Annotated in this window: 63 protein-coding genes and 1 pseudogene; 24 read left to right on the forward strand and 40 right to left on the reverse strand. The window is 61.8% G+C overall.

What is annotated here, in order from left to right; genetic code table 11:
• The coding region (locus ACSQ3Q_RS25870; RefSeq protein WP_436137342.1) for a hypothetical protein at positions 1-276 on the reverse strand (276 nt) is incomplete at its 3' end.
• A 398-nt stretch (positions 277-674) separates the two neighbouring features.
• Between ACSQ3Q_RS25870 and ACSQ3Q_RS25875 the strand changes: the two genes are divergently transcribed.
• Positions 675-2,060: a hypothetical protein gene (locus ACSQ3Q_RS25875; protein ID WP_436137343.1), complete on the forward strand. Its 1,386-nt coding sequence runs from the start codon at positions 675-677 to the stop codon at positions 2,058-2,060.
• A gap of 105 nt (positions 2,061-2,165) precedes the next feature.
• On the opposite strand, the gene ACSQ3Q_RS25880 is transcribed toward ACSQ3Q_RS25875, so the two are convergent.
• The 6 genes from ACSQ3Q_RS25880 to ACSQ3Q_RS25905 form a co-directional block, all read right to left on the reverse strand.
• Positions 2,166-2,459, reverse strand: a complete 294-nt coding sequence (locus tag ACSQ3Q_RS25880) for a hypothetical protein (protein ID WP_147433236.1) — start codon at positions 2,457-2,459, stop codon at positions 2,166-2,168.
• A gap of 78 nt (positions 2,460-2,537) precedes the next feature.
• Complete coding sequence (locus tag ACSQ3Q_RS25885) at positions 2,538-2,876, reverse strand: copper-binding protein (RefSeq protein ID WP_008904052.1); 339 nt, start codon at positions 2,874-2,876, stop codon at positions 2,538-2,540.
• A 41-nt stretch (positions 2,877-2,917) separates the two neighbouring features.
• Positions 2,918-3,403: a cupredoxin domain-containing protein gene (locus ACSQ3Q_RS25890; RefSeq protein WP_436137344.1), complete on the reverse strand. Its 486-nt coding sequence runs from the start codon at positions 3,401-3,403 to the stop codon at positions 2,918-2,920.
• A 38-nt stretch (positions 3,404-3,441) separates the two neighbouring features.
• A complete protein-coding gene (locus tag ACSQ3Q_RS25895; protein ID WP_436137345.1) occupies positions 3,442-4,854 on the reverse strand; it encodes a multicopper oxidase family protein in 1,413 nt (470 codons plus the stop codon).
• Positions 4,855-4,873: 19 nt separating this feature from the next.
• Positions 4,874-6,307 carry a TolC family protein gene (locus tag ACSQ3Q_RS25900; protein ID WP_436137346.1) on the reverse strand — a complete coding sequence of 478 codons (1,434 nt, stop codon included), beginning with the start codon at positions 6,305-6,307 and terminating at the stop codon, positions 4,874-4,876.
• Entirely contained in the window at positions 6,304-6,621 is a 318-nt protein-coding gene (locus ACSQ3Q_RS25905) for a hypothetical protein (RefSeq protein WP_436137347.1), read from the reverse strand. Before ACSQ3Q_RS25905 ends, ACSQ3Q_RS25900 begins: the two co-directional genes overlap by 4 nt.
• A 146-nt stretch (positions 6,622-6,767) precedes the next feature.
• On the opposite strand from ACSQ3Q_RS25905, the gene ACSQ3Q_RS25910 reads away from it, so the two are divergent.
• Positions 6,768-7,454, forward strand: a complete 687-nt coding sequence (locus tag ACSQ3Q_RS25910) for a heavy metal response regulator transcription factor (protein WP_436137348.1) — start codon at positions 6,768-6,770, stop codon at positions 7,452-7,454.
• Complete coding sequence (locus ACSQ3Q_RS25915) at positions 7,451-8,857, forward strand: heavy metal sensor histidine kinase (protein WP_436137349.1); 1,407 nt, start codon at positions 7,451-7,453, stop codon at positions 8,855-8,857. Before ACSQ3Q_RS25910 ends, ACSQ3Q_RS25915 begins: the two co-directional genes overlap by 4 nt.
• Positions 8,858-8,897: 40 nt before the next feature.
• Here the strand turns inward: ACSQ3Q_RS25915 and ACSQ3Q_RS25920 are convergent, their stop codons facing one another.
• Together ACSQ3Q_RS25920 and ACSQ3Q_RS25925 are read right to left on the reverse strand one after the other, a co-directional pair.
• On the reverse strand, positions 8,898-9,422 hold the full coding sequence (locus ACSQ3Q_RS25920; protein ID WP_436137350.1) for a DUF4148 domain-containing protein: 525 nt from the start codon (positions 9,420-9,422) through the stop codon (positions 8,898-8,900).
• Positions 9,423-9,515: 93 nt separating this feature from the next.
• Positions 9,516-9,887, reverse strand: coding sequence for a hypothetical protein (locus ACSQ3Q_RS25925; RefSeq protein WP_436137351.1), 372 nt, complete (start codon positions 9,885-9,887; stop codon positions 9,516-9,518).
• A 416-nt stretch (positions 9,888-10,303) separates the two neighbouring features.
• On the opposite strand from ACSQ3Q_RS25925, the gene ACSQ3Q_RS25930 reads away from it, so the two are divergent.
• The 8 genes from ACSQ3Q_RS25930 (at position 10,304) to ACSQ3Q_RS25965 (ending at position 20,526) form a co-directional block, all read left to right on the forward strand.
• On the forward strand, positions 10,304-10,645 hold the full coding sequence (locus ACSQ3Q_RS25930) for a four-helix bundle copper-binding protein (protein ID WP_436137352.1): 342 nt from the start codon (positions 10,304-10,306) through the stop codon (positions 10,643-10,645).
• Positions 10,646-10,673: 28 nt separating this feature from the next.
• Positions 10,674-11,087: a DUF305 domain-containing protein gene (locus tag ACSQ3Q_RS25935; protein ID WP_436137353.1), complete on the forward strand. Its 414-nt coding sequence runs from the start codon at positions 10,674-10,676 to the stop codon at positions 11,085-11,087.
• A gap of 198 nt (positions 11,088-11,285) precedes the next feature.
• Positions 11,286-11,525 carry a DUF2933 domain-containing protein gene (locus ACSQ3Q_RS25940; RefSeq protein ID WP_082486164.1) on the forward strand — a complete coding sequence of 80 codons (240 nt, stop codon included), beginning with the start codon at positions 11,286-11,288 and terminating at the stop codon, positions 11,523-11,525.
• 41 nt (positions 11,526-11,566) lie between these two features.
• The gene (locus ACSQ3Q_RS25945; protein ID WP_436137354.1) at positions 11,567-13,930 is read left to right on the forward strand and encodes a heavy metal translocating P-type ATPase; all 2,364 of its coding nucleotides are present in this window, start codon (positions 11,567-11,569) and stop codon (positions 13,928-13,930) included.
• Positions 13,931-13,999: 69 nt separating this feature from the next.
• On the forward strand, positions 14,000-14,455 hold the full coding sequence (locus tag ACSQ3Q_RS25950; RefSeq protein ID WP_436137355.1) for a hypothetical protein: 456 nt from the start codon (positions 14,000-14,002) through the stop codon (positions 14,453-14,455).
• 75 nt (positions 14,456-14,530) lie between these two features.
• Positions 14,531-15,856, forward strand: a complete 1,326-nt coding sequence (locus ACSQ3Q_RS25955) for a TolC family protein (protein ID WP_436137356.1) — start codon at positions 14,531-14,533, stop codon at positions 15,854-15,856.
• Positions 15,857-15,868: 12 nt separating this feature from the next.
• The gene (locus tag ACSQ3Q_RS25960; protein WP_436137357.1) at positions 15,869-17,386 is read left to right on the forward strand and encodes an efflux RND transporter periplasmic adaptor subunit; all 1,518 of its coding nucleotides are present in this window, start codon (positions 15,869-15,871) and stop codon (positions 17,384-17,386) included.
• Positions 17,383-20,526 carry an efflux RND transporter permease subunit gene (locus ACSQ3Q_RS25965; RefSeq protein WP_436137358.1) on the forward strand — a complete coding sequence of 1,048 codons (3,144 nt, stop codon included), beginning with the start codon at positions 17,383-17,385 and terminating at the stop codon, positions 20,524-20,526. Before ACSQ3Q_RS25960 ends, ACSQ3Q_RS25965 begins: the two co-directional genes overlap by 4 nt.
• 241 nt (positions 20,527-20,767) lie before the next feature.
• On the opposite strand, the gene ACSQ3Q_RS25970 is transcribed toward ACSQ3Q_RS25965, so the two are convergent.
• Entirely contained in the window at positions 20,768-21,949 is a 1,182-nt protein-coding gene (locus ACSQ3Q_RS25970; protein ID WP_436137383.1) for an MFS transporter, read from the reverse strand.
• 41 nt (positions 21,950-21,990) lie between these two features.
• Complete coding sequence (locus ACSQ3Q_RS25975) at positions 21,991-22,587, reverse strand: hypothetical protein (RefSeq protein ID WP_436137359.1); 597 nt, start codon at positions 22,585-22,587, stop codon at positions 21,991-21,993.
• 3 nt (positions 22,588-22,590) lie between these two features.
• Between ACSQ3Q_RS25975 and ACSQ3Q_RS25980 the strand changes: the two genes are divergently transcribed.
• Entirely contained in the window at positions 22,591-22,860 is a 270-nt protein-coding gene (locus ACSQ3Q_RS25980) for a hypothetical protein (protein ID WP_436137360.1), read from the forward strand.
• 254 nt (positions 22,861-23,114) lie between these two features.
• On the opposite strand, the gene merR is transcribed toward ACSQ3Q_RS25980, so the two are convergent.
• Entirely contained in the window at positions 23,115-23,549 is a 435-nt protein-coding gene (merR, locus tag ACSQ3Q_RS25985; RefSeq protein ID WP_005303925.1) for an Hg(II)-responsive transcriptional regulator, read from the reverse strand.
• Positions 23,550-23,620: 71 nt separating this feature from the next.
• On the opposite strand from merR, the gene ACSQ3Q_RS25990 reads away from it, so the two are divergent.
• The 8 genes from ACSQ3Q_RS25990 to ACSQ3Q_RS26025 all read left to right on the forward strand — a co-directional run bounded on the left by ACSQ3Q_RS25990 (position 23,621) and on the right by ACSQ3Q_RS26025 (position 28,746).
• Entirely contained in the window at positions 23,621-23,971 is a 351-nt protein-coding gene (locus ACSQ3Q_RS25990) for a mercuric transport protein MerT (RefSeq protein WP_001294663.1), read from the forward strand.
• 13 nt (positions 23,972-23,984) lie between these two features.
• Positions 23,985-24,260: a mercury resistance system periplasmic binding protein MerP gene (merP, locus tag ACSQ3Q_RS25995; RefSeq protein ID WP_000732292.1), complete on the forward strand. Its 276-nt coding sequence runs from the start codon at positions 23,985-23,987 to the stop codon at positions 24,258-24,260.
• Entirely contained in the window at positions 24,257-24,718 is a 462-nt protein-coding gene (gene merC / locus ACSQ3Q_RS26000; RefSeq protein ID WP_000082530.1) for an organomercurial transporter MerC, read from the forward strand. Before merP ends, merC begins: the two co-directional genes overlap by 4 nt.
• Positions 24,719-24,769: 51 nt before the next feature.
• The gene (gene merA, locus ACSQ3Q_RS26005) at positions 24,770-26,464 is read left to right on the forward strand and encodes a mercury(II) reductase (RefSeq protein ID WP_000105636.1); all 1,695 of its coding nucleotides are present in this window, start codon (positions 24,770-24,772) and stop codon (positions 26,462-26,464) included.
• Between the two features lie 17 nt (positions 26,465-26,481).
• Positions 26,482-26,844 carry a mercury resistance co-regulator MerD gene (gene merD / locus ACSQ3Q_RS26010; protein ID WP_001277456.1) on the forward strand — a complete coding sequence of 121 codons (363 nt, stop codon included), beginning with the start codon at positions 26,482-26,484 and terminating at the stop codon, positions 26,842-26,844.
• Complete coding sequence (merE, locus tag ACSQ3Q_RS26015) at positions 26,841-27,077, forward strand: broad-spectrum mercury transporter MerE (RefSeq protein ID WP_000993386.1); 237 nt, start codon at positions 26,841-26,843, stop codon at positions 27,075-27,077. Before merD ends, merE begins: the two co-directional genes overlap by 4 nt.
• Positions 27,074-28,060, forward strand: coding sequence for a DUF3330 domain-containing protein (locus ACSQ3Q_RS26020; protein ID WP_016240397.1), 987 nt, complete (start codon positions 27,074-27,076; stop codon positions 28,058-28,060). Before merE ends, ACSQ3Q_RS26020 begins: the two co-directional genes overlap by 4 nt.
• 125 nt (positions 28,061-28,185) lie before the next feature.
• Complete coding sequence (locus ACSQ3Q_RS26025) at positions 28,186-28,746, forward strand: recombinase family protein (protein WP_000147567.1); 561 nt, start codon at positions 28,186-28,188, stop codon at positions 28,744-28,746.
• Between the two features lie 82 nt (positions 28,747-28,828).
• Here ACSQ3Q_RS26025 and ACSQ3Q_RS26030 read toward each other — a convergent pair.
• From ACSQ3Q_RS26030 to ACSQ3Q_RS26130, 21 genes and pseudogenes are all read right to left on the reverse strand, one after another.
• Positions 28,829-28,957: pseudogene (locus ACSQ3Q_RS26030) on the reverse strand (NAD(P)-binding protein); the annotation flags it as partial.
• A 62-nt stretch (positions 28,958-29,019) separates the two neighbouring features.
• Positions 29,020-29,337 carry an ArsR/SmtB family transcription factor gene (locus tag ACSQ3Q_RS26035; protein ID WP_436137361.1) on the reverse strand — a complete coding sequence of 106 codons (318 nt, stop codon included), beginning with the start codon at positions 29,335-29,337 and terminating at the stop codon, positions 29,020-29,022.
• 89 nt (positions 29,338-29,426) lie between these two features.
• Entirely contained in the window at positions 29,427-30,308 is an 882-nt protein-coding gene (locus tag ACSQ3Q_RS26040) for a sterol desaturase family protein (protein WP_436137362.1), read from the reverse strand.
• Positions 30,309-30,324: 16 nt separating this feature from the next.
• Positions 30,325-30,885: an arsinothricin resistance N-acetyltransferase ArsN1 family B gene (locus ACSQ3Q_RS26045; protein ID WP_436137363.1), complete on the reverse strand. Its 561-nt coding sequence runs from the start codon at positions 30,883-30,885 to the stop codon at positions 30,325-30,327.
• Between the two features lie 43 nt (positions 30,886-30,928).
• Positions 30,929-31,381 carry a MarR family winged helix-turn-helix transcriptional regulator gene (locus ACSQ3Q_RS26050; protein WP_436137364.1) on the reverse strand — a complete coding sequence of 151 codons (453 nt, stop codon included), beginning with the start codon at positions 31,379-31,381 and terminating at the stop codon, positions 30,929-30,931.
• A gap of 111 nt (positions 31,382-31,492) precedes the next feature.
• A complete protein-coding gene (gene arsH / locus ACSQ3Q_RS26055; RefSeq protein WP_436137365.1) occupies positions 31,493-32,212 on the reverse strand; it encodes an arsenical resistance protein ArsH in 720 nt (239 codons plus the stop codon).
• The gene (gene arsC / locus ACSQ3Q_RS26060; RefSeq protein ID WP_436137366.1) at positions 32,196-32,627 is read right to left on the reverse strand and encodes an arsenate reductase (glutaredoxin); all 432 of its coding nucleotides are present in this window, start codon (positions 32,625-32,627) and stop codon (positions 32,196-32,198) included. Before arsC ends, arsH begins: the two co-directional genes overlap by 17 nt.
• Positions 32,628-32,652: 25 nt before the next feature.
• Positions 32,653-33,942, reverse strand: a complete 1,290-nt coding sequence (locus tag ACSQ3Q_RS26065; protein WP_436137367.1) for an arsenic transporter — start codon at positions 33,940-33,942, stop codon at positions 32,653-32,655.
• 55 nt (positions 33,943-33,997) lie between these two features.
• The gene (locus ACSQ3Q_RS26070) at positions 33,998-34,504 is read right to left on the reverse strand and encodes an arsenate reductase ArsC (RefSeq protein ID WP_436137368.1); all 507 of its coding nucleotides are present in this window, start codon (positions 34,502-34,504) and stop codon (positions 33,998-34,000) included.
• Positions 34,505-34,595: 91 nt separating this feature from the next.
• Positions 34,596-34,919, reverse strand: coding sequence for an ArsR/SmtB family transcription factor (locus ACSQ3Q_RS26075; RefSeq protein ID WP_436137369.1), 324 nt, complete (start codon positions 34,917-34,919; stop codon positions 34,596-34,598).
• A gap of 666 nt (positions 34,920-35,585) precedes the next feature.
• Complete coding sequence (locus ACSQ3Q_RS26080) at positions 35,586-35,933, reverse strand: c-type cytochrome (RefSeq protein WP_008904214.1); 348 nt, start codon at positions 35,931-35,933, stop codon at positions 35,586-35,588.
• Positions 35,930-37,162 carry a sulfite oxidase gene (locus ACSQ3Q_RS26085; protein WP_041484972.1) on the reverse strand — a complete coding sequence of 411 codons (1,233 nt, stop codon included), beginning with the start codon at positions 37,160-37,162 and terminating at the stop codon, positions 35,930-35,932. Before ACSQ3Q_RS26085 ends, ACSQ3Q_RS26080 begins: the two co-directional genes overlap by 4 nt.
• 85 nt (positions 37,163-37,247) lie before the next feature.
• Entirely contained in the window at positions 37,248-37,850 is a 603-nt protein-coding gene (locus ACSQ3Q_RS26090; protein WP_066787015.1) for a hypothetical protein, read from the reverse strand.
• Positions 37,847-38,380 carry an RNA polymerase sigma factor gene (locus ACSQ3Q_RS26095; protein WP_050813810.1) on the reverse strand — a complete coding sequence of 178 codons (534 nt, stop codon included), beginning with the start codon at positions 38,378-38,380 and terminating at the stop codon, positions 37,847-37,849. The genes ACSQ3Q_RS26090 and ACSQ3Q_RS26095 overlap by 4 nt, the downstream gene beginning before the upstream one ends.
• 70 nt (positions 38,381-38,450) lie before the next feature.
• A complete protein-coding gene (locus ACSQ3Q_RS26100) occupies positions 38,451-38,810 on the reverse strand; it encodes a DUF305 domain-containing protein (protein WP_008904210.1) in 360 nt (119 codons plus the stop codon).
• Positions 38,807-40,201 (reverse strand): beta-propeller fold lactonase family protein, encoded by a 1,395-nt coding sequence (locus ACSQ3Q_RS26105; RefSeq protein WP_436137370.1) that lies wholly within the window; start codon positions 40,199-40,201, stop codon positions 38,807-38,809. The genes ACSQ3Q_RS26100 and ACSQ3Q_RS26105 overlap by 4 nt, the downstream gene beginning before the upstream one ends.
• A gap of 161 nt (positions 40,202-40,362) precedes the next feature.
• Positions 40,363-41,262: an anti-sigma factor family protein gene (locus tag ACSQ3Q_RS26110; protein WP_108322911.1), complete on the reverse strand. Its 900-nt coding sequence runs from the start codon at positions 41,260-41,262 to the stop codon at positions 40,363-40,365.
• Between the two features lie 19 nt (positions 41,263-41,281).
• On the reverse strand, positions 41,282-41,785 hold the full coding sequence (locus tag ACSQ3Q_RS26115) for an RNA polymerase sigma factor (protein ID WP_436137371.1): 504 nt from the start codon (positions 41,783-41,785) through the stop codon (positions 41,282-41,284).
• Between the two features lie 46 nt (positions 41,786-41,831).
• Positions 41,832-42,149 (reverse strand): COG4315 family predicted lipoprotein, encoded by a 318-nt coding sequence (locus tag ACSQ3Q_RS26120; RefSeq protein ID WP_231624607.1) that lies wholly within the window; start codon positions 42,147-42,149, stop codon positions 41,832-41,834.
• Positions 42,150-42,269: 120 nt separating this feature from the next.
• A complete protein-coding gene (locus ACSQ3Q_RS26125) occupies positions 42,270-42,701 on the reverse strand; it encodes a nuclear transport factor 2 family protein (protein ID WP_008904227.1) in 432 nt (143 codons plus the stop codon).
• A 161-nt stretch (positions 42,702-42,862) separates the two neighbouring features.
• Positions 42,863-43,969, reverse strand: a complete 1,107-nt coding sequence (locus ACSQ3Q_RS26130) for a YeiH family protein (RefSeq protein ID WP_436137372.1) — start codon at positions 43,967-43,969, stop codon at positions 42,863-42,865.
• Positions 43,970-44,086: 117 nt separating this feature from the next.
• Here ACSQ3Q_RS26130 and ACSQ3Q_RS26135 point away from each other — a divergent pair, with 117 nt between their 5' ends.
• Positions 44,087-45,016, forward strand: coding sequence for a LysR family transcriptional regulator (locus ACSQ3Q_RS26135; protein ID WP_100174423.1), 930 nt, complete (start codon positions 44,087-44,089; stop codon positions 45,014-45,016).
• 745 nt (positions 45,017-45,761) lie between these two features.
• Here ACSQ3Q_RS26135 and ACSQ3Q_RS26140 read toward each other — a convergent pair.
• From ACSQ3Q_RS26140 to ACSQ3Q_RS26155, 4 genes are all read right to left on the reverse strand, one after another.
• Positions 45,762-46,106, reverse strand: a complete 345-nt coding sequence (locus ACSQ3Q_RS26140) for an H-NS histone family protein (RefSeq protein ID WP_436137373.1) — start codon at positions 46,104-46,106, stop codon at positions 45,762-45,764.
• 278 nt (positions 46,107-46,384) lie between these two features.
• Complete coding sequence (locus ACSQ3Q_RS26145; RefSeq protein WP_436137374.1) at positions 46,385-47,356, reverse strand: hypothetical protein; 972 nt, start codon at positions 47,354-47,356, stop codon at positions 46,385-46,387.
• Complete coding sequence (locus tag ACSQ3Q_RS26150; protein ID WP_436137375.1) at positions 47,357-47,785, reverse strand: hypothetical protein; 429 nt, start codon at positions 47,783-47,785, stop codon at positions 47,357-47,359. It lies immediately after the preceding gene.
• A 344-nt stretch (positions 47,786-48,129) separates the two neighbouring features.
• The gene (locus tag ACSQ3Q_RS26155) at positions 48,130-48,360 is read right to left on the reverse strand and encodes a hypothetical protein (protein WP_436137376.1); all 231 of its coding nucleotides are present in this window, start codon (positions 48,358-48,360) and stop codon (positions 48,130-48,132) included.
• Between the two features lie 69 nt (positions 48,361-48,429).
• Here ACSQ3Q_RS26155 and ACSQ3Q_RS26160 point away from each other — a divergent pair, with 69 nt between their 5' ends.
• The 3 genes from ACSQ3Q_RS26160 (at position 48,430) to ACSQ3Q_RS26170 (ending at position 50,293) form a co-directional block, all read left to right on the forward strand.
• Positions 48,430-48,684, forward strand: coding sequence for an AbrB/MazE/SpoVT family DNA-binding domain-containing protein (locus tag ACSQ3Q_RS26160; protein WP_436137377.1), 255 nt, complete (start codon positions 48,430-48,432; stop codon positions 48,682-48,684).
• Positions 48,681-49,010 carry a type II toxin-antitoxin system PemK/MazF family toxin gene (locus tag ACSQ3Q_RS26165; RefSeq protein ID WP_436137378.1) on the forward strand — a complete coding sequence of 110 codons (330 nt, stop codon included), beginning with the start codon at positions 48,681-48,683 and terminating at the stop codon, positions 49,008-49,010. Before ACSQ3Q_RS26160 ends, ACSQ3Q_RS26165 begins: the two co-directional genes overlap by 4 nt.
• A gap of 806 nt (positions 49,011-49,816) precedes the next feature.
• The gene (locus ACSQ3Q_RS26170; RefSeq protein WP_436137379.1) at positions 49,817-50,293 is read left to right on the forward strand and encodes a hypothetical protein; all 477 of its coding nucleotides are present in this window, start codon (positions 49,817-49,819) and stop codon (positions 50,291-50,293) included.
• Between the two features lie 76 nt (positions 50,294-50,369).
• Here ACSQ3Q_RS26170 and ACSQ3Q_RS26175 read toward each other — a convergent pair whose 3' ends face one another.
• The 3 genes from ACSQ3Q_RS26175 to ACSQ3Q_RS26185 all read right to left on the reverse strand — a co-directional run bounded on the left by ACSQ3Q_RS26175 (position 50,370) and on the right by ACSQ3Q_RS26185 (position 52,372).
• A complete protein-coding gene (locus tag ACSQ3Q_RS26175) occupies positions 50,370-50,813 on the reverse strand; it encodes a hypothetical protein (protein ID WP_436137380.1) in 444 nt (147 codons plus the stop codon).
• Positions 50,788-51,477 carry an AAA family ATPase gene (locus tag ACSQ3Q_RS26180; protein WP_436137381.1) on the reverse strand — a complete coding sequence of 230 codons (690 nt, stop codon included), beginning with the start codon at positions 51,475-51,477 and terminating at the stop codon, positions 50,788-50,790. The genes ACSQ3Q_RS26175 and ACSQ3Q_RS26180 overlap by 26 nt, the downstream gene beginning before the upstream one ends.
• 319 nt (positions 51,478-51,796) lie before the next feature.
• On the reverse strand, positions 51,797-52,372 hold the full coding sequence (locus tag ACSQ3Q_RS26185) for a tyrosine-type recombinase/integrase (protein WP_436137382.1): 576 nt from the start codon (positions 52,370-52,372) through the stop codon (positions 51,797-51,799).
• Positions 52,373-52,637 lie beyond the last annotated feature (265 nt).

A 52,637-nucleotide genomic window follows, 5' to 3' on the forward strand; every position in this document is an offset into this window, starting at 1 on the left:
GTCAAGCGCCGATGCGAGTTGACCTATGTCGAAGCGACCTCTATGCAGTAAACCAGAGTGCTCCCGAGTCGGTGGGGTGGTCGGTGCGTTGGCGAACATAGCGGCGTAAGGCAATGCGCCGAGTTCAGAAGCAATGCAGTTCTTCAGCTGAGCAGCAGCGCGACGGGCGTACCATGCCGCAATGCCCCAATTCCTTTCCTCTCGTTTAGCCAGAAGTCGATCCTCATGATCACGGCAGCACCATTTACGTCCGTGGAGCATGTTGTCAGCGCGCAAGAGTCCCTCAACAACGGATGCTTCTGCCTCACTTTGGACAAGGACGCGTTGGCGCGAGCATTGGACTTTGAGCTCGCGTGAGTGCAGCTTTCCGAGCTCGTGCGGGAGAGCTGTCCTTATGTGTTCGCAGCGAGGCCAGTGTTTGTTGAAGCCGCCCAGGCCCGTCGCATTGCGGAGGTGATCCGCGCGGTCGAGTCGGTTGTGACCCTGCCGGCGTATCGTGATGCGTGGAGGGTGGCATCGATTTGGAATGCTGTCGGTGCTTTAGGGAACATAGCGGCGCAAGTCACAACGCCGCGATCAGGGGGAGGGTCAACAGTTTGAGTTGGGCAGTCCGGCGCCGTACCATGCGCTATGCCTCATTCCCACTGTTTTAGCTTCCTCGGTGTTTGCTGCTCATGACCACGACTGCACCATTGACTTCGACGACGCCCGATGTACGCGCACATGAGTCCCTCAATAACGGATGCTTTTGCCTCACCCTGGACAAAGACGCGTTAGAGCGGGCATTGGGCTTCGAATTCGCAGGGTTGCAGCTCGCCGAGCTTGTTCGCGAGCGCTGTCCATTTGTGTTCTCAGCGAGGCCGGTGTTTGTTGAAACCTCCCAAGCCCGGCTAATGGCCGAGGTGATTGACGCGGTCGAATCGGTTGTGGCCCTGCCGGCGTACCGTGAACAGGTGCTCGGAGCGGCCCCGTCCATCGCCCGACTGGGCGCAGCAGGGCCGAGAGGGGTTTTCTTTGGTTACGACTTTCACATCGGCAAAGATCGGCTGGGACTTATCGAAATCAATACCAATGCAGGGGGAGCAATGCTCAACGCCGTACTTGCGCGCGCGCAACGTGCCTGCTGCTCGGTGATGGATGCGATGGCGCCGACGTTGTCAGATGTGGACTTTTTCGAAGAGCGAATCGCGTCGATGTTTTTTCAAGAGTGGGACCTCGCCGGGCGCGAAAGACCGCTTAGGAGCGTCGCTATCGTCGACCAGGTGCCTGAGCAACAGTATCTCTACCCCGAGTTCCTTCTATTTCAGCGGCTGTTTGAGGAGCATGGCCTGCGGACCGTCATCGTCAGCCCGACTGACTTGACTTGGCGCGGCGGTGTGCTTTGGGCAGGGGACCTTGCGATTGACCTCGTGTACAACCGGTTGACGGACTTCTACCTTGAGGAGCCCGGCAGCGAGGCCTTGCGTGAGGCACACATCCAGGACGGAGTGGTTTTGACACCGAACCCTCACGCTCACGCGCTGTACGCGGACAAGCGCAACCTTGCGCTGTTCAGCGATGCATTGCGTATGAGCGCGCTGGGTGTACCAGACGCGACGCAGAAAATCCTGCTGGAACATGTGCCCCACACTGAAGTTGTCATGCCTGAAGACGCACAACGCCTCTGGGAGGGGCGACGGAGTTTATTCTTCAAGCCAGTCGCTGGGTTTGGCAGCCGCGCTGCCTATCGTGGTGACAAACTTACCAAGCGCGTCTGGGGGGAGATCTTGGCCGGGGAGTATGTTGCGCAGGCGTTGGTGACACCAGGTGAGCGCAGGGTCAACGCGGATGGTGCCGGACAGACTATGAAGTTTGATATGCGGGCGTACACATATGAGGGATCTGTCATGTGGTTGGCCGCTCGCTTGTATCAAGGACAGACCACCAACTTCCGTACAGTGGACGGGGGCTTTGCACCCGTGTACAGCGGGCCAATGGTGAGTGCCTTCAGCGCATCATTGCCTTCAGGCGTCAGCAGCGATGATTCGGGTCAAATAGGGAACCCGATTTGCGGGTGCTGATGCTCGACCGAAAAACAAATGAGGTATCAATAACTCCGGAGTTTTCACTCACCGAAACACTCAGCAGGCCTACTACGGAGTGGCCTGCTGAGCGAATCGCTGCCGTTACTTGGGAGTGGTCCCTTGGCTTGTTTCCTTGTGAGGCTTGGCTTCACGCTCGTTAGCCTTGTCTTGCCCGCGTGCTTCGGACTTGCTCGTCGTGGCCATTCCAGAGCCTTCGCCCCGGGCGGTACTGCCGTCATTGGCGCGCTTGACGGGGGTCACGGGGCGGGCTTTCTTGTGTTCCTCTCCATGCGCTTGCGCCTTGGAGTTGGTATTAGGCGTTGCTTCCTGGGTATCACCGGCTGCAAAGGCAGAGGATGCGGCTGTCAGTGCGAGCGCGATGAGAAGAGTTTTCATGATTTGTCTTTCGCGGCATTGCCGTAGAGTTGGGGAAATTCCCTCTGGATTGAGGGCGCTGTCTAGGAGTTGCTGGGATTACTTGGCTGGCTCGATGGCCGTCACGACCATCTTTCCGCCCTCGCTGACCACCATAAAACTGACCTTGTCGCCGACCTGTACCTTGTCGAGCAGGGACTTGTCTTTGGCGTTGAACACCATGGTCATGCCCGGCATCTCCAAATGCTTGATCTCCCCGTGCTTGATGGTGATCTTGCTGCTGTCCTTGTCGATCTTGCGAACCTCGCCATCAGTCATGGAGGCTGCGGCGGGGGACGACTTGGCGGCATCACCTGCAGCCTGCGCCATGGTCGAGACCGGCAGCAGCGTGGCCAGCGACAGCAGTACGGCGGAGATGGCGGTATTGGTTTTCTTCATAAATGTTCCTTGTTCAATGGGTTGGCACAGCAACCCGGGATTTACTTCTTGGAGACCTTGACCTGGCCCTTCATGCCAGCGTCGTAGTGGCCTGGGTACAGGCACGCAAAATTCACATCACCGGCTTTGGTGAATTGCCAGATGATTTCGCCCTGTTTGCCTGGTGCGAGGGAGATCTTGCTGGGTTCGTCATGCTCCATCTCGGGAAACTTCTTCATGGTCTCGTAGTGCTCCTTGAGCTCGGCCTCGGTACCCAGGCTGAACTCGTGCTTGACCTGGCCACTGTTCTTGATCACGAACTTGATGGTTTCGCCCTGCTTGACGGAGATTGCTGCCGGCGTGAAGCGCATGGTGTCAGCCATGTCCACGTTGATCGTGCGGGTCACCTTGGCAGCCTTGCCGGGTTGACCGATGGCTGACTCCTCGCTTGCGTGGCCGTGACCACCGCTGTGAGTGCCACCTGCAAAGCCGTTAAAGGACAGAGCCACCAGGGCGGAGGCTGCGATCAGGGAAAGAGTGCGTTTCATAGTTGCCTTGGGTTGTTGAAGTGATGTGGAACGAGCGATCAGTGGCCGCTGTGCGAAGACGGCTTTTTGACCTTGACGACAGTGTCTGAGCTGGACTTCTCTTTGCGAGGCATGGACTGCCCACCCTCGGCCTTGAAGCGGGCCGGTTCAGCCATCGGACCGGTGTACTCGTAGGCCACCGTGCCCTCCGGGTTCTTGTACCAACCCGGGTTCTTGTAGTCGCCCGGCTTCTGGTCGCGGCGTACTTTGAGGACGCTGAACATCCCGCCCATTTCGACCGAGCCGAACGGGCCTTCTCCAGTCATCATGGGAATGGTGTTGTCCGGGATGGGCATCTCCATCTCGGTCATGTCCGCCATGCCCCGTTCGCCCATGACCATGTAGTCGGGTATCAGGTTGTTGATCTTCTTGGCAACGCCCCGGTGGTCCACGCCAATCATGGTGGGAATGTCGTGCCCCATTGCATTCATGGTGTGGTGGCTCTTGTGGCAGTGGAACGCCCAGTCGCCTTCTTCGTCCGCAAGGAACTCGATCTGGCGCATCTGGCCCACCGCCACGTCGGTGGTCACTTCATAAAGACGGGTGCTCTTGGGCGTGGGTCCGCCATCCGTGCCCGTGACCAAAAACTCGTGACCGTGCAAATGCATCGGGTGGTTAGTCATGGTGAGGTTGCCGATGCGAATGCGCACCTTGTCGTTGAGCCGCACGTTCAAGGAATCGATGCCAGGAAAGATGCGGCTGTTCCAAGTCCACAGATTGAAGTTCAGCATTTCCGCGACCTTGGGCGTAGCGGCTCCGGGCTCAATGTCGTAGGCACTGAGCAGGAAGCAGAAATCGCGATGCACTTCATCAATCAGCGGATGCTTGGTCTTTGGATGCGTGATCCAGAAGCCCATCATGCCCATGGCCATCTGGGTCATCTCATCGGCGTGCGGGTGGTACATGAAGGTACCTGGACGGCGCGCCACGAATTCGTAGACAAACGTCTTCCCCGACTGGATAGCGGGCTGGTTCAGCCCTGCCACACCGTCCATGCCGTTTGGCAAACGCTGTCCGTGCCAGTGGATGCTGGTGTGCTCGGGTAGCTTGTTGGTCACAAAAATACGAACGCGGTCGCCTTCCACCACTTCGATGGTGGGGCCCGGACTTTGGCCGTTGTACCCCCAAAGGTGCGCCTTGAAGCCAGGGGCCATTTCGCGCACCACCGGTTCTGCCACCAGGTGAAACTCCTTGACCCCCTGATTCATGCGCCAGGGCAGCGTCCAGCCGTTCAGCGTGACCACCGGGTTGTAGGGGTGCCCGGAGTTGGGTACGAGCGGCGCCATGGTGTCTGGACTTGTCTGGTACACGGGTTCCGGCAGTGCTGCCATCGCCACCCGGCTCACACTCGCTGCGGCCACGGCCCCTCCGGCGATGCCCGCAAATCGGAAAAAATCTCTTCTCGAATTCATGTTGGTTTCCTTGAGGGGATCAGTGGCCTGCACCAGCTTCGGCAGCGGCTGCGCCACCGCCCGAGACGCCAGCACTGGTGGGCTTGCCGATGAGAGAAGCCTGAAGGGCGGCGTCCGCCTGCCAGAACTGCTGTTCGGCGTTCAGGGCCGCCATCACCGAGTTCACCTGGTCGCGGGAGTCAGCGAGCAACTCGAAAACGCTGATCAGCATCCCGTTGTAGCGAAGCTGGTTTTCTTCTGAAATGGTTTTTCTCAGGGGGATTACTTCATCGCGATGGTGACGCGCGATGTCGTAGGCCGTGCGGTACGCGGAGTAGCTTTCCCGAAGGTTGGAGCCCGCCGCGCGGGCAGTCGCCTCAAGGCGATTGGCTGCAGCCAGGGTCTGCGCGTTCATAGCGCCGCGCCGCATGCCACCCCAATCGAAGATCGGCAACTGCAGGCTGATCTCGAAGCCGCGCCGTGTGGAGTGGGTTTTTTCGGCGGCATCAAAGACCGAATCGCGCCTAACTCCCAGCTCGATGTCCGTGAAAGTGGTGAGCGTGTTCCAGCCTTGCGACCGAGCCGCTGCGTCGTAGTCGGCCTTCGCAAGCTGCAGATCCAGGCGCCCCTTTGATGCCTGGCGCGCAGCATCGGAAGGGGACAACGGCTCCTTGGGCAGTGTGGGCAGGCGCTCGGGCAACTTGAGCTGTTGGGCTTGGCTGTCGTCCAGGCCCAGCAGCCGCACCAGCTCCTCGCGGGCTGCCGTGACCTGGTGCTGGGCAGTGGCCAGTTGGGTCGCTGTGTCGGCATAGAAAGCTTGCTGGCGTGCCCGGTCAAGCTTGTTGAAATTGCCCACCGACTGCATGCGCTTGGCAAGTTCGGCGCTGGCCTGAGCACTGGCGAACACTTGCTGTGTGTAGGTGAAAGTCTGCTGTGCGGCCACGGCGCGTACCCAAGCCTGGCGCACCTGCGTCACTTGGTCCACTACGTCGCTGCTCAGGCGCAACTGGGTCTGCTTGATGCGTCGCTCGGCAATGCCCTTGCGCGTTGGCAAGGTCAGCAGGTCCAGCAGGCCGAAGGACAGGAGGCGTCCGATTTCCGTCTCATCTCCCAAGCGCACGCGCTCCAGGCTCAGGATGGGGTTCGCGATGCGGCCGGACTGAGCTGCCGTTGACGCGTCCGCCCAGTTTTGGGCCACGAGGGCCTGCATGGATGGGCTATTGACCAATGCAAGTTGCACGGCATCCTTTTGGCTCAGCGGTTTGGCCAGCAGATCCGAAGCGCGCTGTCGCAACGCATCTCGCTCGCTCTGGTCCCGGGCCAAGGTGAGCTGGCCGTCCGTGAAGCTGCTTGCCGCCGCGTTGGCGCTGGAGAGGTTTTGCTCCAGATTCACGCTGGCGCAGCCAGACAACACCGCAACTGCGGCCACGGCGATCACGAGTTTGGCGCGGGGCATGCGCAAGGGGCGGTTCATTGTTTGCCCCCGTGGTGTGCATCATGGCCCTGCGCGGGTTGTTCCTGGCCGGTTGCCGGTGATGTTTGGCGCATTTCTTTGGCATAGGCACGCCACCCGCCGATCTCGCCCACCTTGTCGTTAGCCGCCTTCCAGGGCTGGACGGATTGCTCTTTGTAGGCTTCATAGCCTGAGAGGGCTGAACGGTACGAAAGCTGGTAGTCCACCTTCGCGGGTTCGCCATCGGGCATCTGCGCCAGGGCCAGGGACGGCGCTAATAGCGCTGCGGCCAGCCAGGGGGTTGAGGTAGGTCGCGAAAGCCAGGAAATTTTCATAGGTTCACCATGCGTTCTTGATGCAACGCATTGTGTGAGCCAATGGCTTCCGACGACATAACGGCTTCATTACATCTTTGTCATGTTCAAGAAAGCCAGCGATCCACGGGCACACTTGCGGCCACACGCAGTGCCAGGGAGAGCGCATGAAGATATTGGTCGTCGAGGATGAAGTCAAAACTGGCGAATACCTGCGCCAAGGGTTGCGCGAGGCAGGGTTCAACGCCGACCTTGTCCACAACGGAATCGATGGCCTGCATCTGGCCCAGGAAGGTGACTACGACCTGGTGATCCTCGACGTGATGCTTCCTGGAATGGACGGATGGCAGGTGCTCAGCAATCTGCGCCGCCACGGCGAGGAGATGCCCGTCCTGTTTCTCACGGCAAAGGACCAGGTGCAAGACCGTGTGAAGGGCCTGGAGTTGGGTGCTGACGACTACCTAGTCAAACCGTTCTCCTTTGCCGAGCTGCTGGCGCGGGTGCGCACTATCCTGCGACGCGGTCGCAATGGCACGGAGGTGACGGTACTGCAGGTGTCCGACCTTGAGCTGGACCTTCTGCGCCGGCGCGTCAGCCGCTCAGGCAAGCGCATCGACCTCACGGCCAAGGAGTTCGGCTTGCTGGAGCTATTGATGCGCCGCCAAGGGGAAGTCCTGCCGCGTTCCCTGATCGCCTCCCAGGTGTGGGACATGAATTTCGATAGCGATTCCAACGTGATCGAGGTGGCGATGCGCAGGCTGCGGGCCAAGATCGATGACGCCTACGACACCAAGCTGATCCAGACGGTGCGGGGAATGGGGTATGTGCTTGAGGCACCGCAGGAGAGTGTGTGAAAGCCCGGTACTCGCTCACGACGCGGCTGACGGTCTTTTTTACGCTGGCCTCCGGTCTTGTCCTCGTTGGCTTGGGGACACTTGTCGCCATTTCCATTGACCGGCATTTTGTGGAATTGGACCGGGATGCGCTGCGTGACAAGATTCATCTGACACGGGAAGTCATCGGAAAATCCAAATCCCAGCAGGATCTCCAAACTCGGCTGGATGATGTGCTTCATAGTCATGAAGGCCTCTTTGTCAGCGTGCTTCGGGGCGGAAAACCGCTCTACGCGACCACCGATTTCCAGTTTCCAGATGACTTGGTCGCCCTAACCCAAAAGGCCCGCCTGGGGGTTGCATCCTGGCAAACCAAGGACCGCGAGTACCGCGGTATGTCCGAATCCGTGTCGTTGCCGGGCTCCTCGGAAGCATCGATCCAGATCTGGGTCGCGTTGGACATTGCACACCACAAGCATTTCATGCAGGGCCTCACTCGGGTGCTCGTGGGTTACGTCGCATTGGCAACGCTGGTGGCCGGGGTTCTGGGCTGGTGGGCCGCAAAGAATGGCTTGGCCCCCCTTCGGGCCATGCGGTCCCGCGCGATGGCCATCACGGCACAGCGACTGGACGAGCGGATGCCGACCCAGGAGTTTCCGGTGGAGATGGCAGACCTTGCTACCACTCTGAACGAAATGCTCCGGCGCCTAAAGGAAGAATTCGACCGCCTCTCAGAGTTTTCTTCGGATCTCGCACACGAGCTGCGTACGCCCATCAACAACTTGATGACGCAAACGCAGGTCACGCTCAGCCAGACACGTTCTTCAGACGAGTACCGGGACATTCTTGCCTCCAACGCCGAGGAGTACCAACGTTTGGCCCGCATGGTCGCCGACATGCTGTTCCTTGCAAAGGCCGATCACGGACTCATCCTTCCCAGTACCGAGAAAATCGCCGTTCACGATGAAACTCGGGCACTGTATGACTTCTATGAAGCGCTTGCCGAAGAAAAGCAGGTGCGGCTGGAGCTCCTTGGGCAGGCAGAGGTTTGGGGTGATCGATTGATGCTCCGTCGAGCCCTGAGCAATCTTTTGTCCAATGCGATTCGCTACACACCCGCTGGTGAGCGAGTGGTCATCGACGTCATGGGCAACGCCAATGGAACAACGGTCAATGTCTTGAACGCAGGCCCTCCCATCGACGAGCAAATGATCCCCCGCCTGTTCGATCGGTTCTTCCGGGCCGACAAATCGCGAAAGCAATTGGACTCAGATGGAGCGGGCCTTGGCCTGTCCATCACCCAGGCCATCGTTCACGCGCACGGCGGCAGCATGTCAGTGAGTTCGGTCGATGGCATGACCTGCTTTTCGATGCATTTTCCGAGCACGCGCAGTGCTGGCAAACACCTCACCACCGAGGCATGACTCTCTGCATATCCTCATAGACTGCTTCAGGCGGAACCCACTAGAACCGGGGCGCCTTAATGGAATCATCTGAACTTGCGGCCACGGTTGAATGGTGCGCTGCATGGTAGCGGTCAGGATAGATCTCGTTGAGCTTGCGGCCGTCTTCGCCCACAGCGACAAGTTCGCCTTCGCGGATGGCGCGGGCCAGCTCACTCTTGACCTCGTCCCGGGACTTGTAGGATTTGGCGGCAATGGCTGGGTAGCGGCGCGACATGAGTTCATTGAGCTTGACGCCTGATTCTCCTGCCGCAAGCATCTCGCCCGTCTGGATTGCCCGATCCAGTTCCGCGCGCACTTGCTCGCGAGTTTTGGGGGCCTGGGTTAAAGCACTCACCGGGTATGCAGTGGGGTTTATTTGCTTGAGCGTCAGACCCGATTCGCCAGAGGCGAGCATCTCGCCGCTTTGCTGAGCCTGCACCAACTCAGCCCGCACTTGTTCGCGCGTTTTGCTGACCACCCGATCCGAAGCAAATGCGGGGGCGGCGATGAGAGAGAGGACGATGAGGGTGGATTTTATTTTCATGATGGGATTTCCTTCTTGAGTTGATGTGGTGGTTTAAGTGCGACCGCAAGCCAGTTTTTGAAGGCACGCGGTCGCGGGTGTCCCTGAGGGCGTTCAGGGCAGTTGGCGGGCGTTGACCCAACCTGCTTCGCCGCCCAGGTCGCGCATGCCATCGCTGGTGATGCGGTTGCGCTTGGCGGCCTGCAGCTCATCCGTGACTTGCTGGCGAGTCTTGGTCAGCTTGGGGCCCTGGACGAGCGGGTAGGTGGCGGGGTAGCCACGGCTGATCCAGTACAGCGAACCGTCCTTTTGGGCGGCCACAACGGTGCCTGCGACAGCCTCGCGACTGACCGCGTTACCCAGATGGTCGGGGGCCAGGCTCACGCCTTCTTCCTGGCTTGGACTTGCGTGGTAAACGGAAGTGGCGAAGGACGTCGTAGCGAATGCAGCAAGGCTGGCGACGAAGATTGCGGTACGTATTCTCATGATGGTCTCCTGTGGCGCCGGATGCCCGATATGGCCCATCCAGGTGGCTTTTTTTGCACCACGGAGAGAAGTCTAGAAATCGCACCCCTACTTGGCAGTGACCTTCCGATTACGCTTTTGATAGCCACATGCAATGCCTGCGGGAGAGGGTCACAAATATGACCCTGGTGCGCGCGTCCAGGGATCAGAGCGCGCCTTTTTCGGCAAATCCTTACGCGAAGGTGACGCACCGATTACAGCCCTGAAATCTCCTCGTAATCTTTGGCCCGAAACGAGGGCAAATCGCTCGAAAGCCGCTTCAATCGGTGGTGCCAGCCTACAGCGCCGAGTACCCCACGCGGCAAAAGATGGACGCTCCTCGCAGGCAACTGCGCAGGTTCCCGCTCATCTTTCGAGCTACTTATCAGGAGATTTTGATGAACCACACCCCGAACCAATACATGTCTTGCATCGAGGCTTGCCAGTCGTGCGCGACGGCTTGTCATCAGTGCTTCGCAGCTTGTCTGAAAGAAGACGACGTGAAGATGATGGCGCGCTGCATTGCCTTGGACGTCGACTGCGCAGCAGCGTGTAGCTTTGCGGCCGACGCCATGGCGCGCAATAGCGAGCATGCAGCTGCGATTTGCGCGCTGTGCGCTCAGATCTGCAAGGCCTGCGCCGATGAATGCGCCAAGCATGAGGCAAACCACTGCAAGGCCTGTGCGCAGGCTTGTCTCAAGTGCGCCCAAGAGTGCGACGCCATGGCGCGTGCGGCTTAATCGCGTTGGTCAACTCCTGGAGAACACCATGAAAACATTCCCAGCTTCTCACTCGCTGTCCGGCGCCGCTGTCATAGCTTGTGGCTTGTTGTCGCCTCTGGCACTGCAGGCCCAGACCGCCCCCCACTCGGGCATGAAGGGCGCCGGTATGGATCAATCGATGCCTCACGGCAAGATGGACATGAAGGCGATGATGAAAGAGAACAACGACAAGATGGCATCCCTGCCAATGTCGGGCAACCCAGATGTGGATTTTGCCCAGATGATGCGGGTCCACCACCAGGGTGCGATTGACATGGCCCAGGCCCAGTTGCGGGATGGCAAGGACCCGAAAATGCTCAAGATGGCCAAGGACATCGTTGCCGCTCAGAAAAAGGAAATCGCTGAACTGGATGCATTTTTGGCCCGCAGTGGCAAGACACCTGCCGCTCCTACCAAATAGTCCTGAGTCCGATGTCGCTGCCCTGGCTCTTGGATCGTCGAAATCCAGGGCAGTGCCGTTTGGGGATCGGATGCCTGTTGCAGTCCAGGCCCTTGATTGAGGTCAAAGGTGGCAAAGGTTCTTGCTTGACACTCCCACCGTGTTAAGCCTTATCGTTCCCACGAGGTCCACCACCCGTGACCTTTGTTGGAGAACACCATGAACCACAGCCACACCATTGAGCATTCGGGCGCTACAAAGCCCGCAGGAGGTAGCAAGAAATTGATCGGTGCAGTGATCATGCTTGGACTGATCGGGGCATTCTTCCTGCTCAGAGAGCACTGGTCGCATATCGCAGGTTTTTGGCCTTACCTGCTCTTGTTGGCCTGCCCACTAATGCACCTTTTCCATGGGCATGGGGGCCACGGTTCGCATGGCGGCGAATCGGGCCGCAAGTAATCCCGAGCAGCACAAGACACTCATCTTCAGGAATTACAACCATGGCTACAACAGCGCCGCACGATCATGCTCATCACGAGCATCCTCCTCATGAAGGTCATGAAGGTCACAAACCTCCATCCTCGACGGCGCTGAAAGACCCCGTCTGCGGTATGGCGGTGACTGCCCAGTCCCAATACACTGCGCTCCACGAGGGCCACAACTACTACTTTTGCAGCGCGAAGTGCCAGGGGCGCTTTGTCGAAGCACCGCATAAGTACGCACCGGGCGCTCATGGCACGTCTGGGACCGGGCCTGAAGAAACTCTGCCCGGCACCATCTACACCTGCCCCATGCACCCAGAGGTGCAGCAGGACCATCCCGGAAACTGCCCCAAGTGCGGCATGTCGCTGGAGCCCATGCTACCCACGCTCGACGAGGGAGAAAACGCCGAGCTCGTGGATTTCCGGCATCGCTTCTGGTGGACGTTGCCACTGACCGTGGTGGTCACTGTTCTGGCCATGGTGGGGCACAGGTTGCAGTGGTTCGAAATGGCCACCCAAAGCTGGATTGAGCTGGTGCTGACCGTTCCCATCGTGCTGTGGGCTGGCTGGCCCTTCTTTGTGCGTGGCGCCCAGTCCATCGCCAACCGCAGTCCCAACATGTGGACGCTGATCGGTCTGGGCACCGGTGCCGCTTTTGTCTACAGCGTGGTCGCAACCGTTGCGCCCGGGGTGTTTCCCGCCTCGTTCCAGGCCATGGGGCGCGTGGCGGTGTACTTTGAAGCGGCAGCCGTCATCATCTCGCTCACTCTGCTCGGCCAGATGCTGGAGCTGAAAGCACGCTCGCAGACCTCCGCCGCCATCAAATCGTTGCTGGGCCTGGCCCCCAAGACCGCGCGGCGTATTGACGCCAACGGTCAGGAGAGTGATGTTCCCTTGTCCCATGTCCATGTGGGAGACCTCTTGCGCGTGCGCCCCGGTGAGAAGGTGCCGGTGGATGGCGTGGTGGTCGAGGGGAGCAGTGCAGTGGACGAAGCCATGCTCACTGGTGAGCCGGTGCCCATCGTCAAAGGGCCTGGTGATGCAGTTATAGGTGCCACGCTCAATACCAACGGGGCACTGGTGATCCGGTCCGAGCGGGTTGGCTCCGCCACCATGCTGTCCCAGATCGTTCAGATGGTTGCGCAGGCACAGCGCTCACGGGCTCCCATGCAGCGCATGGCCGACCAGGTGGCGGGCTACTTCGTGATGGCCGTGGTGGGTATCGCGTTGCTCACACTCTTCGCGTGGGGCCTGTTCGGGCCGGAGCCACGCTGGGTCTATGGCCTGGTCAACGCCGTGGCCGTGCTGATCATCGCGTGCCCTTGTGCGTTGGGCCTGGCAACACCCATGTCGATCATGGTGGCTACCGGCCGGGGGGCGACCAGCGGGGTGCTGTTCAGGGACGCGGCAGCCATCGAGAACCTGCGCAAGGTGGATACGCTGATCGTGGACAAAACCGGAACGCTCACCGAAGGCAAGCCCTCCTTCGAACGTGTAGTGGCCATGCCCGGTTTGTCCGAGGACGAAGTGCTGCGCCTGGCGGCCAGTCTGGACCAAGGCAGCGAGCATCCGCTGGCCGATGCCATTGTCCAAGCGGCTCGCTCCAAAGGCCTGGTACTGGACAAGCCCGAGGACTTCGAGTCCGGGTCGGGCATCGGTGTACGCGGGCGTGCCTCCGGGCGCCAACTCGCCCTGGGCAACACGGTCCTCATGGAGCAGGTGGGGGTTTCTGCAGATCCGCTGCTTTCGCAGGCAGAGGCCCTGCGCGCCACAGGCGCCAGCGTGATGTACCTGGCGGCCGACGGCCAGCTTCAAGGCCTGCTGGCGGTCTCGGATGCCATCAAGGCCAGCACGCCCGAAGCCTTGGCGACCTTGCATGCGGCGGGACTGCGCATTGTCATGGCCACGGGTGACGGCATGACCACTGCCAAGGCGGTGGGGGCAAAGCTGGGGATTGATGAGGTCCATGGTGAGGTCAAGCCTGCCGACAAGCTGGCTCTCGTGTCGCGGCTGCAGGCCGAAGGCCGTGTCGTTGCCATGGCGGGGGACGGAATCAACGACGCGCCCGCCCTTGCCAAGGCGGATGTGGGGATCGCGATGGGCACCGGCACCGATGTGGCGATGAACAGCGCACAGGTCACCTTGGTCAAGGGCGATCTGCGGGGGATTTCCACAGCGCGGGAATTGTCGGAGGCAACGGTGGGCAACATGAAGCAGAACCTGATGTTTGCCTTCCTCTACAACGCGCTGGGCATCCCGATCGCCGCAGGGCTGCTGTATCCCTTCACCGGATGGCTGCTATCGCCAATGATCGCGGCCTTGGCGATGAGCCTGAGTTCGGCGTCCGTGATCGCAAACGCCCTGCGGCTTCGCAAGGGCTGAATCGACTTGGCTCGCTCAGATTTGATCTAGGTTAAGTTCGCGGCCACCGCTGGGAATACCATTCGTACCATGATCTTCGCCAGAAGCACGATATCGCGCCAAGCCCGCTGGATAACCAGCGCTCTGGTGGCGGCGTTGCTTTTGATGCAGTTTGCATTGGCAGCCTATGCCTGTCCCAAGCTGGACTCTGCAGCTCATGCGGCGTCGATGCAAAAAGCGGGCATGGCTATGGAAGATGCCATCGGCATGCCCTCCATGCCCGATTGCCACGCGATGGCGGGCACCATGGATGAGCAGGATCCTCAGCTTTGCCGAGCACACTGCGATGGCGACAGCTTGTCCACCCCGTCGCTACAAGGTCTCGATCTGCAGACGCTCGCGGCGCACGCCATCTGGGTTGCTTATGTGCTGCCTGTGACCCTGGACTCAGAGCGCCATATCGACCCTCGGGCTGTCTACGCAGAGCTGGACAGTCGAGCGGGCTCTCCCCCCATCTATCTGACCCATCAGGTCTTTCGGAATTGAACGTGCACGGCGTGTGCGCTGCCTTGCAGCGTGCGCGCAGGTCTGACTTCGTGCCCCTTCATTTCGAGGACCATCATGCCCAACATCTCCTTCGGCGCTCCCTGCGAGCGCCTGCCTGCGCAACTGCGCATTCATCCTCTCTCGCCGCGCATCCGTGTGCGCAACCTCAACCATCTGCGCCTTTGCGCTCTCGGATTCCTACTGGCCGGCATCGGCCTTGCAGGCAACCAGGCCCACGCCCTGGGGTTTGCCGAAGCCTTGGATCTGGCGGAGCAGCACAGCCCTCGTATCACGGCCCAGCGGCTGCAGATTGACGCAGCCAGCAGTACCCAGAAGTCGGCGGGAACTCTGCCGGATCCAAAGCTCTCGGTCGGGGTCGAGAACTTTCCCATCAGCGGCATGGATCGCTTCAGCCTTACGCGCGAGTCCATGACCATGCAACGCCTGGCGCTGATGCAGGAGGTTCCCAACCGTGCCAAACGAGATGCGCAGATCGCCAGCGCCCAGGCCAAGGTGGAGCGCGAACGCGCCACTCTGGGGGTCCAGCGTCTGCAGATCCGCCAGGAGCTGAGCCAAGCCTGGATCATGGCCCAGGCCATTGAACAGCGCGACCAGGTGCTTGCCGGTCTACTGAGTGAGAACCAGCGCCTGCAGGACAGCCTGCCTGCCCGCATCGCAGGGGGGACGGCCCAGGCGGGCGATCTTCTGATGGCCAAGCAGGAGGCTCTTGCGCTGTCGGACCGCAGGGACGATCTGCAGCGGGACCGATCCAAGGCCAGGGCGATGTTGCGGCGCTGGGTTGGCGCCCGCGCCGACGAGGCGCTGCAGGGAGTTCCCGGGCCGCTGAGCCGCCCTTTGGACCAGCTTCGGTCAGAGGTACACCGCCACGCGGAACTCGCGCAGTACCCCGCCATGCAAGCCATGGCCTTGGCGGAAACGCGCGAAGCCCAGGCAGAAACCAAGGGTGATTGGTCCTGGGAAGTCGCCTACAGCCGCCGCGACCGCCGCTGGGGCGACATGGTGTCTTTCCAGGTGACCTTTGATCTTCCCTGGCAACAGGAGCGGCGTCAGGGACCCCAGATCAAGGCCAAGCAGCTGGAGCTGCAGCGCCTGGAAGCCGAGCAGGAGGACGTGACCCGCAGGCACCTACAGGAGCTGGAGGACAGCGCCTCAGAGCTGGCGGCACTGAACAGTCAGATCGAGCGGCTGCAATCGGCTGGCATGGGCCTGGCCCAGGGGCGCGCCGAACTAGCGTTGGCCAACTACCAGTCTGCCAAGGGCGATTTGAGCGCCGTGCTGGCTGCAAGGGCCCAGGTGCGGGAGACGCACTGGCGACTCATTGAGCTGCAGGCACAGCGGGACACCGTGATTGCCCGCCTGAACAGCCTGATCGCGGACTGAAGGGAGAACCACATGACCAATACCGTTTTCAAGAAGACCGTTGTGGCCGTGGCATTGGTTGCCACAGGCATCGCCCTCGGCTGGGGCGTCTCCCAATGGCGCACCGCGAGCAACCACGCCTCTGGCGCCGTTCCTACCTCGGCCGAAACTGCGAAGGCCGACCGCAAGGTGCTGTACTGGTACGACCCCATGGTGCCGACGCAGAAGTTCGACAAGCCAGGCAAGTCGCCCTACATGGACATGGCGCTGGTTCCCAAGTATGCGGATGAGGGCGCAGAGGAAAGCTCCGGCCTGAGCGTCTCCGCGCAGGCAGTACAAGCGCTCGGCCTGCGCACGGCCATGGTCGAGCAGCGCGACATTGGGTCCGATGTGGACGTGCTGGGCACGGTCCAGCTCAATGACCGGGATGTGAGCATCGTCCAGGCGCGCTCAGCCGGGTTCGTGGAGCGGGTCTACGCCCGGGCCCCGGGCGACGTGGTGGCCGCAGGCGCGCCATTGGCCGATCTGCTTCTGCCCGAATGGGTGGCTGCACAGCGCGAGTTCCTCGCGGTCCGGGCGCTCAAGGACGAGTCGCTGACATCGGCGGCACGTCAGCGACTGTCGCTGTTGGGCATGCCTGCCTCGCTCGTGGCTCAGGTGGAGCGCACGGGCGAACCTCAGGGCCGCTACACGGTTTCCTTCCCGCAGGCTGGGATGGTGGCCGAACTGATGGTGCGCCAGGGCATGACGGTCTCAGCGGGCGCCAGCCTGGTGCGCGTGAACGGTCTGGCCAGCGTCTGGATCGAGGCCGCCGTTCCGGAAGCGCAAAGCGGTCCTTTGCAACTGGGGCAGGACGCCCAGGTCCGCCTGGCCGCGTTTGCGGGTGAAACACTCAAAGCCCGTGTCGTGAGCATCCTCCCAGAGGCCAACCGGGACACCCGCACGGTGCGCGTGCGCCTGGAGCTACCCAACCCCAACCAGCGCCTGAAAGCGGGCATGTCCGGGCAGATCGCCCTGGCGGGACGCACGCAGCCGGCGCTGCTTGTCCCCAGCGAAGCGGTGATTCGTACCGGCAGGCGGGCACTGGTCTACGTGGTGGACGGCCCCGGCAAGTACCACCCCGTCCAGGTGCAACTTGGCGCGGAAATCGATGACCGCCTCGTCATTCAAAGCGGACTCACCGCAGGACAACAGGTGGTCGCCTCGGCACAGTTCCTGATCGACTCGGAAGCCAGCCTGCGAGGCATCATGCCCGCACAGCCTCCAGGCAGCAGCGCGCAACCCATCGCTGAACAGGGTTCCTCGGCCTCTGCGGCTCCGGCGTCCAAGAGCTTTACGGTGCGAGGGGTGGTCGATGAGGTCACGCCCACCGAGCTGACCCTTACCCACGAGGCCGTGCCTGAACTGAAGTGGCCCGGCATGACCATGCCATTCAAGTTGGCAAACCCAGAACTGGCAAAAGCACTGAAACCCGAGCAGCAGGTGAAGTTCACCTTCCAGCAGCAAGGCAAGGACTTCGTGATCACTGCCGTGGAAAGGATCAAGCCATGATCGCGCGTCTGATCCGCTGGTCGGTGGCGAACCGACTCCTGGTTCTGCTGGCGACCGTGATGCTTACGGCCTGGGGCGTGTGGGGTGTGCGCAGCACCCCCGTGGACGCTCTTCCCGATTTGTCGGATGTCCAGGTCATCATTCGCACTTCCTATCCCGGCCAAGCACCGCAGATAGTGGAGAACCAGGTCACATACCCGCTGTCCACCACCATGCTGTCCGTCCCGGGCGCCAAGACGGTGCGAGGTTTCTCGTTCTTTGGCGACTCATTCGTCTACATCCTGTTCGAGGATGGCACGGACCTGTACTGGGCGCGCTCGCGGGTGCTGGAGTACATGAACCAGGTGCAGGGACGACTACCCGCTACGGCCAAGTCGTCGTTGGGCCCAGATGCCACCGGGGTGGGCTGGATCTTCCAGTACGCCCTGGTAGATCGCACCGGCAAAAACGACTTGGCCCAGCTGCGCGCCTTGCAGGACTGGTTCCTGAAGTTCGAACTCAAGAGCTTACCCAACGTGGCCGAGGTGGCATCCGTCGGTGGCATGGTCAAGCAGTACCAGGTCGTGCTCGACCCCATCAAGCTTGCGTCCCAAGGCCTCACTCAGGGGCAGGTGCGCGAGGCCATCATGAATGCCAACCAGGAAACGGGGGGATCGGTGCTGGAACTGTCCGGCGCCGAGTACATGGTGCGCGCCAGCGGCTATCTCAAGACGCTGGACGACTTCCGCGCCATCCCGTTGGTGTCGCGCGCAGGGGTGCCTGTGCGCCTGGGGGATGTCGCCACCGTCCAGATCGGGCCGGAAATGCGGCGCGGCATCGCTGAACTCGACGGCGAGGGGGAAGTGGCTGGAGGCGTGGTCGTGCTGCGATCTGGCAAGAACGCCCAGGAAACGATCCAGGCCGTAAAGGCCAAACTCAGCGAGCTGCAAAGCAGCCTGCCCCAGGGCTTGGAGATCGTCACCACCTACGACCGCAGCGCACTCATCGAGCGGGCGATCCAGAACCTCAGCACCAAACTCGTAGAGGAGTTCATTGTGGTGGCGGTGGTCTGTGTCTTGTTCCTCTGGCACCTGCGTTCTGCGCTGGTCGCCATCATTTCTCTACCGCTGGGGATCATGGCGGCGTTTCTGGTGATGCGCTACCAGGGCATCAACGCCAACATCATGTCCTTGGGCGGGATTGCAATCGCCGTGGGCGCCATGGTCGATGCAGCGGTCGTGATGATCGAGAACGCCCACAAGAAGCTGGAGGCCTGGCAGCACAAGCATCCCGACAAGCAGTTGGTCGGTGAAGAGCGCTGGAAAGTGATCACCGAAGCTGCCGAGGAAGTTGGGCCCGCGCTTTTCTTCTCGCTGCTCATCATCACGTTGTCCTTTGTGCCCGTTTTTACGCTGGAAGCACAGGAAGGCCGCTTGTTCGGACCGCTGGCGTTCACCAAGACCTACGCGATGGCCGCAGCTGCGGCCCTCTCGGTCACGTTGATCCCTGTCTTGATGGGCTACTGGATCCGGGGCCGTATCCCCGATGAGCAGAAGAACCCGATCACGCGCGCGCTGATCGCCGTGTACCGACCTTGCCTGGAGTGGGTGCTGCATCGCCCCAAATCCACCTTGGTCATCGCCGTACTCGCACTGACGACCACGATCTGGCCATTGTCGCGTTTGGGGGGCGAGTTCCTGCCCAGGCTGGACGAAGGCGATCTGTTGTACATGCCTTCGGCGCTCCCAGGCTTGTCGGCACAGCGGGCGACGGAGCTTCTGCAACTGAGCAACCGGATGATTAAGACGGTGCCCGAGGTGGAACGCGTTTTCGGTAAGGCGGGCCGCGCGGAGACCGCCACTGATCCGGCACCGCTGGAAATGTTCGAGACCACGGTGAAACTCAAGCCCAGAGACCAATGGCGTCCAGGAATGACGCCCGAGGGCCTGATCGAAGAGTTGGACAAGGCTGTCAAGATTCCCGGCCTGTCCAATATCTGGATTCCGCCTATTCGCAACCGGATCGATATGCTGGCGACCGGCATCAAGAGTCCCATCGGGGTCAAAGTGACGGGCAATGATCTACAGGTGATCGATGGGATCGCAGCACAGGTCGAGCAGGTCGCCAAAGGCATTCCGGGGGTGGCCTCGTCGCTGGCCGAGCGCTTGACGGGGGGGCGCTATATCGATGTCCACATCGACCGCAAGGCCGCAGGGCGCTATGGGCTGAACGTGTCCGATATCCAGGCGGTGGTCTCTGGGGCCATCGGTGGTGAAAACGTTTCGGAAACCGTCGAGGGCCTGGCCCGTTTCCCTATCAACTTGCGCTATCCGCGTGAGTGGAGAGACTCGCCAGAACGCCTGGTGCAGTTGCCCATGGTCACCCCCACGGGGCAGCAGATCACGCTGGGTACGGTGGCCAGCATCTCTATCACCGATGGACCACCCATGCTCAAAAGCGAAAACGCCCGACCATCGGGTTGGGTTTATGTCGATGTGCGGGGGCGCGATCTGGCATCCGTTGCGAATGAGCTGCGCGATGCGGTGAGCCGTCAGATCAAGCTGGATCCAGGAGTCAGCATAACGTACTCAGGCCAGTTCGAGTACCTTGAGCGGGCCAATGCTCGCCTCCAGGTGGTGGTTCCGGCCACCTTGCTGATCATCTTTGTGCTGCTGTATTTAACCTTCTCGCGCATGGGTGAGGCGGGACTGATCATGGCGACGCTGCCATTTGCGCTCACCGGAGGCATCTGGTTCCTTTACCTGATGAACTACAACCTTTCTATCGCCACCGGTGTGGGCTTCATCGCCCTGGCGGGCGTCGCGGCAGAGTTCGGTGTGGTCATGCTCATCTACCTCAAGCAGGCACTCGTTGAGAGGTGCCCAGATGGCAGGCAGCCCACGCAGGAAGAGTTGCTGGATGCGATTCGGGAAGGTGCCGTGCTGCGCGTGCGCCCCAAGGCCATGACCGTGGCAGTCATCCTGGCGGGGCTGGTGCCCATCGTGTGGAGCAGCGGGACAGGATCGGAAGTCATGAGCCGAATTGCGGCGCCTATGCTGGGGGGGATGGTGACGGCGCCATTGTTGTCGCTGTTCGTGATTCCCGCGGCCTACCTACTGATGCGCAGAGGAAAGCTTCCGGTGGTAACGCGTAGTCACTGATGTTGAGCGCGCCAAATTACCTGAGACTGGTCGCGCCGTCCCGGATGGCGAACTGCAAGTCGGTGACATTGACGCAGGACGCAGGCCCCGTTGTCCAACATTGCGGGGCGCGCTCCGATCTGTGAACGGGGGGTTCAACAGGTCCTTTATTGCCGATGCGACAGGTGACAATAACGCCCTCGAGTTGTTAGCGCTCTCGTCTGCTAAAGCTTGTGATCAACGCTTCGAGATCGTCATGCGGTCACTCAATTGCCGCACTGGGCGCTTCGACCGCCAACAGCGCGAGGAACGCCGTAGCACTAAGTCCCGCCGAAACCCATAAGGCACCGGCTCCCAGTTGGTCCAAACAAATGCCGAATAGCCACGGCGATGCTGCTTGGGCAATTCGTGCCGGCACCATGAGTACGCCTTGTCGGTGCCCGTAACCAGCTGACCCAAACAACACGAGGGGCAGCGTGCCCTTGGCAATCGTCAAAATGCCATTGCCCGCGCCGTGAAACGTTGCGAATAATGCAGACACCGGCGCTCCCCAAATAACGAGCAGCCCTGCACCCAACGGATGCATCAACGCGGCGAGGCGAGCTGACAACAGAGGGTGTACACGGCGGAGGAAGCCGAACTCCAGCAGCCGGCCGGCCACTTGCGCCGGGCCCACCATCGCTCCCACCGCCACCGCCGTGGCCATCGTGGCGCCACCCTCCTGCAGCAAGCGCGGCAGGTGTGCCGCCATCGCCGTACTGGTGAACCAAGTGGCAGCAAAAACGAAAGCCAGCAGCATGGTGGTACGGCGCGCATTGGGCGATGCGGGAATGGAAGCCGGCAACGCTGCATCGGGTCCGCTCAACGAATTTGCTGCGCGTTCGACCTGTTCCCTTCGCGGTATCCACGCGTTGAGCGGCAGTCCCACCGCTAGATGCAGTGCCGCCCAAGCCCAGCAGGCCTCACGCCATCCCCACTGAGACTCCATCCACATTGACAGAGGCCATCCGACAGCACTTGCGAAGCCAGCGATAAGCGTGATGCCCGTGATCTGGTTGCGGGCGTTCTTACCGTGCAGGTGCACCAGCGCCGCAAACGCGGCTTCGTACAGGCCACTGCCCATGCCGACTCCGAGCAGGAGCCAAGCCGCAAACAGAGTCCAGGGTCCCTGGGCCATGGCAAGAGCTGACAAGCCGAGGGCGAACACGACGCTGGTCGCCATCAGCACCGGCCGCCCACCTAGTCCATCAATGGCACGACCAGCGCGAGGGCCCAGCAGCGCAGAGATCACCAACGCGCAGGAGAACGCCGCAAACACCGTCGGTATTGAAACCCCCAAGTCCCTGGCCATCGGCACTGCCAGGATGGCTGGCAAGTAGTAGGTAGAGGCCCATGCCAGGGTCTGTGCTGTTCCAAGGCTGACTACCGTGGTTGCGGACTTCATGGTGCTCACGCGGTTTCCCTTGGAAATGTTGGTGATGATGATTAGGAGCAGCAGGCCGTGCGGCCGAGTGTTGCGGCAAGCGCAGGCTCCTTAGCTACTGACGCAGGAGCTGACGTACAGCCGCATCCTGGGTTCCCTGCCGACTTCTCCGCCTCATCGAGAGCGCAGCATGCCGATCCGTTTTTCAAAGCAGGGCCTCCGCAGCAGCTGGATGCCAGGGCCGGTGTTTGCAGGGTGGCCGCAAGGTCAACTGAGCACACGCCCGTTTGCGGCAGATCGAGTTGCACCTCATCCGCTGCAGCCCAGTCGCCCGCAAGGGCAGCGACCACCGAGCGCGCCTGCTCGTAGCCGGTGGCCATAAGGAAGTTGGGTGCACGGCCGTAGCTCTTGGCGCCGATGGCGTAGAAACCTGGCTCGGGATGGGCCAGCTCTTTGTGGCCATGGGGTCTCACGGTGCCGCAGCTATGCACGTTCGGGTCTATCAGCTCAGCCAGCGCCTCGGTGCTCTCGATCCAAGGGTCCAGCCTAGTACGCAGTTCACGTGCCAGCGCCAGATCAGGGCGCGACCCTGCCGCCACGATGATCTCGTCAACGCCTTCCACGGGCGCCAGGCTTGCATCAATTGCACGCACTGTCATGCCTTGGCCGGTCTGCTCAACAGACTGCACGCCGAAGCCCTGGTGCAGGGTCACCAGTTCCTGATCTACAAGACGCTGAAGATTCAGGCCCAACGCGCCGCGTGCAGGAAGTCCGTCCGCGCTGCCGCCGCCGAAGATTCTGCGCAGGTCCTTGCCTCGCACAACCCAGTGGACGCGCGTGGCTGGATGCTCTGCTGCCAAGGATGCGAGCGCCAGGAGATTACCTGCAGCAGAATGGCCGGCACCACCACCATCACTGACTTGCCAGCATAGGCAGAGCGGCGTGAACCCAGAATGTCTGGCATACCGTAGGCGATGTGTTCGTGAGCCTCGCGCTCTCCCGCCGCAGGAACGCCGTGTATGCCCATCGGGTTCGGTTGCGCCCAAGTGCCTGATGCATCAATCACCGCCTGCGCCCTAACTTCCTTCACTCCTTCTGGCGCTTCCAGCTGCAGGAGGAAGTCTGCCTGCTCTCGCCCGACTGTTTTGAGCTTGGGGGCACCTCAGAAAACGGAAAATAAAGCACGCTAAGGCATAGCTGACCTTGCCAGGCCTGCTTCGCCCTGTAGTGACGCGATCAACGGGCAGGAAACATTCCCCTTTCGTGCATGGCAGGCGCACACGAGTTCAGACAGCACGGTTTCCATGCGCGCCAAGTCGGCCATCTTCTCGCGCACGTCCTTGAGCTTGTGTTCGGCCAGGCTGCTGGCCTCCTCGCAGTGGGTGCCATCGTCGAGCCGCAACAGCTCGGCAATCTCGTCCAGACTGAACCCCAGCCGCTGTGCCGATTTCACGAATTTCACCCGAACCACGTCCGCCTCCCCATAGCGGCGGATGCTGCCGTAAGGCTTGTCCGGTTCCGGCAACAGGCCCTTGCGCTGATAGAAGCGGATTGTCTCCACGTTGACCCCGGCCGCCTTGGCAAAAACGCCAATGGTCAGGTTTTCCAAATTATTTTCCATATCGCTTGACTCCGTACATGAGTACGGAAGTAAGGTTACGCTATCCAATCCAAATTCAAAAGGGCCAACGTATGTCTGAACCACAAAACGGGCGCGGTGCGCTCTTCGCCGGCGGGCTGGCCGCCATTCTTGCATCGACCTGCTGCCTGGGGCCGCTAGTACTGGTCGCCCTGGGCTTCTCCGGTGCTTGGATCGGCAACCTGACGGTGCTGGAACCCTATCGACCGTTGTTCATCGGCGCGGCGCTAGTGGCGCTGTTCTTCGCCTGGAAGCGGATTTACCGGCCCGTGCAGGCATGCAAGCCAGGTGAGGTCTGCGCGATTCCGCAGGTGCGCGCCACCTACAAGCTGATTTTCTGGATCGTGGCCGTGCTGGTCCTGGTCGCGCTTGGATTTCCCTATGTCGTTCCATTTTTCTATTAACCAGGAGTTCATCATGAAGAAACTGTTTGCCTCCCTTGCCCTCGCCGCCGCTGTTGCCCCGGTGTGGGCCGCTACCCAGACCGTCACGCTAGCGGTTCCCGGCATGACTTGCGCCGCCTGCCCGATCACAGTCAAGAAAGCGCTCTCCAAGGTCGAAGGCGTGAGCAAGGTCGATGTGGGCTTCGAGAAGCGCGAGGCCGTCGTCACTTTTGACGACACCAAGGCCAGCGTACAGAAGCTGACCAAGGCCACCGCAGACGCCGGCTATCCGTCCAGCGTCAAGCAGTGAGCCAGCAAGCCAACGACAACAGCGAGAGCCGCTTCATGGGACTGATGACACGCATTGCCGATAAAACCGGCGCGCTCGGCAGCGTCGTTTCCGCGATGGGCTGCGCCGCCTGCTTTCCAGCCCTCGCCAGCTTCGGCGCGGCCATCGGGCTGGGCTTCTTGAGCCAGTACGAGGGACTGTTCATCAGCCGCCTGCTGCCGCTGTTTGCCGCGCTGGCCTTCCTGGCGAACGCGCTGGGTTGGTTCAGTCATCGGCAATGGCTGCGCAGTCTGCTCGGCATGATCGGCCCGGCCATCGTGTTTGCGGCCACGGTCTGGCTGCTCGGCAACTGGTGGACGGCGAACCTGATGTACGTCGGCCTGGCCTTGATGATTGGGGTGTCGATCTGGGACTTCGTGTCGCCGGCGCATCGCCGTTGCGGACCGGACGGCTGCGAACTCCCCGCCAAGCGCTTGTGAAAGACGGCTGACCGTGCGACACGGCGGCCCACACGAATAAGGAACGATGGTATGAGCACTCTCAAAATCACCGGCATGACTTGCGACTCGTGCGCAGTGCATGTCAAGGACGCCCTGGAGAAAGTGCCCGGCGTGCAATCAGCGGATGTCTCCTACGCCAAGGGCAGCGCCAAGCTCGCCATTGAGGTCGGCACGTCACCCGACGCGCTGACGGCCGCTGTAGCTGGACTCGGTTATCGGGCCACGCTGGCCGATGCCCCCTCAGTTTCGACGCCGGGCGGATTGCTCGACAAGATGCGCGATCTGCTGGGCAGAAACGACAAGACGGGTAGCAGCGGCGCATTGCATATCGCCGTCATCGGCAGCGGCGGGGCCGCGATGGCAGCGGCGCTGAAGGCCGTCGAGCAAGGCGCACGTGTCACGCTGATCGAGCGCGGCACCATCGGCGGCACCTGCGTCAATGTCGGTTGTGTGCCGTCCAAGATCATGATCCGCGCCGCCCATATCGCCCATCTGCGCCGGGAAAGCCCGTTCGATGGCGGCATCGCCGCTACCACGCCGACCATCCAGCGCACGGCGCTGCTGGCCCAGCAGCAGGCCCGCGTCGATGAACTGCGCCACGCCAAGTACGAAGGCATCTTGGAGGGCAATCCGGCGATCACTGTGCTGCACGGCTCCGCCCGCTTTAAGGACAATCGCAACCTGATCGTGCAACTCAACGACGGCGGCGAGCGCGTGGTGGCATTCGACCGCTGCCTGATCGCCACCGGCGCGAGCCCGGCCGTGCCGCCGATTCCCGGCCTGAAAGACACTCCGTACTGGACTTCCACTGAAGCGCTGGTCAGCGAGACGATTCCTAAGCGCCTGGCCGTGATTGGCTCATCAGTGGTGGCGCTGGAGCTGGCGCAGGCGTTCGCCCGACTCGGAGCGAAGGTGACGATCCTGGCTCGCAGCACGCTGTTCTTCCGCGAAGACCCAGCTATAGGCGAAGCCGTCACGGCCGCATTCCGCATGGAGGGCATCGAGGTGAGGGAACACACCCAGGCCAGCCAGGTCGCGTATATCAATGGTGAAGGGGACGGCGAATTCGTGCTCACCACGGCGCACGGCGAACTGCGCGCCGACAAGCTGCTGGTCGCCACCGGCCGCGCGCCCAACACACGCAAGCTGGCACTGGATGCGACGGGCGTCACGCTCACCCCGCAAGGCGCTATCGTCATCGACCCCGGCATGCGTACAAGCGTGGAACACATCTACGCCGCAGGCGACTGCACCGACCAGCCGCAGTTCGTCTATGTGGCGGCAGCGGCCGGCACTCGCGCCGCGATCAACATGACCGGCGGTGACGCGGCCCTGAACCTGACCGCGATGCCGGCCGTGGTGTTCACCGACCCGCAAGTGGCGACCGTAGGCTACAGCGAGGCGGAAGCGCACCATGACGGCATCAAAACTGATAGTCGCACGCTAACGCTGGACAACGTGCCGCGCGCGCTCGCCAACTTCGACACGCGCGGCTTCATCAAACTGGTGGTTGAAGAAGGCAGCGGACGACTGATCGGCGTGCAGGCAGTGGCCCCGGAAGCGGGCGAACTGATCCAGACGGCCGCACTGGCGATTCGCAACCGGATGACGGTGCAGGAACTGGCCGACCAGTTGTTCCCCTACCTGACGATGGTCGAAGGGTTGAAGCTCGCGGCGCAGACCTTCAACAAGGATGTGAAGCAGCTTTCCTGCTGCGCCGGGTGAGGACAAGGAGGTGTGCGATGAGCGCCTACACGGTATCGCAACTGGCCCATAACGCTGGGGTGAGCGTACATATCGTGCGCGACTACCTGGTGCGCGGCTTGTTACGGCCGGTGGCCTGCACCACGGGCGGCTACGGCGTGTTCGACGATGCGGCCTTGCAACGGCTGTGCTTCGTGCGCGCGGCCTTCGAGGCGGGTATCGGCCTGGATGCCCTGGCGCGGCTGTGCCGTGCGCTCGACGCAGCGGACGGCGCACAAGCCGCAGCGCAGCTTGCCGTGCTGCGCCAGTTGGTCGAGCGGCGGCGCGCGGCGTTGGCCCATCTGGACGCGCAACTGGCCTCCATGCCAGCCGAGCGGGCGCACGAGGAGGCATTGCCGTGAACGCCCCTGACAAACTGCCGCCCGAGACGCGCCAACCCGTTTCCGGCTACCTGTGGGGTGCGCTGGCCGTGTTGACCTGCCCCTGCCATCTGCCGATTCTCGCCGCCGTGCTGGCCGGGACGACCGCCGGTGCCTTCCTTGGCGAGCATTGGGGTGTTGCCGCGCTCGCGCTGACCGGCTTGTTCGTTCTGGCCGTAACGCGGCTGCTGCGCGCCTTCCGGGGCGGATCATGACGAGTTCGCAGCCCGCCGGATGGACGGCGGCCGAGTTGGCGCAGGCGGCGGCGCGCGGACAGCTTGACCTGCATTACCAGCCGCTGGTCGATCTGCGCGATCACCGGATCGCTGGCGCGGAAGCGTTGATGCGCTGGCGGCATCCGAGGCTTGGCCTGTTGCCGCCCGGCCAGTTCCTGCCGCTGGCCGAGTCGTTCGGCCTGATGCCGGAAATAGGCGCGTGGGTGCTGGGCGAGGCCTGTCGCCAGATGCACAAGTGGCAAGGACCGGCATGGCAACCGTTCCGTCTTGCCGTCAATGTGTCCGCCAGCCAGGTTGGGCCAACGTTCGACGACGAGGTAAAGCGGGTGCTGGCCGATATGGCCCTGCCCGCCGAGCTTCTGGAGATCGAACTGACCGAATCGGTCGCATTCGGCAATCCAGCCCTGTTCGCCAGTTTCGACGCCTTGCGCGCCATCGGCGTGCGCTTCGCCGCCGACGACTTCGGCACCGGCTATTCCTGCCTGCAACATCTGAAATGCTGCCCCATCACCACATTGAAAATCGACCAATCCTTTGTCGCCAGGCTCCCGGATGATGCCCGTGACCAAACTATCGTGCGGGCGGTGATCCAGCTCGCGCACGGGCTGGGCATGGAGGTGGTAGCCGAGGGTGTGGAAACACCCGACTGCCTTGCGTGGTTGCGGCAGGCGGGTTGCGACACGGTGCAGGGTTTCCTGTTCGCCAGGCCGATGCCGGCGGCGGCCTTCGTCGGCTTCGTCAACCAATGGAGGAACACCACCATGAACGCCAATGAACCGAGCACCAGTTGCTGCGTGTGCTGCAAGGAAATCCCGCTCGATGCCGCCTTCACGCCGGAAGGGGCCGAGTACGTGGAGCATTTCTGCGGGCTGGAGTGCTATCAGCGCTTCCAGGCGCGGGCCAGCACTGCGACCGAAACCAGCGTCAAACCGGACGCTTGTGATTCGCCGCCGTCAGGTTGAGGCATACCCTAACCTGATGTCAGATGCCATGTGTAAATTGCGTCAGGATAGGATTGAATTTTGAATTTATTGACATATCTCGTTGAAGGTCATAGAGTCTTCCCTGACATTTTGCAGGGAATTCCATGACTGGACAGCGCATTGGGTATATCAGGGTCAGCACCTTCGACCAGAACCCGGAACGGCAACTGGAAGGCGTCAAGGTTGATCGCGCTTTTAGCGACAAGGCATCCGGCAAGGATGTCAAGCGTCCGCAACTGGAAGCGCTGATAAGCTTCGCCCGCACCGGCGACACCGTGGTGGTGCATAGCATGGATCGCCTGGCGCGCAATCTCGATGATTTGCGCCGGATCGTGCAAACGCTGACACAACGCGGCGTGCATATCGAATTCGTCAAGGAACACCTCAGTTTTACTGGCGAAGACTCTCCGATGGCGAACCTGATGCTCTCGGTGATGGGCGCGTTCGCCGAGTTCGAGCGCGCCCTGATCCGCGAGCGTCAGCGCGAGGGTATTGCGCTCGCCAAGCAACGCGGGGCTTACCGTGGCAGGAAGAAATCCCTGTCGTCTGAGCGTATTGCCGAACTGCGCCAACGTGTCGAGGCTGGCGAGCAAAAGACCAAGCTTGCTCGTGAATTCGGAATCAGTCGCGAAACCCTGTATCAATACTTGAGAACGGATCAGTAAATATGCCACGTCGTTCCATCCTGTCCGCCGCCGAGCGGGAAAGCCTGCTGGCGTTGCCGGACTCCAGATGACTGGCGACGCCAAGCCCTGCCTCGAACACCACTACGCCGATACCTCGGCGAATCAGGTGAGCTGCAGCAGCCAGTCCGACAGGCCCTGCACCGATCACAGCGACTGAGGAAGCTTGCGATAAGGGAACACTCATTCTCATCTCCTTCGTGATTCGTAGATTAACGAATAATGTGGGAAAAAAGAGAAGCTTTCGCCTCTCCACTACAGCGACTGAACCAGCTGCTTGAGTTCTTCAAGCCGCGCCGGATTGATGCAATAGCAGGTCCGCTGTTCTTCCGCCGACCCCAGGATCAAACCAGCCTCCTTGAGGACCTTCACATGCTGTGAAGTGGTTGACGGTGCTAGACCCACCACATCCGCGAGGCTTCCAAAGTAGCACTGACCGTAGCTCGACAAATGGCATAGCAGCTGGATGCGGGCCGGATGGGCCAGCGCCTTGAAGAGCATTGCCAACTCTGTCGTGCGTCCGTCGTCCAGCACGACCAGTCCACCTTCTTCATCGTCAGGGCAACAAGACATAGGGCGCTTAATTCGTATTTTTACGAATGATCTCCCGCCGGTCGACGTTTGTCAAGCGCTATGACGCGTTTGCCAGTCACGCTACCGCCTCAGCCTCGGCAGCACTCTGGTGAGAGCATGGACTTGAGCTGCGTCCAGTAGCCCGCATGTGCTGGGTAGTCTGTGGTGGATGCAAACAGTCCGACCTGTGCTGGATCGTTTTGCCCTGGCAGGTAGCTGAAGGTGCCGAAGACCTGATCCCAGAGGATGAACGCACTGCCGAAGTTCGCCTCAGCCTCGGCGCTTTCCGTGGAGTGGTGCCAACGGTGCAGCTCGTTGGTACTGAAGACGTAGTTGGCCCAACCGCTGCGCAAGTCGAGGTTGGCGTGCTGGAGCATCAGCACCGGCTGCGACACCGCGAGATAGGCAAGGATGGTCTCTGCAGAAAAGCCAAGCAGCATCGCCGGGAGCATTGATACGGCGAAATTGACGATGTAGTTGAGTGGGTGGAAACGCAGGTTGTTGAGAGCGTACAAGCGCTCGCTGCTGTGGTGCATCGCGTGGAGCCAACACAGAGACCGTACCTTGTGGTGAAGGCGGTGCGACCAGTATTTCCCGAACTCGATCAGAAGCGCGGCGAGAAGAACCTGGAGCACAAACGGCAGGCTCTGCAGCCCACCCGCGTTGTCGACCCCGCTGTGCCCATACACCGCCAGCATGGCCAGAGCGCCCAACAGCTTGAGCATCGGCTCCACCACGGAAACCATGGTGGCAGCGCTGGCCCAGTCAGTTACACCATCTCCCATGGATCGGTTCCAGGCTGCTCGATAGGGAAAGTAGCGCTCCAGCACGCTGGCCATCAGCAGTGTCATGGCCGAGGCGAGCAACACCACGAGTTCCAGTGGGCCGGCAGCGCTCTGAACGTAGGCGAACGCACCAACGCTGGCCGCAGCGACCAGCACAACGAGATAGCGGGACAGAAATACAGGCATGTGGCGATCCTCCTACTCAGGCGGAAAGCCCGCCTGCGTGGCCGCCGAAGGCGTCGAATGCCTGCAGTGGCCTGGGTTCTGCCGAAGCCTGCAGGGTGCACTGCCACCAGCTCACGTCATGCCACTGTCCGTGCTTGAACCCCACGTTGCGGTAGACACCCAGGGCCTCGAAGCCGACAGACTCGTGCAGCGCCACGCTGGCTTCGTTGGGCAAGGCAATGCCGGCGAACGCCTGGCAGTAGCCCAGCTCGACGAGGATGCGCTTGAGTTCGCCGTAGAGCTCCTTGCCGATGCCCTGGCCGCGTGCATCCTCCCGTATGTATGCCGTGGTATCCACCGACCATTGGTAGGCTGCGCGCTCGCGATGCTTACTGGCATACACGTAGCCGTTGACCCTTCCCTGAGCGTCCTCGCTGACAAGCCAGGGCAGGTCTTGCAAGGTCTTGACAATGCGCTCGCGCATCTGCTCGACACTCGGCGCCTCCGTCTCGAACGAGATGCTCGTGGCCTGCACGATGGGTGCGTAGATGGCAGCAATGGCTGCAGCATCTGCTGAAGTAGCTGTGCGAATGGTCATGTGACGGTCGGTTGGTTGCGAGAAAGAAAGGGGTGGTGCGCCGCTAACAGCAGGGGCCGGCGCTCTTGGGCGCGCTAGGCAAGGCGCAACAAGCACCGGACTGGTCCTGCCTTAGCGCCTTGAGCAGCAGCGAAAGGGATTTCTCGACGGTGGCGCGGTCCCGCTCGCTCAAGCAGGCCAGCAGTTGCGCTGCATGTGCGTCAAGCGTGGCATTTAGTTCATTGACGGTCTGCACGCCTTCTTTGGTGAGGGTCACCAGCCAGCTCCGGGCGTCAGCGGGATTTGGTTCCTTGACGACCAGGCCCCGTGCGGCCAGCGCTTCGACGGCACGCGACACCCAGCTTTTTTCCAGACTGACCCGCGTTCCCAACTCCGACAACGGCAAAGTGCCCGAGCGCCCGAGTTCAGTGAGCAAATGGCATTGGGTGTTGGTCGTGCTGTTGCATTCGACCACCACGCGCTGCGCCCTGGTGTACATGCGCGAGACCTCGCGCAACAGATTCCCGGAATTGGCGGACGTCATTTAGATGTGCATAGCAACTAATTGGGTGAAGCTTAAACGTCGCCCAAATTGTTGTCAATAGCAACTATCTGGCCCGAGGCCAGATCAAATGCTGCGTTGATTCACCCGCTTTGAAAGCGCTTCCGCACTCTCGCGGCGCTCGCTGTACCGATCCACCAAGTAGTCGGCGCAGTCGCGCGTGAGAAGCGTGAATTTCACCAGTTCCTCCATTACATCCACCACGCGCTCGTAATAGCTCGATGGCTTCATGCGACCGCTCTCGTCGAATTCGAGAAAAGCCTTGGCGACCGATGACTGGTTGGGGATGGTGATCATCCGCATCCATCGGCCCAGCACCCGCATCTGGTTGACCGCATTAAACGACTGCGAGCCACCCGACACCTCCATCACCGCCAGCGTCTTGCCTTGGGTAGGCCGCACCGCGCCCACAGACAGGGGTATCCAGTCGATTTGCATCTTCAGGATGCCGGTCATCGCGCCATGTCGCTCGGGGGAGGTCCACACCATGCCCTCGGACCATTGGGCGAGCTCTCGCAACTCCATCACCTTGGGATGGGTGTCAGGCTCCGAGTCGGGCAGCGGCAAGCCGCGCGGATCGAAGATGCGTGTTTCAGCACCCAGGGAGCGCAGCAGCCTCGCAGCTTCTTCCGTAAGCAATCGGCTGTACGAGCGCTCCCGCACTGAGCCATAGAGCAGCAAGATACGTGGGGCATGTGTAGCCCGCGCTGCAGGCATCAGTCGTGCCAGAACCGGCACATCGAACGACTGGATGTCGACGTTCGGCAAATCAGTGCTTTGCGACACGGTGTCCTTTCGCGTCAATGACGGCTTCGCCGTCTTCTTTCGTGAACGCGCCCTGTTGGGGGTGCGGGAGGATATCCAACACGGCCTCGGAGGGGCGGCACAGACGAGTCCCTAGAGGGGTCACCACGATGGGGCGGTTGATCAAGATCGGGCGCTGGAGCATGAAGTCGATCAACTGCTGGTCGGTCCACTTGGGGTCGGCCAGGCCGAGCTCATCGAATGGCGTGCCTTTTTGCCGAAGGATTTCGCGTACGGGCGTGTCCATGGCCACCAGCAAGCGCTCCAGCGTGGCCCGCTCGAGCGGTGTCTTTAGATATTCGATCACCGTGGGTTCTTCCCCGCTGTTGCGAATCAGGGCCAGCACGTTGCGGGACGTGCCGCAGGCGGGGTTGTGGTAAATGGTGATTGTGCTCATGCCAGTTCAGTACAAAAAGGAAACGTCAGGCGAAAAGGCTCAGGCGCAGTGCCAGGGCAGCAAGGGTGACAAGCAGTACGGGCACGGTCAACAGGGTGCCGACTTTGAAGTAGTAGCCCCAGCCAATCGTGGTGCCCTTCTTGGCGAGCACATGCAGCCACAGCAGAGTGGCCAAGCTACCGATGGGTGTGATCTTGGGTCCCAGGTCACAGCCGATCACGTTCGCGTAGACCATGGCTTCTTTGACGACGCCACTGGCGCTGGAGGCGTCGATGGATAGCGCGCCCACCAGCACGGTCGGCATGTTGTTCATCACCGACGAGAGTAAGGCCGACAGCAGGCCAGTCCCCAAGGCTGCGCCCCAGACCCCTCCCAGCGCGAAACGGTCCAGCATCGCCGCCAAGTAGCCCGTCAGGCCTGCATTGCGCAGACCATAGACCACTAGATACATGCCTAGCGAGAAGACCACGATCTGCCAGGGGGCGCCATACAGCACCTTCTTGGTGCTGATCACCGAGCCACGACCTGCCACTGCGAGCAAGACCACCGCGCCCACTGCCGCAACAGCGCTGACTGGAACACCCAAGGGCTCCAGGCCGAAGAAGCCAACCAGTAGCAGGACAAGTACCACCCAGCCAGCGCGAAACGTGGCCGGGTCCTTGATGGCATCTGTGGGTTGTTTTAGCTGGCCCAAGTCGTAGGTTGCCGGAATATCACGTCGAAAAAACAGCATCAACACGACCAGGCTGGCCAATACTGAGGCGATGTTCACGGGAACCATGACCGAGGCGTACTCGTTGAAACCGATCTTGAAGAAATCGGCCGAGACGATGTTGACCAAATTGGACACGATTAGCGGCAGGCTGGCCGTGTCGGCAATGAAGCCTGCGGCCATGACAAAAGCCAGGGTGGTTGCCGGCGAGAAACCCAAAGCCACCAGCATCGCCATTACGATGGGCGTAAGGATCAGCGCGGCTCCATCGTTGGCAAACAGGGCCGACACTGCGGCCCCCAGAATTACGAATAAGGCAAACAGCTTGGGGCCTCGACCGCCGCCCCAGCGAGCGAAGTGCAGCGCCGCCCATTCAAAGAATCCGGCTTCATCCAGCAGCAGACTGATGATGATCACCGCGACAAAGGTGGCCGTGGCGTTCCACACGATGTGCCAGACCACCGGAATGTCTGTCAGGTGCACAACCCCCAGTAGCAGCGCGATGGTAGCGCCCAGAGAAGCACTCCAGCCGATACCAAGGCCGCGTGGCTGCCAGATGACCAGAACCAGGGTGAAAACAAAGATCAGGATAGCCGTGAACATCGTGCTGGGGCGCTATGGGTTGAGGTCGTGTGCGCTGAAGCGCAGACACGGGGATTCATTGGGCGGACAGTTCGCGGGCCGTACCCTGCATTCGTGCCTTGTCCAGCTTGTCACCAGGTAGGTTCACCAGCAGCTCCAGACGGCGTTTAATGGCGTGCAGCGTCTGGCGGAAGGCTTCAAGCTTCTGTGCTTCGGGGGCATCGCCCTCGCTTGGGTCTGCGTAACCCCAGTGGGCCGTGGCGGGGTGACCTGGCCAGATCGGGCAGACCTCGCCCGCAGCGTTGTCGCATACGGTGATGATCAGATCCATCTGAGGAGCGCCGGGTGCAGCGAATTCATCCCAGCTCTTGCTGCGTAGTCCTTCAGTGGAAATGCCTGCGTTCTGTAGCACTTGCAGGCCCAGCGGATTGGGTTGCTGGTTGTTGCGCGGGCTGCTGCCTGCGGAGTAGGCCTTGAACCGGCCCTTACCCATGTCATTGAGCAGTGCTTCGGCCAGGATGCTGCGTGCTGAGTTGTGCGTGCAAAGAAAGAGAACATTCAAGGGGTGCGGGGTATCGCTCATAGTGAACTCCAGGGTTGACGGCGGTGAGATGGGTGAATGGGGGCACGTGCGCACGGGCGCTTAAGTGATGAATCGCGTCACTGCGAATCACTCAGCAGTCGCAGGACGTGGCCTCTTCGGTGAGGCATGCCGCACCTTGGCAGCAGTTTTCTGTCAGATAGGCCAGCAGATCGTTCATGGTTTGAAACGAGGCGCGATAGACCAGGTTGCGGCCCTGGCGCTCCTGGCTCACTAAGCCAGCGTGGGACAACTCTTTGAGGTGGAACGACAGGGTGTTGGAAGCAACGCCCAGCTGCTCGGAGATCGCCCCAGGGGTGAGACCTACCTCCCCCGCGACTATGAGTGCACGAAATACACGGAGGCGCACCTCTTGCGCAAGGGCTGCGAGCGAGCGGACAACGGCTTGTTCATTCATAAATCAATGATACAACGATTATTGAATAGTTTAATGACACCTAGTCTTTGGGATTCAAACAGCAGGACTTGTGAGGGCGCTAGTGGGGTAGCGCGACCAGTACACCCTTCCTCGACCTTAAGCCGGCTAGCGTGTGCTCGTTCCCGGAGAGTTCGGCTGTGGTGCTTTGCGCAGGCCGAATTGGACAGTGGCATATAGAGCGACTGCTACGCAGCGGTTGCTGCCGTTCGAGTTTTCAACGTGAATGCCCTTGGCGTGCCGGATTGCGATCACTCCTATTCATGCATCGTGGTAATGCGCAGAGACAGGTTTCAGGCGCGCAGTTGACATTGCTAGAGAGTTGACAACAGCGTGCAGAGATCTGCAAGCTCGACGAGCAAGACTGCAGCAGCATCAAGCATGGTGCGATCAATCACCTGGGCGTGTCGCCAGCGTTGATGGCTTACCGCGAGCACAAGGCCATGCTGGGCAAGACTTAGGCCGGCGAGAAGTTCCCGGCGGTTGTGATGATGGGGGCTGGCTGGATGGTGGTCCCCGACATCAAACCAGGCAAGTGATGGTGAGTGGCTGACCCGCCCTGGGTCAGCCACTCAGTCGGGATCGCTGTTTGCAGGTGATCCCGTCCTTTTTGTCAGTTGGCGCAACAGCGCTGTGGCCAACCAGCCATCACTTTGATCCACCCGAAGCCTTGGCCACGTAGGCCGCCAGGGCGGCAATTTGCGCATCACTGAGTTTGCCGTTGTAGGACGGCATCTGCCCAATGCCGTTGCGCAGCGCGGTGGCCACGCGCTTGGCATCGGGCTTGAGCTCGTCCAGGCTGGGGCCCACGGCGCCTTCGGCTCCCGCGTCCTTGAGCGCATGGCACAGGGCGCAGGCAGGCACCGCGCCTTGGCCGAACAACACCTTGCCTTGTTGAAGTTGCGCGGCATCGTCGGCGGCGTGCACGGGCAGCACTGTGAATGCCAACGACCACAGGGCAGCGACCAACGCGTGTTTTTGGATTGTGCGCTTCATGCCACGCTCACTTTCACGGCGTGGTCGGCCCAGCTGGTGTTGTTGTAGCCGCCCGCGTTTTCCATGCGTTGTTCGGGCTGCACGTTGCCTGCGGTGTCGGTGGCTCGGCTCGCCAGGGTGAACTGGCCCGCCGGCAGGCGCGCCGCAAAAACAAACTGCCGCCACGCAAAGCGGCCGAGGTCGGGCCCCACCATGCGCGCGAGCTGCCAGGTTTTTCCGCCGTCCAGAGAAACCTCGACCTTGGCCACCGCGTTCATGCCGCCAAACGCCACGCCATGGATCTGTGTGTCACCCGCTTTAAGCGGGGCGCCGTCCGTGCCGGGACCGTTGATCCACGACTTCACCGTCATTTCCTGCACCGATGGCTGCGACGGGTCGCCCTTCGCGCCGGGCGGTGAAATGCGGTAGCCGTGCGACATGATGCGTGCGTCGGTCTCCTGAGCGGTGAAGGCCAGGCGTTTGACGTACTTGATGTTGTTCACGCCCGTGTAACCCGGCACGATCAAGCGCAGTGGGCCGCCGTGGGCCAGCGAAATCGGCACACCGTTCATTTCCCAGGCCAGCAGGGCATCGGCGAGTGCGGCAGCAGGCACCGAGCGTTCCACGATCACGCTCTTGGGGTCCAGTCCATCGGGGAGTTTTTCGCCGCCTGTGCCGGTGAGGTAGGCCATGCCGGCCTCCACGCCGCCCAGGGCATCCACCACCCAGCGCACCGGCACACCGCTCCACACCACACAGCCTGCTGCGCCCACTTGCCAAGGCGTTCCACTGGGCTTGTTGGGGAAGTAGCCGCGTCCGTTGCCAGAGCATTGCAACACCATCGCCGTGGTCTCGATGCCTATGCGCTTGAGGTCGCCCAGCGTGAGTTTGCGCGGGTTCTTCACCCCCTCGATGTTGATCTCCCAGGCATCGCGGTTGCCCAGGATCGAGGCGTCGGGCGCGGGCAGGTTGTTGCGGATGTAGAGCTGCTCGGACGGCGTGATTACGCTGGTGCCGAACACACTGCGCTTGGTCTCAATGGTGGTGCTGCTGTGCACGATCAGGCTGGCCGGGTCCTTCCAGCCCACGTACGCTGGCAGAGGCTTGGCAGCACCGGCCAAGGCGACGGGCGCGGTCTCACCAGCAGCGGCTGCGGTGCGGCCAAAGCTGGCCAGACCAACGGCAGCCAAAGCAGCGCCGCTGCCGGCCAGCAGGTGGCGCCGGGGGAGCGAGGTGGGTTGTTGGTTCATTTCTGGGGTCTCCGGTGGTTGGGCGTCGTGCGCCGGTTGGGGTGAAAGGGGTGAGCGGTTGATTCGTTGACAGGGACGCGGTGCCTCAGCCTGGCCCGGACACGGGAGGTGCCTGCAGTGCCGTCTGCGCGACCGCCAGTGCCTTCTTTTTCTGGGCCACCAGCAACAAGGGCTTGCCCTCGCGCGAGCGGATCACCTTCCAGTGCACGTTGCTCCACCAGCCGCTGGCCTCGCGCAGGTCCACAGACTGGTCAAAGGCATACACCGTCACCATGCCGCCCTTCTCGAAGAACGTGGTGAGGTGGTAAGCGAGGTGACCTTCGATATCGCATGGCCGCATGAGTTGGGGAAACCCGGGCACCACGTTGGCGTCCCGCATGCCCAGGTGCATGAGCAACTGGCGCTGCTCCATGAAACTGCCCCGCAAGCTGCGCTCGTGGTATTCGTGGTCGATCGCGTCGCGCACCATCGCTGGCGGTCGCACGGCGAGCACCCCGCCGCTGGTGCCACCGGCCAGCAAAAGCGCAGCCAGAAAACGCTGCAAGCCGCGTCGCGCCAGCAGCGGCTGCGGCTTTCGGTACAGGTGTGCCGGTGCGTCGCTGGCCTCGAAGGCGATCGCCAACTCGGCGCGCGCGCGCAAATCGAATTCGCTGTCGGGCAGGAAAGGCGCGTCGGTATCGGGGCTCATGTCTTGGTCCTGCGAAACGGGGTAACGTTGACATCGGCCTTGGGTGTCGCAGGTACCCCCATGGCCAGCTTCAAAGCGTCGCGCGCACGGGCTAGGCGCGACAACACCGTGCCGGGCGCGATCTCCAGCGCCTCGGCCATCTGGGCGGTGGGCATGTCGTCGAAATAAAACAGCACCAGCACCTCGCGGTGGATGGGCGCCAGGCGCGCGAGCGCCTTGACGACATCGAGTTTGTCGTCCAGCCCCGCGTCGGGCGCCGCTTGCTCGGGCTGCTCTTCATCGTCCAGCGACTGCATGCTGGGTGCGGCCTGGCGAAAGGCGGCGCGGCGCATGATCTGAAAGAGCCAAGCCCGTGCCAGCGCAGCGTCGCGCAGTTGCTCCCGGTGCTTCCAGGCGTTGGCAAAACAGTCTTGCACCACGTCTTCGGCAATGGCGCGCGAACCAGTGAGCGCCCACGCACTGCGCAGCAAAAAACGGTAGTGCTCACGCACCCATTGGTTATAGCGGGACTCGGCAGACTGGAACAGCATGGTGATCAAGAGCGCTGCATGGCTTGGTTCATTCCGTGGCGCTCATTGGTACTTTCCCTAGGGCTGTCGATCAAGGCCCCCGCGTCCCACCCAGCGACGGAAATTCCGCTTCCGCACCTTTGGCTGTGCGCTGCTGCAGGGTGTGCAGTCGGCGTTGCATGCTCTGGATCTCCACCGTCTGCCCGGCAATGATTTCCTCGGCCAACTGCCGGGTGACAGGATCGCGCCCATGCTGCAACACCAGCCGCGCCATGTCCACAGCGCCGGCGTGGTGCGGAATCATCATCGCCAGAAAGTCCTGGTCGGCCTGGCCTGCGTAGCCCGGGCTGTGCATGGCCTGCATCATGCGGGCCATCGATTCGTCCATATCCCGCTGGAATGCGCTGGTGTGCGCGGCGCTGGCGCCGTGGCTGGTGTGCGCGCCGCTCATGCCGTCTGGCCCTTCTCGCCCACACGCACGTAGACGAGGTTGATGCTCTTTTTGTTGCGCAGCGCGCCAGAGGGCAGCGTCAGATTGCCCAGGGGGATCTGCGCAATGAAGGTCGGGCGCAGCGGGTCGCTCACATCAAATGCACTGCACACGGTCTGGCCCGCGTTGGGCGTGCCGGGCAGCTCGTCCTGTTCGTGGGCCACATACAGCAGCGTGTTCTCGGGGTTGGTCCACAACCCGTGCGACTCGCGGCCACGGCTGGAGAAGGTGCCCACCACCTTGCGCTGTCCGCCCGGAGCGCTGCGGTCGATGATGGCGATCGGGCTCGACGCCACGCCGCCGGGGCCACCATCGTCGATGCGCGCCAGGCTGGCATAGACCACGCTGCCGCGCGCATTGCGCACGAACTCAACGTGGTTGGGCCGAGCGCCCATGCCGAGTGGCACGGTGTCGATCAGGTCGAAGCCACCCTGCGTCGAGCGGCAAGACACCGCATCAGCCAGCTTGTGCGAGAACCACACCTCGGCACCGTCGGGTGTGGTCTTCGTGAAGGGCGTGAAGCCGGGTTTGTCCTGTGCGCTGATGTCCAGCGTGGTCAGCCGCTGCGGTTGGCTGTGGCCATCCGCGCCGGGGTTGACGCGGAACACGTCGATCTTCGACACCTTCTGGCTGGCCACAAAGGCCAACGTACCCTCACGGTTGAACCACACCTGCGCCGGGCCGCTCAGTGTGGGCAGGTATTGGCGAACCGCGCTGGAGCCCGGGCTGTCGGCCCCCTTGAGCTGGCGAACGGCACGATCGACGCCGACGATGGCAATACGGTCTTCACCGCGCAGCGTGACCCACAGCTCGCGGCCGTTGCGCGTGAAAGTGGGCTCGTGCGGTTCGCGGCCCAGCAGCAGGCCACTACTCAGGCGCTCGGGGTTGGTGGTGGGCCCAGACGCAGGGTTGGGTGTGTTGCCGATCACGCGGCGCTGCTCGGCGTCGATCAGATAAATGTTGCTGGAGCCGCGCCCGCTGGTGGCCAGCAGCCGGCCGTCGGGCGACGGCACCGCGCCGTGGGCGTCGATGCAGCCGTGGTACAGCGGCTTGTGGATCATCGCCGCGTGTGTCGGCGCCACGCCGGCGGTGACGTAGCGAAATGGAGGCCGCGGGTCTTCGTCGAAGCTGGTCAGGTTGATCGTGCTCTCGACGGTGTTCGTCTTCGGATCGATGACGACCAGCGTGTTGGAGTCTTCATTGGTGATGAAGACGCGGTCGCGCGGGTCGATGCCGGTGGCTGCGGCTCCCGCTGAAGCGCCGGACGGGGCCTGGGCATGTGCTGCGGGCAGCGCGCTGGCTGCCGCGGCGGCCAGGGTGTACTTGAGAATGTCGCGGCGTTGGGTGGTCATGTGTGCTTTCTGAGTTGGTGTGGAGAGTGATCGCTTGGGTCGTGGGCCGGGAGCCGCCGATGAACCACTGCCCAGCGCTTGCTTCAGGTCAAGAGCGCGGCTCGGGCCGTTTCATTCCCTGGGCATGCCGACAGCGCGTCGCGCCGACGCCGCCCTGGCCTTCAGCGCGGGGTGCCAAGTTGCCGATAGACCTCGGCCGACACCTGCGCCAGCACGCTGCGGTCGGCGTCGGACGACAGGGCGTAGCCGAAGGGACCGTCGACCCAGTAGAAGACATTGACCACACCTTCGCGTGCGAAGCGGAAGGCCGTGTCTGTGTTCTTCACGCTGGCCTGCAGTGCCTTGTCCGGCCCCGCGGCACTGCCCACGTCGGCGACATCGTTGGATACGTACAGCGTCAGTTTGCTGCCGAGCTCGTTGCGGTACATGAACTGCGCCACCGGCCCCTGGCCGCCCGGCAACAGGCGCCCGCCTTCCAGCGTATAGCCCTGGGCCTGCAGGTACGGCGGCTTCATCGGCGCGCCCATGCGCTTGGACAGCCAGGCCACGAGCTGGTCTTCGTGCGCCGCGTCCACCTCGACCGGGCGGCGCGGGTCGGGACTGTATACCGCGTGAGCCACCGCCGCGCGCTGCGCGAAGCCGCCCGCTGACGCCAGCGTCAGGCCGCGCTCGGCGGGTGCCGCGGCGGCCATGCGGCCGGCATCGTCGCCCCCCGCGGGCAGGCCGCCCCGCAAGCCCCAGCCTGTGGCGCCGCTGATGACGGCGATGGCGATCCCAGCGGCCAGGCGCTGGAGGTACCAAGGCGTCTGCGGCACGGCGCGCGGGCGCGCCGATTTCAGCAGGCGCTGCGGCGGCTGTTCATCCAGCACGGGATCGAACAAGGCGTGCAGTTCGCGCTTATGCGCCCGGTAGGCCTCCAAGCGCTGCGCGTCTTCAGGGCGTGCGGCCAGATAAGCGGCGATCTCGACCTGGCGCTCAGCGGGCAGGCGGCCATCAACGAACGCATGCAGGTCGGCCTCGGTGACCGGGGGAATGGACGGTGGCGGACGGTCGGTATTCATGGGTTGCTTCGCAATACATTCATTTGACGACTTTCAGCCGCACCGGTTCTGCGCGGCCTTCCATCAGGCCGCGCAGGCGCTCACGGCCTCGCGACAGGCGCGACATCACGGTGCCGATGGGGATACCCAGGGCCTGCGCCGCATCGGCATAGGCCATGTCTTCCAGCGTCACCAGAAGAAGCACTTCCTTCTGCTCGACGGGCAGCAAGTCCAGTGCAGCCTGCAGATCCAGTACAGCCAGCCTGTCGGTTTGTGTCGGCGCCACCGGCACTTCGGGCGTGTCGTCGTCCATGGTCACGGTGTGCAGCCTGGGACGGCGCACGCCATCGACGTGCAGGTTGTGCATGATGCTGAAGAGCCAGGCGCGCATGTCGGCCACGCCGCCCCACAGGTTCGACTTGGCCCAGGCCCGCTCCAGCGTGTCCTGCACCAAATCGTCGGCGTCGTCACGGTTGTTCACCAGTGCGCGCGAATAGCGGCGCAGGCGCGGCACCCAGCTCAGCAGGCTTGCGTCGTCTTGCATCGGGGGGTCGTGGCCTGAGGGTCTGGACGGAAGTCGACAGCAAATGTCATTCCTTGATGATGTGCCAGACGTCTTTGAAGTTGTCGCCGGCGCGGTCGCCGGGCTTCTGGTCGGCCTGGTAGGTGTACACCGGCTTGCCCTTGTAGGCCCACTGGCGCGCACCGTCGTCGCGCATGACGATCGTGTATGCACCGGCGGGTTGGTCGCTGGCGGCGGCCATCGCGGGCGGCCACAGCGCGGCGCAGCCGCCGTTGCAGGTGCTTTTGCCGCTGCCTGCCACGTCCTTGTCGAAGGTGTAGAGCGTCATGCCCTTGGCGTCGACCAGCGCGCCGTTGGCGAGCTTGGCCGGCGCGTCGGCAGCCATAGCGCCGGTGAGTGGTGCCGCGAAGGAAGCCGCTGTGATCAGCAGCGCGGCCAGAGTCGAAAGGTGCTTCATGGGGTTGTCCTTTAGGGTCTGGTGGAGAGTAGCCACGCTGCGTGCCGTTCAGTAAGCCGCAGCCACCGCCAGCTTGGGGTCGATCTGCCAGGTTTCACTGACGATCTTGCCTTCACGGAACGTCAGCACGTAGCGCACCTTGATGGGCATCTTGCCTTCGAAGACGACGTTGGCCGAGACGGTGGCGCCCTTGGGGTTGGCCGATTCTTCAATCTGGCCGACTGTGAGCTTCAGTGGGCCGACGGCCTTGCCGAACTTCTCCCAGGTGCCGCGAATGGCATCGGTGGTGGCATAGGTGCCGTCGAGTGGGCCGCCTACCCAGTTCAGCTGGGCCTGGTCGGCATAGGCACGCATGACGATCTGGGTGTCGCCCGAGGCGATGGCCTGGAAGTGCGTGCGGGCGTCGTCGCTGGGGGCGGCGAAGGCGCTGCCGGAGGCGAGCGTCAGGGCGGTGGCGGCGAAAGCGAAAGTCTTGAACATTGTGGGCTCCGATGAAGGGTTGGTGTGAAGTGAAGGGGGGTGAGTGCTGGACGAAGGGTCCGATAGGTCCCGACAAAAGAGCAGACGGCGTCGGCATGCGGTCTATTCCAGAGCGTGCAAAGAAATTTAGGGTCAGGGCCCTGGGCCGTGAATTCGAGGCTTCAGCCCAGCAGGGCCGGCACCCAGCGGTTGATGAGCGCGCCTCCGACGATGAGCCAGCCGAACAAGATCAACGCCAGCAGCAGCGGCTTGGCCCCGGCCTTGCGAATGGCGCCGATGTGCGTGGCCAGGCCGAGCGCAGCCATCGCCATCGCCAGCAGCGCGGTGTCAATCTCGATCGTCACTGCCACCACCGACGCCGGCAGCCATTGCAGCGAATTGAGCAACACAACCGCGACGAAGCCGAAGGCGAACCAGGGCACAGCGAGTTGACCCTTGGCGTGAGCATGCTCTGCCTCCACCAGGGCTTGCAGGGTGCTGTCGCGCGCCAGCCAAGCCGACAGCATCACCAGGAACGGCGCCAGCATCATTACTCGAACCATCTTCGCGATGACGGCCGAGTTGGCTGCGTCCGGGCCCACCGAACGTGCTGCGGCCACCACCTGGGCCACCTCGTGGATGGTCGATCCGACGTAGATGCCGAACCCGTTGGCGCCGCCGGGGATCAGCGCCCAGTGCCGGTTCAGCTCGAACAGCGCCGGGTACAGGAAGATCGCCAGCGTGCCGAACACCACCACCGTGGCCACCGCCACCGTGACCTGCTCGGCGCGCGCCTCGACCACCGGCTCGGCGGCCATCACCGCAGCAGCGCCGCAGATGGCACTGCCAGCGCCGATCAGCATCGCCGTCTTGCGCTCCAGGCCCAGCCAGCGCGTGCCGATGAGGCAGGCCAGTGCGAAGGTCGAGCCCAATATCATTGTGTCGATGGCGACACCAGCTATGCCAACATGGTCAATGTCCTGCACGGTGAGCCGCAGGCCGTACAGCACCACGCCCAGGCGAAGCAGGTTCTGCTTGGAGAAGTTGACGCCGGCGCCGCTGGCTACCGCCCAGCGCGGGGCCCACGGGTAAACCGTGTTGCCCACGATCATGCCCAGCACGATGGCCAGCGTCAGCGCACTGAAGCCATGGTCCTGCAGCCAGGCGATGCGGCCCAGCGCGATACCGGTGGCAGCCAAGGCGCCGCTCAGGGCCAGGCCGGGGAGCATGCGTGCGAAAGCCGATGCAGAGGCCGATGTGCGTGGCTCAGGAAGTACGTTGATGGTCATGCTGCTTGCCTCCGGTTGAAGTTCATGAGGACGAAGCTTCCGGCTTCATAGATGACCCGTCAAACGGGTTGTATCGCTAAGATGTACCCATCTGATCGCTTTGCAAACAAATCCGCCATGAATACCCTTCGCCTCACGCTGCGACAGCTGCAGATCTTCGTGGCGGTTGCGCGCAGCGGCACTACCACGGCAGCCAGCGCCGAGATCGCGCTGTCGCAGTCGGCCACCAGCTCGGCCGTGAATGAACTTGAGCGGCTGCTGTCGCTGCGCCTGTTCGACCGCGCGGGCAAGCGCCTGCTGCTCAACGACAACGGCCGTGCGTTACTGCCGCGGGCCCTGGCGCTGCTGGACGGTGCCGCCGGCATCGAGTTGATGTCCCGCGATGGCAGCGCCCAGGCGCAGTCGCTGCGCATCGGCGCCAGCACCACCATCGGCAACTATGTGCTGCCCAGGCTGCTGGCCCGTTTTGTCGCAGCGCAACCGGGCCATGCCAGTGCCTGGCGCTCAAAGGTCGTGATCGGAAACACGGCGGCCATCTGTGACGCGGTCGCTGCGTTTGAACTGGACGTGGGCCTGATCGAAGGGCCTTGCCACCAAGCGGCGCTGGCCGTCACGCCATGGCACCAGGACGAGATGGTGGTCGTTACATCGCCCGACAGCGCGTGGGCACGAATGAGCCTGGCCGGCGAGCGGGTGCCAATGCGGACACTGCGTGAAGGGGTCTGGCTGGTGCGTGAGTTGGGCTCGGGAACGCGCGAGGCCACCGACCAAAGTCTGCTGCCCCACTTGCGCTCCTACCGTCGAAGCATCGAGCTGGGAAGTTCGGAGGCGATCAAACATGCGGCCGAGGCGGGTATGGGGGTGGCCTGCCTTTCGTCGTGGGTCGTGAGCGACGCTTTGGAGGCCGGCCGCCTGTGCCGCATCGCCACGACCTTGCCGCGGCAGCTCCGACAATCTCACCTGGTCGTGCATCGCGACAAACAGCCCACCGCTTCGCTGCTGGCATTTGTCGACCAGGTATCTGGCGCCGAGAAAACGGCGCCATGAAATGTGACTCCATCGAGGTCAGGCCTGAGCAGCTCGCCAGTCGGCGCTCAAGCTTATCCACGCACCTTCAACGAGATTCACGGCAGGCTCACCTGCACAAATGCCGGATGCGGATGGCGAGGTCAAGACTGCCGCATATCCACATACCGCACGCGATGTCTTGGGCATTGCGATCCAACGGCCACCCCTTGTCTCCTTCTTTATTTGCGGCGAGAGCAATGATCAGAATGTTGCAACAGCATCAGGTCAAAGTGAACTATTGCCCGTCTATCACGCACTTTGAGGAGCACTGGGAACCCGGGTGGCGGGTATTGCGCTACGGACACTGAAGGACCAAAAGAAGTGATTCGCCCTCCCTGCTGGCGCTTGAAGAAGGCCTGCCCAGGGTCCAGAACACCGTTTCGTCCGTGACGCAAAGGGCCATTCCAGAACTTTGCACTTCGCTACAGTGCCGAACGACCGGTACAGGTAATCGATCGGTCGCTTGAGATCCTGACCGGTGAGCGACCGCTTGCGGTGGCGCCCATGGACTCTGCCGTCGAACCTAAGTGGCAGCAATCAGCCTAAAGCTGCCATTCACTGACTGCGTGACCTCTGAAATCTGGAACAAAAAAAGGCCGCACTGACGCGCTTAGCAAATAGTTCGATCAACCCTGCACCCGGATGAGCACGCTGCTGATGCTGAAAGACTGCTCAATGGGATTGTGCGCGTGCCCACCAGCACTCTGCGATATCGCTCGCACCGTCAGTCCTGTCTCCTTGAGGATGCAGCTGCCATCTCGGCTAGGAATGGACCCTGTGGAGCCCTTGGGCGCTCTATCAAGAAATCCTCACGGTTCTTCCCCGCAATCCAAGCGGGCGCCCTTCCTCGTCCAGTCCAGGTCGCACCGGTTTTTTCGTCCCGATATTTTTCGGCTACCTTTTTGACGAGGGGCTTCCAAGGGAAGACTTGCTGGGCAGTGAAGCCAAACTCAGCCACCAACTCGTGTACTTTCCTGAGTGCTTCCTCGGATGCCTTTTTCCGGGCCTGTGAAATCGCAGTATCCAACTCCGCCCGTTGTGCGTAAAGATCCTTCAGTGTTTTTGTCATCGCCTTAAATATTCCGCGGAATTCCATCTGTGGCAGAATTATCCAAGCTCCACCGCTTTGGATTGGTGCAATGGGAAATTTGACGCCAAGGCAGTTGGCGGCATCGCCGGACTGATCAGACTGCCAATCCAGCGTTGACTACTGTCTGCTTACCCCAATGGGCGTGCCTTGGGGAATGATTTTGCGGCTTCACATCCTTGGTCGAACGAAAGCATCCTGTCGATTGTCAATGGCACAACAGGTCCAGGTAGCTGCCGATCGGCTAGGCGACCTTTTGCTCAGACCTTCGGCGGCTTGATGCCCAATTGGGCCCAGCCGGCCAGCTCTTCAGCCGTTGTTTCGTCGAGGCGCGTAATTGCACCAACTGGCGGAGGGCCTGACAGCTCGATGTAAGACCCAGGCGCGAGTCGATCCACGAATACAGCCAAGCACTTTCCGCCACTCTTGCTGGACTGGTATTCAATGGCTTCAAAGTCAGCAGCCCTGATGAGCTCTGACAGGATTTGGCTAGGTGCTGGCAGACCGAACTGAATCGGGAGCACGCGCCAGTTGTGAACCGCAGTCGCATCGTGCAGTTGCTTGCCGGTTGTCATCATGCGCAGATCATTTGGCATGAACTTCAGTTTCTTTTTGATCCGCTCCGCTCTCTCTGGCATGTTGATCTTGCCAAGGACTCGCGCCAGAGGCCCGAGAGTTGCGGGCGTCAGCGGAAAGACTCGTGAAAGTTTGCCGTTGAGCACAACGGTGGTGTGGCTCTTACCTGGGTTGAGAGCCAGTTCCTCTGGACTCAATCCCTCGACCGTGTGACCCGCCTCGATTTGGAACTTCTCCCGATATGCCGTTGGATGGTCCGACGCTAAATACAGAGATGGCCATGGACTGAAAGTCTGGCTGTCGATTTCGGCCCCAGCGTTGAATCGACCACCAATGCTGGTGAGGCTACCGGCAGCGGACAGCGGGTAAAGCGTCCACTGGTAGTCAACGATCCGGACCCAGTTTGCCAGTTGCAAAGCCTCGGCTGGCGTGTCTTGCAGTGCCCTCAGTAGTTCTGGACGTCGGCGACGCCGTTCAGGCTCGAGGTTGAAGTAGAGGATGTCCTGAAGCTCATCCAGGTCTGCAGAGAGCTCACTCCAGCGATCCAGCGACACTTCACTGAAGCGGTCGAGTTCAAGAATCCCTTTGATCGGAGGCGTGCCTGCGGCCGCACCGCGGGGCGCTGGTGGAGCCGGCTTGCCTCTGCGTCCACTCAATTACTTGACCTGCACCTGATTTGTCATGGCTTGAATGATAAATCGCCGAAGTCTGTCGTACCGACCCAAACGGATCATGTCGCGAGGGGAGACGTCGCCCAACAGCGGATTTCTTGCCCGAAACCAAGCCACTGTTTTCTCGGGATCTCCCGAAAACTGCTTGGCAACCAAATTGATGGTTGATGCGATCTCTTCCATCCGGACTTGAACGGCCTCGGGGATGTTTTCATCCCAGCGAACGGAGGACTCTGCGACAGCAGCAATGCGGCCCACGTCGGCCTTCTTCAAGGACAAAAACTGGGCAGCCTTTTTTGCATCGAAGGTCGTACCGTGGCCGAACTGCAAAAGATCCTCAGGCACTGTGTCGAACAGGCCAAATCCAGACTGGCCAGAGGCCTGGCGGATTGCGGTTGCTTCCATGATGCCCATCAATGAGGTGGAAAGGTTGAAAGTCTATTGTGGCTGAAACACTATCAAACCACGAATAGACCATCTTTATACATCATTGCAAACGACTGTGCTTACTCCCGCGTTTTCATCGCTATTGATCGGGTGTAGCTTTGAACGGCCGATGGTCTGGCTCTGGTGTGGGGGACTGAGCTCAACGTTTAGCCGCACCAGCGGCAGCTAGCGATCCATAGCACTCTGCGGCGTGTGGGTCTCGTCGATGCTCACTGATATGGCCGAAGTGGCTGAACAGCGTCGTTGAGCCTATTTATTTGACATAAGGTATATCGTATCTACTGGCGTGGGAGCGCGCCGCTCAGGAACATTTATGCCAGCTCCTGGAACTCATCTCCAGCGTTGCCCCAGATTTCGATCGTATCCGTGAAGTTGAGGACCGTGCGCTGCACTTTGTACCCGTGCTCGATCTCCAGCACCAGCTCGCCGTCGCTCATGTTGTCGCGCACTTGCTGCCACCGCTTCTCGGCTTCTTCCGGTGTAAGGTCGATGTAGAGGCGGTGTGTCTGGCCGACCGTGTAGATGATTGCGGTATGCGTCATCTGTCCACTTTACCCGCACCCACAATTCTCTTCGACGTTATACTTTCGTATAACTAACAGGAGAGATTGATGCCTTCTACCAACCTTCGCCAAGTGGGCGGCTCCGTCATGATGGCCGTGCCGCGCGCGTTCCTGGACCAGCTGCACCTGGCGCCCGGAGCATCCGTAGACCTTACGCTGGACGGCGGCCGCATTGTGGTCGAGCCGAAGCCGGCGCCTCGGTACACGCTCGAAGACCTGATCGCGGTCGGCCCAGTGCCGGCGCGCACCGCAGAAGACGAGGCCTGGCTGTCCAGCGCGCCAGTCGGCAAGGAGCTCATTTGAACCGCGGCGACATCTACATGGTATCGCTCGACCCCACGATGGGCCACGAGCAGGCCGGGCGACGGCCGGTGATCATCATCACGCCAGAACCCTTCAACAGGCTCACCGACGCCCCAATCATCGCGCCCATCACCACGGGCGGTGCCTTTGCGATCAAGTACGGCTTTGCGGTCGAACTGGCCCCTTTGATGAAGACCAAGGGCCACGTTCGATGCGACCAGCTCCGCACGCTCGACCTCGGGGCGCGCAGGGCAACCTATGTCGAAGCAGCCACCCCGGAGGTCATCGATGAGATTTTGGCGAAAGTTGCCACCCTGGTAACGTAATCACCGCCCTGCTATCAAGTGTCCCCCAAAGGGGGAAGGGCCATGCCCCCTGGGCGGCTTCGCCGCGGCGTCCCGCCCGCGCCTAGGGCGCTCCTTGGCAGGAAGGCTGCGCCTCCCAGACCCACCGGGCTGCGCCCCCTGTGCCGCCTTCGCGGCACGGGCCCCGGCAAAAGGGTCAACCGGCGACAAGTCAATCTGGGCCGGTATCCGGGTTTTGGGGTGTTCGGGAATTCAAAAAAGAACAAGGCAAGCGAAGCGCGTCAGGCCGAAGGCAAGGTCCCTGTGGGCAAGTGTGGTGGGAGGTGTGGGCATGTGGTCAAGGCAAAGCCTTGTCCATATGTCCATGCCGACCCCCGCTTGTCCATCAGGCGCAATACTGGCAGGGCCGTACCTTGGACGAGCCCACGGGACGGTGCGGTGGTTGTGAGATCATAGAAAGGGCGGAAAATTTTCGCCAATAAAATCAACAACTTAGCCATGGGGGTGGGGTCATTAGCTGTGACCCGAGGTGGGGTCACGCCAGAAGAACCACGGCGGGTCAGCCAGGATGACCCGGGGTAAGGTCATCCAGAGTGACCCTACCTAGCAGCCGTGCTCGGTTATCGAGCAGGCTTGTTGCCTTGTCCGATACCGGTGCTATCATTTCCGGTATGGCTACAGACATTGCACGCATTGGAACACCCCCGCTCGCCGAGAGCAAACGGCAAACCTGGGTGCAGACAGAGCGCGCCTCCCATGAGGCATGGGCTGACCTGGTCCGAACAAAACCCCGCGCGGCCGCCCTGCTCCACACCATCGTGGCGCACATGAACGAACACTCTGCTCTGGTGGCCAGCCGCCCAGTGCTGGCCCGTATGGAGAAGGTCAGCGAGGCCACCGTCAAGCGCGCGGTGGCGGACCTCAAGGCCGGCAATTGGATCGAGGTGGTCCAGGTCGGTGGGAAAGGTGGCGTCAACGCCTACGTGGTGAACTCCCGCGTGGCCTGGGCGAACCGTCGGGACCAACTGCCCACGGCCATGTTCACCGCCACGGTGATCGCGGATGCTGGCGAGCAGGATTCGATCGGCACACAGCCGCTGCGCGCCCTCCCCGCCCTATATCCCGGTGAGGCCCAGCTGCCCCACGAACCTGCCGAGCCTCAGCCGCCGAGTCAGCCTGAGCTGCTTGGGGTCGAACCCCCTCCCCTGCCCGCCCTGCGTCTTGGCGAGAAGCTGGACGCAGCCACCGGTGAGATCAAGCAGGAACGCCTCAGCGTAGTGAGCCAGCTGCGTAAAATCACCTGACCGGCGCGTATAGCACTGCTAGCTAGCATAGCTAGCCTAGCTATACAAGCTAGCCTATCTAGACTAACTACGCTAGCTAGGATAGTCCGCGCTCCTTGAGCATGCGCGCCATCTTCTCTTCCAACGCCTTTTTCACGATAGACGTCTGCGATTCCCCATAGGTGGTCTCTCCGAGGAACTTGAGCTTGGCCAGGAGCGCCACGGGCAGGCGCAGGTTCAGCTGCTGGGATGCGGTCGAATTGGCCAGCTCATCCCACGGCATCACGGGCTTGTCCTTGCCCTTCCCCTTCGCAGGGGCCGCCGAGGCCTCAGCGACGGGTTCGGGGGCGGCGACCGGGGAAGCCTTCACCTCCTGCTGAACGCCCTCCCCTGCCCCGTCGAGCGCTTGCGCTGCAGCCCTGGACGGCGCCTCGGTGATCTCAGAGACGCTGTCCAGATCCTTGAGCACATCGGCCGAGCTGCGCATGGGCGGCCTGGCAGACATGGCGGGCCGGTTACTTGGCGAGGTGCCAGTCTTCATTGAATATCTCCCGATAGAGGTTTTGCATCTCCGCGTTGGCCTTTGCGTCGGCGTCCCCGCCCGTCAGCTCGACCACGCTCAAGCCCGCCTTGTTCGCCCGCACATAGGCGATGCGGTCACAAATGGTGGCTTGCATCAGCGGGAAGGTCTCGGCGAACTCCTGCAGCGACTGCCTGGTCTCCGTGGTTTCGCGCACCTGGGGGTTGTTGTGGACCATCGAGAGCATGGAGTAGGCATTGATGGTGCGCTCCATCTTCTCCTGCATTTCTTTGACGATGCTCTCCATGCGAGAGACGGACCACAGATCAAACTGGGCAGGCTTCATGGGTACGACCAGCATGTCGCAGATAGCCACGGTCTGGCGCATTTCGATCGAGTCGGCGCCCGCGCAATCCACGATCACGATCTCGTATTTCTCCCGGAGCTTGGCCAGGTCGTAGCCCACCTTGCCGGTCTTGGTCACGCTGGTCACGGAGGGAACAACCTCGGATTCGTGCCGCATGGTGGCCCAGAAGCTGGCGTCAGGCTTGTTGAAGTCGGTATCGACCAGGAGGGTTTCTTTGCCAGCCAGCGCGCACATGGCGGCGATGTTGACGGCTGCGGTGGTCTTACCCACCCCGCCCTTCCCTGTGGCGAATGCGTAAATGCGCCCTTGAGTGTTCACTAGAGGCTCCTAAAAATCTGTATAGCCAGTATAGGCTAGCTAGCTTAGCTAGTAAAGCTAGTGTTGCTAACCTAGCTAGTAATGCTAGCGAAGATAGTCTAGCTAGTATGTCTAGCTTAGATAGCCTTCATAGACTAGCTAGCGTGGATAGTATAGATAGCCTAGCTAGTAAAGCTATACAAGCTAGCCTAGCTAGTGTGGCTATACAAGCTAGCATAGCTAGTGTGGCTATACAAGCTAGCATAGCTAGCATAGCTAGCAAAGATAGCCTATATAGACTAGCTAGTCTAGCTATATGTCCTAATAATCCATTTCTTATTCAAGCCAGGGCCGCGAACTTCTTCAGGCGCTCTGGTGAGCTGGAGAAGTAGGCCTGGGTCGTCACGATGCTGGAGTGGTCCAGCAACTCCTTGACCGCATAGATGTCGGCACCGTGCTCGATCAGCCTGGTTGCGAACGACCGCCGGCCCGAGTGGGAAGAGCCACGCACGTTCGCGCGCGCATAGCAGATGGCGACCAAGCGCTGCATGCTGTTGGCGGAGAAGTGGCCGCCGCGCTGCGACTGGAAGAGGGGAGTGTCCATGTGCCGGAGGCTCCGGGTGCGCAGGTAGGTGAGCACGGCAGCGCGCGCGTCCGCGTTCACCAGGAAGACCTCGCGGAACCGCTCACCCTTGCTCATGGCGGCCAGCAAGCGGACCACCTCCTTAACCTGCCCGGTGAGCGGATCGAATACGTCACCGATGCGCAGGGCTGCCAGCTCTTTGGCGCGTAGACCCATGAAATGCGACAGCATCAGGATGGCCCGATCCCGGTCCGCGAACCGGTAGCGCGCCTGGGCCGCCAGGGTCTTGTCGAGCTGGTCGCGGGGTATGTAGGGGGCCTTTCCAGACTTCATTAGGGAATGATAGAGGTCCACCTCGGCCCGGGAAATCACATATGTCCTATAAGAATCAGAGGAGGACAAATGACGAGACGTTACGCACGCGCGGCGAGCTGAAGGAGGCAATTGGCTTCACTGGGGCCAACTTTCGCTGTGAAACAATGGTTAGGTCAACGGTGTTGATTTCGATGCGATCCAAACCTGCGGCCATTCTGGGTGGAGGTCAACGGTGTTGGGGTAGGGCGCGGCTGTTCCTAACGATCAATCACTGAAATAACGC

It is taken from the genome of Acidovorax sp. LjRoot129 (assembly GCF_964253765.1).
Taxonomy (GTDB): Bacteria; Pseudomonadota; Gammaproteobacteria; order Burkholderiales; family Burkholderiaceae_C; genus Acidovorax.

Bases quoted from the DNA above. Each gene is read 5' to 3' on its own strand.
- ACSQ3Q_RS25875 (WP_436137343.1), top strand. From the start codon at position 675: ATGACCACGACTGCACCATTGACTTCGACGACGCCCGATGTACGCGCA.
- ACSQ3Q_RS25880 (WP_147433236.1), bottom strand. From the start codon at position 2,459: ATGAAAACTCTTCTCATCGCGCTCGCACTGACAGCCGCATCCTCTGCC.
- ACSQ3Q_RS25885 (WP_008904052.1), bottom strand. From the start codon at position 2,876: ATGAAGAAAACCAATACCGCCATCTCCGCCGTACTGCTGTCGCTGGCC.
- ACSQ3Q_RS25890 (WP_436137344.1), bottom strand. From the start codon at position 3,403: ATGAAACGCACTCTTTCCCTGATCGCAGCCTCCGCCCTGGTGGCTCTG.
- ACSQ3Q_RS25895 (WP_436137345.1), bottom strand. From the start codon at position 4,854: ATGAATTCGAGAAGAGATTTTTTCCGATTTGCGGGCATCGCCGGAGGG.
- ACSQ3Q_RS25900 (WP_436137346.1), bottom strand. From the start codon at position 6,307: ATGAACCGCCCCTTGCGCATGCCCCGCGCCAAACTCGTGATCGCCGTG.
- ACSQ3Q_RS25905 (WP_436137347.1), bottom strand. From the start codon at position 6,621: ATGAAAATTTCCTGGCTTTCGCGACCTACCTCAACCCCCTGGCTGGCC.
- ACSQ3Q_RS25910 (WP_436137348.1), top strand. From the start codon at position 6,768: ATGAAGATATTGGTCGTCGAGGATGAAGTCAAAACTGGCGAATACCTG.
- ACSQ3Q_RS25920 (WP_436137350.1), bottom strand. From the start codon at position 9,422: ATGAAAATAAAATCCACCCTCATCGTCCTCTCTCTCATCGCCGCCCCC.
- ACSQ3Q_RS25925 (WP_436137351.1), bottom strand. From the start codon at position 9,887: ATGAGAATACGTACCGCAATCTTCGTCGCCAGCCTTGCTGCATTCGCT.
- ACSQ3Q_RS25930 (WP_436137352.1), top strand. From the start codon at position 10,304: ATGAACCACACCCCGAACCAATACATGTCTTGCATCGAGGCTTGCCAG.
- ACSQ3Q_RS25935 (WP_436137353.1), top strand. From the start codon at position 10,674: ATGAAAACATTCCCAGCTTCTCACTCGCTGTCCGGCGCCGCTGTCATA.
- ACSQ3Q_RS25940 (WP_082486164.1), top strand. From the start codon at position 11,286: ATGAACCACAGCCACACCATTGAGCATTCGGGCGCTACAAAGCCCGCA.
- ACSQ3Q_RS25945 (WP_436137354.1), top strand. From the start codon at position 11,567: ATGGCTACAACAGCGCCGCACGATCATGCTCATCACGAGCATCCTCCT.
- ACSQ3Q_RS25950 (WP_436137355.1), top strand. From the start codon at position 14,000: ATGATCTTCGCCAGAAGCACGATATCGCGCCAAGCCCGCTGGATAACC.
- ACSQ3Q_RS25955 (WP_436137356.1), top strand. From the start codon at position 14,531: ATGCCCAACATCTCCTTCGGCGCTCCCTGCGAGCGCCTGCCTGCGCAA.
- ACSQ3Q_RS25960 (WP_436137357.1), top strand. From the start codon at position 15,869: ATGACCAATACCGTTTTCAAGAAGACCGTTGTGGCCGTGGCATTGGTT.
- ACSQ3Q_RS25965 (WP_436137358.1), top strand. From the start codon at position 17,383: ATGATCGCGCGTCTGATCCGCTGGTCGGTGGCGAACCGACTCCTGGTT.
- ACSQ3Q_RS25970 (WP_436137383.1), bottom strand. From the start codon at position 21,949: ATGAAGTCCGCAACCACGGTAGTCAGCCTTGGAACAGCACAGACCCTG.
- ACSQ3Q_RS25975 (WP_436137359.1), bottom strand. From the start codon at position 22,587: ATGACAGTGCGTGCAATTGATGCAAGCCTGGCGCCCGTGGAAGGCGTT.
- merR (WP_005303925.1), bottom strand. From the start codon at position 23,549: ATGGAAAATAATTTGGAAAACCTGACCATTGGCGTTTTTGCCAAGGCG.
- ACSQ3Q_RS25990 (WP_001294663.1), top strand. From the start codon at position 23,621: ATGTCTGAACCACAAAACGGGCGCGGTGCGCTCTTCGCCGGCGGGCTG.
- merP (WP_000732292.1), top strand. From the start codon at position 23,985: ATGAAGAAACTGTTTGCCTCCCTTGCCCTCGCCGCCGCTGTTGCCCCG.
- merA (WP_000105636.1), top strand. From the start codon at position 24,770: ATGAGCACTCTCAAAATCACCGGCATGACTTGCGACTCGTGCGCAGTG.
- merD (WP_001277456.1), top strand. From the start codon at position 26,482: ATGAGCGCCTACACGGTATCGCAACTGGCCCATAACGCTGGGGTGAGC.
- ACSQ3Q_RS26020 (WP_016240397.1), top strand. From the start codon at position 27,074: ATGACGAGTTCGCAGCCCGCCGGATGGACGGCGGCCGAGTTGGCGCAG.
- ACSQ3Q_RS26025 (WP_000147567.1), top strand. From the start codon at position 28,186: ATGACTGGACAGCGCATTGGGTATATCAGGGTCAGCACCTTCGACCAG.
- ACSQ3Q_RS26035 (WP_436137361.1), bottom strand. From the start codon at position 29,337: ATGTCTTGTTGCCCTGACGATGAAGAAGGTGGACTGGTCGTGCTGGAC.
- ACSQ3Q_RS26040 (WP_436137362.1), bottom strand. From the start codon at position 30,308: ATGCCTGTATTTCTGTCCCGCTATCTCGTTGTGCTGGTCGCTGCGGCC.
- ACSQ3Q_RS26045 (WP_436137363.1), bottom strand. From the start codon at position 30,885: ATGACCATTCGCACAGCTACTTCAGCAGATGCTGCAGCCATTGCTGCC.
- arsC (WP_436137366.1), bottom strand. From the start codon at position 32,627: ATGAGCACAATCACCATTTACCACAACCCCGCCTGCGGCACGTCCCGC.
- ACSQ3Q_RS26065 (WP_436137367.1), bottom strand. From the start codon at position 33,942: ATGTTCACGGCTATCCTGATCTTTGTTTTCACCCTGGTTCTGGTCATC.
- ACSQ3Q_RS26070 (WP_436137368.1), bottom strand. From the start codon at position 34,504: ATGAGCGATACCCCGCACCCCTTGAATGTTCTCTTTCTTTGCACGCAC.
- ACSQ3Q_RS26075 (WP_436137369.1), bottom strand. From the start codon at position 34,919: ATGAATGAACAAGCCGTTGTCCGCTCGCTCGCAGCCCTTGCGCAAGAG.
- ACSQ3Q_RS26080 (WP_008904214.1), bottom strand. From the start codon at position 35,933: ATGAAGCGCACAATCCAAAAACACGCGTTGGTCGCTGCCCTGTGGTCG.
- ACSQ3Q_RS26085 (WP_041484972.1), bottom strand. From the start codon at position 37,162: ATGAACCAACAACCCACCTCGCTCCCCCGGCGCCACCTGCTGGCCGGC.
- ACSQ3Q_RS26090 (WP_066787015.1), bottom strand. From the start codon at position 37,850: ATGAGCCCCGATACCGACGCGCCTTTCCTGCCCGACAGCGAATTCGAT.
- ACSQ3Q_RS26095 (WP_050813810.1), bottom strand. From the start codon at position 38,380: ATGCTGTTCCAGTCTGCCGAGTCCCGCTATAACCAATGGGTGCGTGAG.
- ACSQ3Q_RS26100 (WP_008904210.1), bottom strand. From the start codon at position 38,810: ATGAGCGGCGCGCACACCAGCCACGGCGCCAGCGCCGCGCACACCAGC.
- ACSQ3Q_RS26105 (WP_436137370.1), bottom strand. From the start codon at position 40,201: ATGACCACCCAACGCCGCGACATTCTCAAGTACACCCTGGCCGCCGCG.
- ACSQ3Q_RS26110 (WP_108322911.1), bottom strand. From the start codon at position 41,262: ATGAATACCGACCGTCCGCCACCGTCCATTCCCCCGGTCACCGAGGCC.
- ACSQ3Q_RS26115 (WP_436137371.1), bottom strand. From the start codon at position 41,785: ATGCAAGACGACGCAAGCCTGCTGAGCTGGGTGCCGCGCCTGCGCCGC.
- ACSQ3Q_RS26120 (WP_231624607.1), bottom strand. From the start codon at position 42,149: ATGGCTGCCGACGCGCCGGCCAAGCTCGCCAACGGCGCGCTGGTCGAC.
- ACSQ3Q_RS26125 (WP_008904227.1), bottom strand. From the start codon at position 42,701: ATGTTCAAGACTTTCGCTTTCGCCGCCACCGCCCTGACGCTCGCCTCC.
- ACSQ3Q_RS26130 (WP_436137372.1), bottom strand. From the start codon at position 43,969: ATGACCATCAACGTACTTCCTGAGCCACGCACATCGGCCTCTGCATCG.
- ACSQ3Q_RS26135 (WP_100174423.1), top strand. From the start codon at position 44,087: ATGAATACCCTTCGCCTCACGCTGCGACAGCTGCAGATCTTCGTGGCG.
- ACSQ3Q_RS26140 (WP_436137373.1), bottom strand. From the start codon at position 46,106: ATGACAAAAACACTGAAGGATCTTTACGCACAACGGGCGGAGTTGGAT.
- ACSQ3Q_RS26150 (WP_436137375.1), bottom strand. From the start codon at position 47,785: ATGGGCATCATGGAAGCAACCGCAATCCGCCAGGCCTCTGGCCAGTCT.
- ACSQ3Q_RS26155 (WP_436137376.1), bottom strand. From the start codon at position 48,360: ATGACGCATACCGCAATCATCTACACGGTCGGCCAGACACACCGCCTC.
- ACSQ3Q_RS26160 (WP_436137377.1), top strand. From the start codon at position 48,430: ATGCCTTCTACCAACCTTCGCCAAGTGGGCGGCTCCGTCATGATGGCC.
- ACSQ3Q_RS26170 (WP_436137379.1), top strand. From the start codon at position 49,817: ATGAACGAACACTCTGCTCTGGTGGCCAGCCGCCCAGTGCTGGCCCGT.
- ACSQ3Q_RS26175 (WP_436137380.1), bottom strand. From the start codon at position 50,813: ATGAAGACTGGCACCTCGCCAAGTAACCGGCCCGCCATGTCTGCCAGG.
- ACSQ3Q_RS26185 (WP_436137382.1), bottom strand. From the start codon at position 52,372: ATGAAGTCTGGAAAGGCCCCCTACATACCCCGCGACCAGCTCGACAAG.